Below are 45462 nucleotides of genomic sequence, written 5' to 3'. Positions count from 1 at the left end.
CAGGCTGCTCGCTCGCGGGCCAGAGGGTATCGGAACGTAACAACCTTCATCACCATGATCTACCTGATCGGAGCGCCCATCACCCAACTCTTGGAGGCGTGAATTCCACAGCTAACGTCGAAGACCCAAAAAGAATGGGGGATAACCCTACCGGGTTCGCCCCGCCATCGGCGAATGCCATGGCGTTGGCCGGTTCTCCGGTGCGGGTCATTCCCGGTATCCCGTGTCTGGGGGCAGCCCGCCCGACGAGGCCCGGGTACGGGCCAGCACGTCGCACCGTTCGTTCTCCGGGTGGCCGGAATGGCCGCGCACCCAGTGAAAGCGCACCGTGTGCACGTCCAGCAGGGGGTGCAGCCGTTCCCACAGGTCGCGGTTCTTCACCGGCTTCTTGTCGCTGGTCTTCCAGCCGTTGCGGCGCCAGCCCGCCAGCCATTTCTTTTCCACCGCGTTGCGCACGTACTGCGAGTCGGTGTGCAGGTCCACGCTGCACGGTTCCTTCAGTATGGAAAGGGCCTCGATGACCGCCAGGATTTCCATGCGGTTGTTGGTGGTCAGGGCGAAGCCCCCCGAAAGCTCGCGCTCCGAGCCGTTGCAGCGCAGCACGGCGGCCCAGCCGCCGGGGCCGGGGTTGCCGAGGCACGAGCCGTCGGTGAAGGCCTGGACGTTCTTCATGGTCATGCGATGGTCCGGTGATGTCGGTTGGGGGTGGCTGGATGGCGAAAAACGTGGCCGCGACCGGTTCGGATCAGGCCTCGCCCAGTTTGTCCCACAGGTATTTCAGGGCGCGCACCAGCCCTTCGGCCCACTGGCCGGAGGCCATGGCGGGGCGCAGCCAGTCGTTTTCCAGGGTCTGGGGCAGGGTTTCGCCGTAGGCCCTGCGCACCAGCGGGGGCAGTTCCACGATGGCCTGCCCCTTTGCCGGGCACAGCCCCACGAAGATGGTGCGGGCGTCCACGTTGGGCAGTTCCGGGGTGTCGCGCCGGACGTGGATGACCAGCTTCAGCCCGTGCACCTCGCGGAAGGCGCCCACCAGTTCGCGCAGGGCCTTTTCCTGCGCGTCGGCCAGCAGGTCCGCCTCGTCCCATACGGCGGAAGAGGCGCGCAGGTCGGCCAGGCGACGCTCGTTGTTGGCCCAGAAGGCCCACGCCGTCAATGCGAACACGGTCAGCAGCAGCATGGTGCGCAGCAGGAACTGGCCCGGCGTGTCGGCGTGGACCAGCGGCAGGCGCGGCTCGCCGCGCTCGCGCTTGGGAAAGAGGCGGAACATGGATCAGGCTCCTGCGTGCCGGTCTGGCGATGTGCCGGTGTGGAAGGTCCGGCGGTCTGGCGGCGCGGCAGCCGGGCGGGACCGGCGGGCCGGGCGCCGGTTACGCGGTGATGGCGTCACCGGCCAACGCCTCGGCGATCCAGGCGGTGAGCGGGGTTTCCACCAGCGCGCGGATTTCGGCCAGGCGTCCGGTCGTTTCCGCCTCGAAGCGCAGCACCAGCACCGGCTGGGTGTTCGAGGCCCGCACCAGGGCCCAGCCGTCGGGCCAGGTGATGCGCGCGCCGTCGATCTCGTTGACGTCGTACAGCGCGCGGAAGTGTTCCTGCGCACGGCGCACCACGTCGAACTTCACCTCGTCCGGGCAGGCCATGTGCAGTTCCGGCGTGGCGTGCGAGGGCGGCCAGCCGGGCAGTTCCGTCAGCGGCACCTCGGACGCGGACAGGATGCGCAGCAGCAGGGCCGCCGCGTAGATGGCGTCGTCGAAGCCGTACCAGCCCTCGTTGAAGAACATGTGCCCGCTCATCTCGCCCGCCAGCGGGGCGTTCACCTCCAGCATGCGGGCCTTCATCACCGAATGGCCGGTGATCCACATGGCGGGCTTGCCGCCGTGGGCCTCGATGTCGCGGAACAGGCGGTGCGAGCACTTCACGTCGGCCATCACCTCGCCCCCCGGCTTGCGGGCCAGCAGGTCGCGCGCGAAGAGCGAGAGCAGTTCGTCGCCGAACAGCAGGCGGCCGTGCGCGTCCACCACGCCCAGCCGGTCGGCGTCGCCGTCCAGGCCGATGCCCAGGTCCGCGCCCTCGGCGGCCACGCGGGCCTTGAGGTCGCGCATGTTGGCCTCCACCACCGGGTCGGGGTGGTGGTTGGGAAAGGCCCCGTCCGGGTCGCAGTACTGCGCGACCACGTCGGTGCCCAGGCGGCGCAGCAGTTCGGCGCAGATGTCGCCGCCCGCGCCGTTGCCGCCGTCCACCACCACCTTCAGGGGGCCGGAGGCGCGCGGGGCAAGCCGCACCCGCTGCGTCACCGCCTCCATGTAGGCGGGCACGATGTCCAGGGAACAGCCCACGCCCTTGCCGGAGGCGAAGCGCCCGGCGGCGAAGATTTCGTAGATGCGGCGGATTTCGGTGGTGTGGATGGTGGTCTGCCCGGCCCACACCTTGAAGCCGTTGTATTCCGGCGGGTTGTGGCTGGCGGTGATCATGATCCCGCCCTGGCGCTCCAGATGGCGCACCGCAAAGTACAGCAGGGGGGTGGGCACCATGCCCACGCTGACCACGTCGATGCCGCAGGCGATGAGCCCGGCGGCCAGCGCGTCGTGGTAGGCGGGGGAGCTGTGGCGGCAGTCGTGGCCCACCACGGCGGACGGGATGCCACGCTCCAGCAGGTAGGTGCCGCAGGCGCGGCCAAGACGCTCCACCCATTCGGCGTCGAAGTCGGCATCGACGATGCCGCGTATGTCATAGGCCCGGAACGGGCGGTCGGAAATCGGTTTCATGGGTGCTCCGGCAGGCGGGGAGGGGCCGCAAATCGGCGTCATGCCTTGACCGCATTCCACATCTGCCCTATTTTTGAGGCATTATGAACTGGGATTGGGAAAAACTGCAAGAAAAACGGCAGCGGCACTCCGGGTGGCGCGGTGGTTCCGGCGGCTCCGGCGACGGTGACGACGGGGGCTCCGGCGGTTCGGGCGGTTCCGGTGGTTCCGGCGGCCCTGGCGGCCCCGGCGGTTGGGACGACCCCTCCGGACCGGACTTCGAGAAACTCGGGGAAACCTTCCGCAAATTCCGCGAATACCCCTTCCCCGCCGGGAAGCTGGTGGTGCTGGTGTTCGTCCTGTTGTGGGCGGCATCGGGCATCTACATCGTCGAGCCCGACGAACTGGGGGTGGTGCTGCGCTTCGGCCGCTACGACCGTACGGTGGAGGCGGGGCCGCACTACCATCTGCCGTTCCCCGTGGAATCGGTGTACACCCCCAAGGTGACCCAGGTGCAACGGGCCGAGGTGGGCTTCCGCTCGCTGGCGCAGGGCTCGTCGTTCCAGCAGGGGGGCGGGCGCATCGTGCCCGAGGAAGCCGCCATGCTCACGGGCGACGAGAACATCGTCAACGTGCAGTTCAGCATCCAGTACCAGATCAAGGACCCCGTCCAGTACCTGTTCAACGTCACCAACCCGGCCGCCGTGGTGCGCAGCGCGGGCGAGGCCGCCATGCGCGAGGTCATCGGCAACAGCCGCATCGACTCCGCGCTCACCGACGGCAAGCAGGTCATCCAGAACGACACCCTGGCGCTGTTGCAGGACATCCTGGACATCTACCAGGTGGGCGTGCGCGTGCTGGCCGTGCAGATGCAGGACGTGCATCCGCCCAAAGAGGTCATCGACGCCTTCAAGGACGTGGCCAGCGCCCGCGAGGACAAGAGCCGCATCATCAACGAGGCCGAGGCCTACCAGAACGAGATACTTCCCCGCACCCGCGGCCTTGCCGCCGAGGTGATCAACCAGGCCGAGGCGTACCGGCAGGCCCGCGTGCGCGAGGCCGAGGGCCAGGCCAACCGCTTCCTGGCCGTGCTGAAGGAATACAACAAGGCCAAGGACGTGACCCGCAAGCGCCTGTACCTGGAGGCCATGGAAGAGGTGCTTTCCGCGCCCGGCATGGAGAAGATCGTCATTCCCGGCGAGGCGGGGGCGCGCATGCTGCCCTACCTGCCGCTGGACGGGGCGCGGCCCCGGGGCGACGCGGGCGCGGCCCGCAAGGGGAGCGAATAGCATGGAACGCCGTACCATTACCGTGCTCATCGCCCTTGCGGCGCTGCTGATCATGGGCAGCCAGTGCATGTACACCGTGCACCAGACCCAGAAGGCCATCGTGCTGCAACTGGGCGAGCCCGTGGGCGGCGTGGTGGCGCCCGGCCTGCACTTCAAGCTGCCGTTCATCCAGAACGTGGTGTACTTCGACGCGCGCATCCTGGACTACGACGCCCGCTCGGCCGAGGCTTTGACCAGCGACAAGAAGGCCATCGTGCTGGACAACTACGCCCGCTGGCGCATCACCGACCCGCTGACCTTCTACCGCACCGTGCGGACGATCCCCGGCGCCCAGGCCCGCCTGGACGACACCGTGTACTCGCAGTTGCGCGTCTTCGTGGGGCGCAACACCCTGACCGAGGTGGTCTCGTCCAAGCGCGCCGAGATCATGGGCGCGGTGACGGCCCGCACCTCGGAACTGCTGCGCGAGTACGGCATGGAGATCATCGACGTGCGCATCAAGCGCACCGACCTGCCCACGGAGAACCAGCGCGCCATCTTCGGCCGCATGCGCGCCGAACGAGAGCGCCAGGCCAAGCAGTACCGCTCGGAAGGCCAGGAGGAATCGACCAAGATCCGCTCCGCCGCCGACCGCGAGCGCACCGTGCTCATGGCCGAGGCCACCCGCAAGTCCGAGATATTGCGGGGCGAAGGCGACGCCGACGCCGCGCGCATCTTCTCCGAGGCGCTTTCGCAGTCGCCGGAATTCTACGATTTCCAGCGCAGCCTGGACGCCTACCGCAAGGTGTTCCGCGACAACACGCGCGTCATCCTTACCCCCAACGATCCGTTCCTGAAACAGTTCCAGGGGCGCTAGTGTAACATTGTTACACTGTCCGCGAATGGCAGTGTAACAATGTTACAAGCTGTCGCTCTGATACCGGAAAGCGCGTTGCGCTATACAGGCTGCTACCACCGGGAATCATGGACCCTATCCAGCGGTGGCACCGTTTTTGTATTGCCAGAATGCGTAACGACCCGGCATGCGGGCGGTAACGAGCGACGCAGCGTTGCCGATGCGGTGCATCCGTTTTCAGGCGAGCATCTGCATCACGGCATTGACGTGTCGCTCGTTCCATGCGAGGCAGCACTTCAAGAGTTGTCGCAACCTCTTGGAATGCGAGGCGTGCACGCAACGGGGACCGGTTTCCGCCGCGCCGGGCGCGGCCGTGGGGCCGTAATTCTTGAATGGGAGAACACCGTGTCCACCTTTGAAGAAGTTTTTGAGCGCATCAAGCTGGCCACCAACACGCGTACCCAAGTGGAACTTGCCGAGGTGCTCGACATCCGGCAGTCCAGCATTTCCGACGCCAAGCGCCGCAATTCCGTGCCCTCCGACTGGTACATGAAGCTGTTCGAGAAGTTCGGCCTGAACCCCGACTGGCTCAAGAAGGCCTCCGGTCCCATGTACCTGCGCACCGAGCAGGGCTACCAGCCCCTGGACGCCCCCGCCGCCGGCATGGTGCTGGAGGATCCGGCCCGCTACGGCGACCCGGATGCCAAGAGCAGCGTGGTCACCGTGCACTCCATGCACTGCGAGGTCACGGAGCAGGGCGGTGGCCCGCTGAAGGCCATCGGCAAGCTGTCCGTGCCGCAGTCGTACTCCGGCCCCACCGTGCAGGTGGTGCGCATGGATGCATCGAGCATGGAACCGCTGGTGCGCAAGGGCGCCTATGTGGGCATCGATACGGTGCAGAAGAATGTGGTTTCCGGAGAACTGTACGGCGTGTACGTTCCTTACGAGGGCGTGGCGCTGAAACGCATCTTTCTCGATGCGGAGAAGGGGCGCTTCGTGCTGCGTTCCGAAAATCCCGCCCACCCGGAACAGTACCTGCCCGTGGACAAGCACGCGGAGCGCATCGTGGGCCGCGTGGCCTGGGTGCTGCAACGTTTCTGATCTCCATATTCCCTGCGGCAGCGCAAGATCTGCGGGGGGAACACGAACAGGCCATCAGGAAGGGGCCGTGCCGTGAACGCGGCACGGCCCCCTTTGCTTCGTGGAATGGGGGAAAACCGGTAGGGGATGGGTGTGTCGTGCACCAGATATCTTGCATTGAATGGTGAAACGCGGCATATGCCGAAGTGAATCCGCTCCGTCGCGCTGCCCGCCGCCTCGCATGCGTCACAGGCCCTGCCGCCGAATCCCTCAGCACTGCCGGACAGCGCTCCATGACGCAATCGCAGCCCATTCCGGAACCTTTCCGTCCCTCGGTGGTCATCGTCGACGACGAGCAGATCGTGGCGCTGGACATCCGGCGCACCCTGGAACGCCTGGGCTACGCCGTGCCCGCCATGGCCGCCGACGGGGAGGAAGCCGTGCGCGTGGCGGGCGAGTTGCGGCCCGACCTCGTGCTGATGGACATCCGCCTGCGCGGAACCATGGACGGCATAGAGGCGGCGGGACGCATCTCCACCCAGTACGGGGTGCCGGTGGTGTTCCTGACGGCCTTTTCCGACGCCGCCACCCTGGAGCGGGCCAAGTCCTGCGGGCCGTTCGGCTTTCTGGTGAAGCCCTTCGAGGAGCGCGAACTGCATTCCACCATTGAGGTGGCCCTGCTGAAGCACCGCGCCGTGCGCGAACTGGACGAGGCCCGGCGCACCGCCGAGAACGCCAGCATCGCCAAGAGCGCCTTTCTCGCGGGCATGAGCCACGAGATTCGCAATTCGCTCAACGGCATCCTGGGCATGACCGACCTTGCGCTGGAATCGGCCGAGGACGAGGAGCAGCGCGACCACCTGGTGACGGTGCTCGAATCGGCCGAAACGCTGCTGGCCCTGCTCAACGACGTGCTGGACTTCTCCCGGCTGGAGGCGCGGCAGATCCGCCTGGTGGAGCGCCCCTTCGAGCCCGCCGCCGTGGTGCGCAAGGTGATGCGCTCGGTGCAGTCCGAGGCGGCCCGGCGCGGGCTGGCCCTGTCCTGGCGGGTGGCGCCGGAGATTCCTCCGGTGCTGGCGGGCGACCCGGTGCGGTTGACCCAGGTGCTGGCCAACCTGGTGGGCAACGCGGTGAAGTTCACCCATGCGGGGGTGGTCTCGGTGGAGGTGACCCCGGTGCCCTCGCCGCCGAGCCTGTTCGAATCGCTGTTTCCCCCCGGCGAGCCGGGCGGGGCCACCCTGCTGTTCACCGTGCGCGACACCGGCATCGGCATCGCCGAGGACCGGCTGGAATCCATCTTCGACATGTATGCCCAGGCTTCGGAAGATACCGGGGCCACCTACGGCGGCACCGGCCTGGGGCTTGCCATCTGCCGCCAACTGGTGGGCATGATGGGCGGCAGCATCTGGGCGCGCAGCACGCCGGGAGCGGGCAGTTCGTTCCACTTCACCTGCCGTTTTCGCCCGGCCCCCGCCGCCGAGGCAGGGGTGGCGCCGTCTTCGCGCGAGCGTGGGCGGGCCGCGACGGTCCTTGCCGCCACGCCTCCCGCCAGCGGCCCGGCCAGTCCGGCACCCTGTCCGGCGGCCAGGGCGGCCGCCGCCCTGGCGGGCGCGGCAGCGGGCCCGGCGCGGCCGCACGACCAGCCTTCCACCCATTCCGCATCCCGGCCCGCACCCCAGCCCGACGAACCGGCCGGCCGTTCGCTGCACGTGCTGGTGGCCGACGACAGCGAGGTGGCCCGCACCATCGCCGCGCGCCTGCTGCAACGGCGCGGACATACCTGCGCCACGGCCCAGGACGGCGTGGAGGCCCTGACCCGCCTGGCGGCGGAACGCTTCGACCTGGTGCTGCTGAACGTCGAGATGCCGCGCATGAACGGCTTCGAAACCCTGCGGCGCATCCGCAATTCCATGCACCCCGGCGTCAGCCCGGCTCTGCCCGTGGTGGCCATGACCGCCCACGCCCTGGCGGGCGACCGTGAGCGCATGCTGGCAGCCGGCATGGACGGATACGTGGCCAAGCCCATCCAGCCTGCCGCCTTCCACGAGGAAATCGCGCGGGTGGCGCGTCTGGCCGGGCTTGCCCGGCAGGGCTGAGCCCGCCGCCCCCCGGTCGCAGGCGGTTGCCGTCGCTCGCAACGGCCTTGCGCGACGCCGCGTGCGGAATCGCACCACATGCCGCATGGAAAAGACTTTGACGCAGTGTGCGAAAAGGAACACTATGCCGCATCACCATGCGCACATCGGACGATCACGCGGCACAGCCCGTCCCACCCGAGGGGGATGACGCGCCCCTTTCCCCGCACGCGTCCCGTTCCGCATCCGCGCCCGCCGGAGACGGCTTTCCGCCGCTGGCTCCGGGCGGCCTGACGGCTGCGGGCCGGGTGATGCGCCTGCCGCGCCGCCTGCCGTCGCCGGTGGCCGCCCTGCTGGCCCAGATCGCCGATACCCCCGGTGCGCCGCACGCCTCCGCCGATGGGGCAGGCCCGGCAGGCCCGGCCCCGGCGCACGACGCCGCGCCCGCGGGCGGCTTCGCCTACGCGGCCTCGGTCATCCTGCCCCAGACCGGCTGGCCGGAGGCGGAATTCCTGCCGCGCCTGGTGGGCGAACTTTCCACCCCCGGCAACCTTTCCGTGCTCGAGCGCGAGATGCATCGCCGGGCGGCCGCCGCGCCCACCCCCTATTCCCTGTCCCTGCGCGGCGAAACCGGCACCTCGGTGGAACTGCTGGTCACCCCCCGCCCCCTGCGCGGCGCCGCGCAGGCGGTGTCCGGAAGGGACGGGGCGGAGCCGGTGCTGTGCGCCACCCTGACGGCCACCCCCCTGTCCAGCCTGTCCAGCGAGGGACCCGCTCCGGCCTGGACCGAACGCACCCGGCTGCTCAACCTGCTGGACCGGCTGCCCGCCTACGTGGTGCTGCTGGGGCCGGACTATTCCATCCGCTACGAGAACCGGGGCTTTCGCCAATTGTTCGGCCCCGGCGTGGGCCGCCCCTGCTACGAGGTGATCCGGGGCCAGAACAGTCCCTGCGCGCTGTGTCCCCCCTTCGACGTGTTCGATTCGCGCACCCTGTGCGTGTACGACTGGGCCTGCCCGGAACGCCGTTCCGCCTTCCGCATCTATTCCTACCCCTTCGAGGACGTGGACGGCTCGCCCCTGGTGCTCAAGCTGGGCATCGACATCACTTCCGGGGTGCGCGCGCAGGAAGCCCTGTCCATCAGCGAGGGGCGCTACCGTTCCATCACCGACAACCTCACCCTGGGCATCGCCGTGCTGGACCGGGCGCTGGGCATCACCGCGTCCAACCCGCGCCTGCGCGAATGGTTCGGCGATGCGGCGGCGTCCGGCGGCCTGCTGTGCCACATGCTGGCCGAGCACTGCGGCGAGGACAACGCCCGCTGCCCCGGCTGCGCCTGCCTGGCCACCTTCCGCGACGGCCAGACCCACGAATGGCGGCTGGAGGCCACGGCCCGCTCCGGCGGGCGGCGGTCGTACCGCCTGACCTCGTGCCCCATCCTGGCCGGGGACGGCGGGGTGGATTCGGTCATCGTCATGCTGGAGGACGAGACCGACCGCCTGCGCGTGGAGGAACGGCTGCAACGCGCCCGCAAGCTGGAGGCCATGGGCACCCTGGCGACGGGCATCGCCCACGAGATCAACCAGCCCCTTTCGGCCCTGCAACTGTACGCGGGCAGCCTGGAAATGCTGGCGGAAAAGGACCGCGCCCCGGACCGCGAAACCCTGCTGGCCCGCCTTTCGCTCATCCTTGGCGAAGCGGCGCGCATCCGCGACATCATCGACCACATGCGGGCGCTGGTGGCCCACGGCGACGCGGCCCTGACGCCCACCCAGGTCGAGGTGGCGGTGGACCGGGCGCTGGGCCTGGTGGGGGCGCAACTGCGGGCCCACCGGGTGACCGTGGAGCGCGTGCTGCCGCCGGACCTGCCCGCCGTGCGCGCCAACCCGGTGCAACTGGAACAGGTGGTCATCAACCTGGTGGTCAACGCCATGCACGCGCTGGACGCCGGGGACAGCCCGGACCGGCGCATCCGCATCGAGGCCGCGTTCCGGCCCGTGGAGCGCGCCCGTCCGGCCCGTTCCGACAGAGCCGACAGAACCGGCAGACCCGGCAATGTGGACAGGCCGGAGGGGATCCCGCCCGGCGACGAGGCCCCGGCGGGCCGCGTGCTGCTGACCGTGTCCGACACCGGGCCGGGCCTGCATGGCCTGGAGGACCGGGTCTTCGACCCTTTCTTCACCACCAAGGATCCGCACAAGGGGCTGGGCCTGGGCCTCGCCATCGTGCACAGCTTCGTGGAATCGTGGGGCGGCGAGATTTCCGTGTCCGGCGGCGAGCCGCCCATGACCGGCGCCGCCTTCACCCTGGCCCTGCGCCGGGCCGCGCCGCCGGGGGGCGGCGAGGGGCCGGAGGGGGCCGCCGGGGGCGGATAGCCCGCCTTGCGGCATGAACACCGCGTCGCCGGGGGGCGGCGCGCCGCGCGGCCACGGGGCCGCCCGAACAGGAACGGACAGACAGGAACGGACAGACAGGAAGAACGGCCGACAACGGGCCGACGGAACAACGGAACAAGGGAACAACGGAACAACGGAACAAGGGGGGGATGGACCGCGCGCCGCGCGTGCACGCCGGTGCGCGGCATGGTGCAGACCAAGGTGCGAACCAAGGTGCCAAAAGGACATCCCGCATGCGCATACTCATCGTCGACGACAACCTGCCGAGCCTCCAGAGCCTCAGCCTCGTCCTGCACGACCTGGGCCACGAACCCACGCCCTTCGAAGACCCGCTGGCCGCGCTGGCCGAAGCCCGCACCACCTGGTTTCCGCTGATCATCACCGACATCCGCATGCCCGGCATGGACGGGCTGACGCTGCTCTCGCACCTCAAGGAGGATTCCTCCACCGCCGAGGCGGACGTGGTGCTCATCACCGGCCACGGCGACATGGAAACCGCCGTGGAGGCGTTGCGGCGCGGGGCCTACGACTACCTGAACAAGCCCATCAACGCCCGCGAACTGGCGGCGGTGGTGGAGCGCTGCGCGGAACATCAGGCCCTGCTGATGGAAAACCGCGAACTGCGCGAACACCTCGACGAGGCCGTGGAACAGCGGGCCGACGCCCTGCGCCGCGAACTGGAATCGGCCCGCACCCGGTTGCGCCAGGTGACCGGCATCGGAGAGGTGGTGGCGGCCTCGTCCGCCATGTCCACGCTGCTGGACGAGACGCGGGTGTTCCACGCCGAGCCGTCCGTGCCCGTGCTCATCGAGGGCGAAACGGGTACCGGCAAGGAAGTGGTGGCCCGGCTCATCCACTACGGCGAATCGGGCAACGACGCCCCGTTCATCGCCCTGAACTGCGCGGCCATTCCCCACGAACTGTTCGAGGCGGAACTGTTCGGGCACGAGCCGGGGGCCTACACCGGCAGCCGCGCCGGGGGCGCCCCCGGCAAGCTGGAACTGGCGGCCAGCGGCACCCTGTTCCTGGACGAAGTGGCGGAAATGCCCCTGACGCTCCAGCCCAAGCTGCTGCGGGTGCTGGAAGAGCGCTGCTTCTACCGCCTGGGCGGGGTGAAGCGGCGCGAATTCCGGGCCAGGGTGATCTGCGCGGGCAACCGTGACCTTGCGACCATGGTGGAGGCCGGGCAGTTCCGGCGCGACCTGTACCACCGGCTGCGGGTGGGGCACCTGCGCATTCCCCCGCTGCGCGAGCGGCCGGAGGACATCCCCGTGCTGGCCGGGCTGTTCCTGCAACGCGAGGCGGTGCGCAAGAAGAAGCGCTTCACCGCGCTTTCGCCCGACGCCCTGCGCCTGCTGGGCCGCCATCCGTGGACCGGCAACGTGCGCGAACTGGAAAACGCCGTGGAGCGCGCCGTGCTGCTGCACGACGGACCCGCGCTCACCGCCCGGCACCTGGGCTTTCTGGACGAGGACGGCGCGGGCGAGTCGCCGCTGGCCGTGCGGCGCGACGACGGGCGTTCCGGCACGTGGCGGCTGGACCCGGACAACCTGACCCTGCCCGACGCCCCCTTCGACGTGGAGGCGTTGGTGGACGCCCTGGTGCGCAAGGCCGTGGAGCGCTTCGGCGGCAACAAGAGCCGCGCGGCGGCGCACCTGGGCATCTCGCGGTTCGCCCTGCACCGGCGGCTTGCCAAGTAGCGGGTGCGTGGACCACCGGCGCGGAAGACCCTACCTTTGGCATGGGTGTTCCAATGATATGTGCGGGAACGCCCTACCGTGCGCAATCGCACGTGCGATTGCGCACGGTAGGGCGCGGAAAAAGGGTGCCCGCCCGGTCGCGGAATTCTGTTGCGTTATATTTATGTGTATTTATTGAAAATGCGTCGCAGATAGTGCCCGCTCATATTGTGGCACGCGGATTGCTAAATAAAGATGACGACTGCGGGACACTAGCCGTATCGGCGGTCCCCCCCCCCGACCCCCGCAGTCGAACACAGGCTCTGATGTGCCGGGCCCAGGCGGATATCCCCCCCCATCCGCCCGAGGTTCCGGGGTGTTACCTCAGATCCCCCCTTTCGGAAGCCTTCTGTACGGACATCCCCCCCGTCCCGCAGAAGGCTTTCGACTTTTCCGGCATGCGGCGGGTGGGCGCCTAGCGGTTCGCGCCCCGCCACGTCCCGTTTCCTGTCCCCGCCGGGCCGTCCGCCCTCCCCGCGCCCGATTCCCCCTTGCCTCGCACGGGCGGCGGATGTAGCATCCGGCCCGAATCCTCAGGGCGGGGTGAAAGTCCCCACCGGCGGTATTCCGGCGCGGCCATGCCGTGCCGGAGAGCCCGCGAGCGCCCGCTCCGTCGTGGAGCGGGGTCAGCAGACCCGGTGAGATGCCGGGGCCGACGGTAACAGTCCGGATGAAAGAGGACGCGGCACGCCGCAGGGCCACGTGGGCATCCCACGCACTGGCGCGGCGTTTCGCGTGACGGCATGGCCACCCGTGCGGCGTGCCCGCCGTCACGCCGCGTTTCCACACGCCCTGATTCTGGACCTCCAGCCAAGGAGATGCGCCATGAATCAGTCGTCCCCCACTTCCGTCGCGGCCGGAACCACCGGCCCCCCATTGTCGCCCGTCACGCCCGTGCCGCGGGCCGGGCCTGCCCCGTTGCCGCTCCTGTCGCGTCCGGCCACGGTGGAGCAGGCCCCGGTAAAGCAGGCTCTGGTGAAGCAGGCCCTGAACGCCCTGCGCGCGGGGCGCGGCCGTACCGGCAACTCCAGGGGGGTGGACATGGTGTAGCGGACCGGCGTGCCCCGGCATCCCCGCCCCAGCGGGCCATGGCGACTGCGACGCCGGGTCCGTGAAAAAACCGGAAGAAGGGGCAGGGAAGAGGGCTTCGGCCACCGGAACGGCCCGCCCGGCGACTGCGACGCCCGGCGGGAACCCCGGAGGCGGGTGAAGCCCATCCGCCGGACGGCACGGCGGGATGATGAAAACGGCGCGGCGGGGGCGACCCTGCCGCGCCTTCGTCATCATGGGGGCCGTGCGCATGCGCAGGTCGCACGCGGCGATGCGCGACGTGCGGCCGCCCGGTGGGGTCCGCCCCTTCAACTCCCGCCCTTGCCGTTGCCCATGCCGTTGCCCATGCCGCTGCCGGGCGCGGGGACGTCGTCGGCGTCACCGTCCATGCCGCCGTGAAGCATTTCGGGCAAGGCGGGTCCCCGCCCGCCGTTACCGTCCCCGTGCACGCCATTCGCACCATCCGCGTCGTCCGCACCGTCCGGCTCAGTATCGGGCTCAGCATCGAGCGCCGCGTCGAACCAGTCGGGCAGGGTGGTGTCGTGGTAGGCGCGCAGGGTCATGTTGGCCGGGCTGGCGGCCATGTCCCCGGCCAGCCGGGCCAGGGTGGCGTTGATGAATTCGAAGGCCGTGGCCACCCGTTCCTCGCCTTCGCCCGGGGTGCGCCCGGCCAGGGCCAGCAGCACGTCGGCGATGCGCAGACGGTCCGGCGGCGCGCCCAGCACCCAGGCCGGGGCATCCTCGCACACCCGCACCACCATGCCCTCGCGGGCCAGGCGGTCCAGCACGTCGTCCAGCACGTGGTCCGGGGCGTCCAGCAGGGCGGCCATGCGGTGGCCGGGCACCGCGCCCGTGCCGCGCGTGAAGGCCCGGGTAAGCAGCAGCATGGCCAGCACGGCCAGCCGGTCGCGTTCCAGGCGGCTCACCCGTCCGGCGCGGAGGTGCTTTTCGAAGGTGGGCGCGTTCTGCACCGCGTGGCACACCTCCACGCCGAACAGCACCACCGCCCACGAGACATACAGCCACATCAGGAACAGCGGAACCTGCGCGAAGCTGCCGTAGATCAGCCCGTAGCTGGCGAAGCGGGCTTGCCAGACCATGTACGCGTATTCCGCGCCCTGCCAGGCCATGGCCCCCAGCAGCGCCCCGGCCATGGCCGCGCGGGGCCGTACCTTGGTGTTGGGAATGTACGAGTACAGGAACAGCAGCACCACGAAGACCATGAACAACGGCAGCAGCTTGAGCAGCAGCAGGTAGGCCTCGCCCACCGGGGCCACCGCCAGCAGCCGCCCCACCACCTTGCCGCTGCGCAGGCTGGCGCCCAGGGTGACGGCGGAGCCCATCAGCAGCGGGCAGACCAGCATCACCGAAAAGAAGTCGGTGAACTTGCGCCACGCGCTGCGGCCCTGGCGCACCTTCCAGATGGCGTTGAACGAGCGCTCGATGTTGGCCATGAGCATGCCCGTGGTCACCAGCAGGAAGGCGGCGCTCACCGCGCCCATGCGGCCCGCGCTGGTGCGCTCCACGTATTCCAGGATGCGCGCCACCGTGTCCTGGTTGCCCGCCGCCAGCCGCAGCAGGAACATCTGCGTGACCTCGGCGTTCTGCACGCCCAGCCCCTTGGTGATGGAAAACACCACGGCCAGGAAGGGCACCATGGACAGCACGAAGGTCATGGTCAGGGCGGAGGCGCGCAGCAGGCACTGGTCGTCCACGAAGCCCAGCGCCGCCAGAAAGGCGCGCCGGACCAGCCAGATCAGGCCGCGCCGGGCGGGGGGGCCTGTCTCGGCGCGTTCCTGCCACACGTCGCGGGTCACGTAGCGGCGCACGCGTTTGGCGCGCTCGCGCAGGGTGGTTCCGTGCATCCGGCCTCCACGGGTTGAGAGGGACGAGGCGGAAGGCGAGCCGGGCGGGGCCGCATCAGCCCCTTGCCATGGACCGGGACAGTTCGTACCATGGCCCCATGCAAGCGTACCAGACCGGGACCGATGCAGGCAATCACGTGCCGCAGGAGCGGCGCGCGCTCTCCTTGCCCCCCGCACCCCTTGCGCCGGAAAGGCGGAACATGCCGGAATTTCTGGGGCAGAACGCCTCCGGCCCGGAGACCTCCGCCCCTGGCAGCGGTTTCCGCCGCGCGGCCGCGTGGCGCGCGCTGGCGTCCGCCGCGCTGTGCGCCCTGCTGCTGACGGGGTGCAGCGGCACCCGGCAGGCGGCGGCGCCCGAAGCCTCGGTCACGCCTCCGTCCCCCGGCGAGGTGAAGCTGGACGCCGTCCGGGCGGCCGACAGCCATGCACCCGGCTCACCCGGCTCGTCCGGTTCGCCCGCCGCCTGCTGGAGCCCCCTGCTGGGGCGGCTGGCGGCCGACGGCGTGTCCGGCGGGCGCATCGACGCGCTGTTCGCCCAACTGGGCGATGCGGTTTCGCCCGACCCCATGGGCCGCAAGGTCAAGGAACTGTACACCACCAAGTTCCTGCGCCCCGAGCCGCAACCGGTCCCCCCCGGCCAGAAGCCCAAGCCCCCGCGCCCACCCATGTACCCCGGCGTGGTCACCGAGGAGAACGCGGCCAAATGCCGCGCCTTCCTGACCGGGAACGCGCGCTGGTTCTCGCTGGCGGAATCGCGCTACGGCGTGCCGCGCGAGGTGGCCGTGTCGCTGCTGTTCGTGGAGACGCGCCTGGGCACCGCGCTGGGCAAGGGCAACGCCTTCCGCAACCTGGCCGCCATGGCCGCCTCCGACAGCCCGGACATGGTGCCCGGCTACATCGCCGCGCTGCCCGGCGCGGACGGCAACCTGGACTGGATTTCCCTGCGCATGCGCCAGAAGTCGGACTGGGCCTACGAGGAACTGAAGGCCCTCATCCGCCACGCCGACGCGCTGGACCAGGATCCGCTGGCCATGCCCGGCTCCATCTACGGGGCCGTGGGCATCTGCCAGTTCATGCCCTCCAATATCCCGGCCTACGGGGTGGACGGCGACGGCGATGGCCGGGTGGACCTGTTCTCGGTGGGCGACGCGGTGTTCAGCCTGTCCAACTACCTGGACAGGCACGGCTGGCGGCCCGGCATGCGGCGCGACGCGCGCTACAACGTGCTGAAGCGCTACAACAACAGCGCGGCCTACGCCAACACCATCCTGGCCCTGGCGGACAAGGTGGCGGGCAGGCCCGCGCAGTCCGTCCAGCCCGCCAAACCCGCTCCGGCCAAGCCGGCGGCGCAGGCCAAGCCCGCCAAAGCCGCCGCCACGGCCTCGACCACGCGGTAGCCTTGCCCGGCGACGCCGCATGCGCCGCCATCCCCCCGTTATTGCACGGCGCTTGCCGCGAACCGGCAGAGTAATAATGGTGGGCCGATTTTCCCGGAGTTAGCTTCTGGCATCGCCGCCCAAGGAGGCCCGATGTCCGTCGCCCCACCCCCCGAATCCCCGCGTCACGGCCCACCGTCTCCGCCCGCGCCCGTGGAGCCGGACATGGCGCCCGATACTGCGCCCAACTCTCTGCCGGGTTCCCTGCCCGGCTCCCCGCCGGACACCGTGGGCGGGACCATGCCCCCCGCCATCGCCCCCGAATCCCCCGCATCCTTCGTGTCGCCGCGCGGCATGCTGCCGGCCCTGGTCCTGCCCCTGGCCGCCCTGGCCCTGCAATGGGCGCTGTGGGACTACATCCGGCCCTATGTGTGGTTCCTGTTCTATCCCGCCGTATTCCTCGCCTCGTGGGCGGGGGGGATGGTGGGGGGCATCGTCGCCACCCTGTTTTCGGCGGTGCTGGCGCTGTTCTTCTTCGTTTCGCCCAGCCTGTCCTTCATCGTGGACGATTCGACGAGCCTGCTCACCATGGGGATGTTCCTGGTCATGGGGATGCTGTTCAGCCTGGGCCACCAGCGGCTGCGCGACGCCGCCCACCGCGCCGCCGGGAACCTGGAGCGGCAGCGGGCCACTCTCGCCGAGGCGGACGCGACCAGCGCGCGGCTGCGCAAGGCCAACGCCGAACTGGTGGCCCGGTGCGAGCGGGCGCATGAACTGGATGCCTTGAAGACCCGCTTCTTCGCCAACATCAGCCACGAGTTGCGCACCCCCCTGACCCTGCTGCTGGGGCCGCTGGAACGGCTGCTGGCCGAAACGCCGGAGGACGACGAGCGCCGCCGCGCGCTGGGCACCATGCTGCGCAACGCCCGGTTGCTGCACCTGCACGTGGACGACATGCTGGACCTTTCGCGCGTGGACGCCGGGGCCATGCAACCGCGCCATGCCGAGGCGGACCTGTCCGCACTGACGCGCGCCACCTGCGCCTATTTCGACACCCTGGCGGCCCAGCGGGGCATGCGTTACGGGGTGCAGGCGCCCCTGCGGCTGGAGGCGCAGGTGGACACGGACAAGTATCGCCGCATCCTGCTCAACCTGCTGTCCAATGCCTTCAAGTTCACCCCGGACGGGGGCAGCGTGTCCGTGACCCTGGAACGCCGGGACGGCGACGCGCTGCTTTCGGTGAGCGACGATGGACCCGGCGTGCCCTCGGACCTGCGCGGCGAGGTATTCGAACGCTACCGCCAGAGCGGCGAGGGGGCGCGGGGGCTGCATGGCGGCAGCGGTCTGGGCCTGGCCATCGTCAAGGAGTTCGCCGAACTGCACGGCGGCTCCGCCAGCGTGGAACAGGGGGCGGAGGGCGGGGCGCTGTTCCAGGTGCGGCTGCCCCTGGCCGCCCCGCCCGGCGTGGAGGTGGCTCCCGCGGAGCCCGCCGGGCCGGGACGCTTCGCGGCCAATTGGGCCAGTCCGGCCAGTCCGGCCGATCCGGCCGATCCGGCCGATCCGGCCCGGCAGGCCCGGTATCCAGCACCGGGACCGGGACCGGCCGGGACGGCGGACAAGGGCGACGGGCTGGTCCTGGTGGTGGAAGACAACCGCGACATGAGCGCCCACATCGTGGACATCCTGCGGCCGCACCACCCGGTGGCCGTGGCCTTCGACGGCGAGGAGGGGTTGCGCAGGGCGCTGGACCTGCGGCCCGACCTCATCGTGTGCGACGTGATGATGCCCCGCGTGGACGGGCAGCGCATGGTGGAACAACTACGCCGCTACCCCGGCATGGCCGACGTGCCGGTGCTGATGCTCACCGCCAAGGCCGACGACGACCTGCGGGCGCACCTGCTGCACGGCGCCGTGCAGGGGTACATCCGGAAGCCCTTCACGGCGGCGGAACTGCTGGCCAGCGTGCACGCCGAACTGCGCGACCGGGCCCGGCACAAGGCCGAACTGGACGAGAGCGAGACGCGTTTCCGCGCCACCTTCGAGCAGGCGGCCGTGGGCCTGGCCCTGGTGGCCCCGGACGGCAGTTGGCTGCGCGCCAACGGCAAGCTGTGCTCCATCGTGGGCTATTCGCCCGAAGAACTGGCGGAACTGCGCTTCCAGGACATCACCCACCCGGAGCATCTCGACACCGACCTTGTCCAGATGCGCCGGGTGCTGGCCGGAGAGATCGACAACTACACCCTGGAAAAGCAGTACCTGCGCAAGGGCGGCGAGCCGGTGTGGGTGAACCTGACCGTGGCCTTGGTGCGCAAGGCCGACGGAGCGCCCGACTATTTCATCGCGGTGGTGGAGGACATCCAGCGGCGCAAGACCTTCGAACAGCGGCTGGCCGAGAGCGAGACGCGCTTCCGGCAGGTGGTGGAGCACGCGCCGGAGGCCATCTTCCTGCAGAAGGAACAACGGTTCGCCTACGCCAACCCCGCCGCGCGCGCCCTGTTCGGGGTGGACGATCCCAAGGAGATCATGGGGCGCGGCGTGCTGGGCTTCATCCATCCCGACGACCGGGACATGATGGCCGAGAGCATCCGCGTGCTGAACGAGGACCGGCGCAGCGTGGCGCAGGGGCACGTGCGCATCCTGCGCAGGGACGGGGCCATCGTGGATGCCGAAACGTCGGCCGTGCCCTTCCGGATGGGCGCGCGCGACGGCGCGCTGGTCTTCGTGCGCGATATCGGCGAACGGCTGCGGGCGGAACGCGAGATACGCGACATGGCCCGCTTCCCCGGCGAGAACCCCAATCCGGTCATGCGGGTGAACCCGGAACTGGTGCTGCTGCACGCCAACAAATCCAGTTCCCCCTTCCTCGAGAGCTTCGGCGCGCGGGTGGGCGATCCCTTCCCCGCCCGGTTCGCCGGACCGGTGGCCGAGGCCTTGCGCACGTGGACCGTGCAGACCTTCGAGGCCGAATGCGGCGGGCGCAGCTACGCCATGACCGTGAATCCCATCGCCGACGGCGGCTACGCCAACATCTACGGCATGGACATCACCGAACGGAAGAACGCCGAGCGCGACCTGATCCAGGCGCGCGAGACGGCGGAAACCGCCACCAGGGCCAAGAGCGCCTTCCTGGCCAACATGAGCCACGAACTGCGCACCCCCATGAACGGGGTGCTGGGCATGCTGCAACTGCTGGACGCCACCCCCCTGGACCCGGAACAGCGCGGCTACGTGCAGGTGGCCCACGCGGCGGGCAGCAACCTGACGCGCCTGCTGGGCGACCTGCTGGACCTGGCCAGGGTGGAATCGGGGCGGCTGACCATCCGCGAGGAGCCGTTCGATTTCGCGGCGCTGGCGCGCGAGGTGCAGGCCGTGCTGCGGCCCGAGGCGGAGCGCAGGGACATCGTGCTGGAGGCCACGGCGGACGGCGTGCCGCCCGGCCTGCTGGGCGATCCGGTACGCATCCGCCAGATGCTGCTGAACATCGTGGGAAACGCGGTGAAGTTCACCGACCGGGGCCACGTGCGGCTGCGGGCCCGGTACGAGACGCCGCGCGGTCCCGGCGGCAAGGGCACGCTGACCGTCGAGGTGGAGGATACCGGCATCGGCATTCCCGAAGGCATGCTAGCCACCATCTTCGAGCCGTTCACCCAGGTGGAGGATGTGGTGTCGCGCAGGCACGGCGGGGCCGGGCTGGGGTTGTCCATCGTGCGGCGCATCGTGGCCCTGATGGACGGCGAGGTCTCCATGTCCAGCACCGAAGGGCGGGGCACCGTGGTGACCCTGCGCCTGCCCGCCGCCGCGACGGACGGGGCCCCCGCGCCGCCGGAGGCCGGAAACGGGCTGGATGCCGCGCCCGCGCGCCACGGCCGCCTGCTGCTGGCCGAGGATGACCACGTGAACCGGCTGACCGTGCTCTGGCTGCTGGACAAGATGGGCTACGAGGCGGTGGCCGTGGGGGACGGCGCGGCGGCCCTGGAAGCCCTGCGGGCGGAACGCTTCGACGCGGTGCTGATGGACGCGCAGATGCCGGTCATGGACGGCCTGCAAGCCACGGCGGCCATCCGCCGGGCCACGGACCTGCCCGGCGGGCCGGACGTCCCGGTCATCGCCCTGACCGCCTATGCCATGGAGGGCGACCGCGAGCGGTTGCTGGCGGCGGGCATGGACGAGTACATCGAGAAGCCGGTGGACGCGCAGGCGCTGCGCCGGGTGCTGGCCCGGCTCGTGGGCGCGCCGGTCGGAGAAGTCGGGCCGGTTCGAGAGGACGGGCCAGTCGAAGAGGACGGGGCGGCCTGATCCCAAAAGGACCCCAAAAGGACCGCAAAAAGGCGGCAAAAGCCCGGGGAAGCGGCGCCGGACGGCCTACATGGCCCGGCGCAGGCGCCGTTCCACGCGGCGCGCCGCCAGCGAGCAGGAAAAGGTCAGCACCAGGTACAGGGCCGCCACCGTGAGCCAGATCTCGAAGGTCAGGTAGGTGGCGGCCATCAGTTCCATGCCCTGGAAGGTCAGTTCGCGGATGGAGATCACCGACAGGATGGCCGAATCCTTGATGGTGGAGATGAACTGCCCGGCCAGCGGCGGGACGATGAGCCGGAAGGCCTGCGGCAGGATGACATGGCGCAGTTGCTGCCGCCGGGTCAGCCCCGTGGAGGCCGACGCCTCCCACTGGCCGCGTCCCACGCCCTCCAGCCCGGCGCGCACGATTTCGGTGATGTAGGCCCCTTCGTACAGCCCAAGGACCACCACCCCGGAAAGGAACACCGGCAACTGCTCCGGCGGGGCCAGCAGCACGGCCGAGGCCTTGGCCAGCCACGCCGGAAGGGCCGGGGGCAGCAGGACGGCCGCGCCATCGGCCACGGGGGCGAACAGCCCGGCCAGCAGCGGGGCGAACTGCGAACTCACGAAGAAGTGGAAGATGAACACCAGCACCAGCGGCGGCAGGTTGCGCACCCCCTCCACGTAGGTGCGCGCCACCATGCGCCGGAACAGGCGTGGGCTGGCCCGCAAGAGGCCCATGCCGGTGCCGATGCACAGGGCCAGCAGGGTGGACCACAGTCCCAGGCGCACCGTGACCAGCAGCCCCTGGGCCAGCATGCCCGGCACCCAGCCCCGGTCCGCGTCATGCCGGATCAGGTACTGCCCCACCACCTCCCAGTTCCAGGCGTAGTCCATGCGCCCGGCCCCGTTCCAGAACAGCCACGCACCGGCGGCCAGCAGCAGGGCCAGCAGGGCCGCGTCCAGCCGCCGCGCCGCCGGAGGCGACAGGAAGTCCTCCACCGCGCCGGGTGTGTCCGGTGCGTCCGGCGAGCCTGGCGCGTCCGGCGCGTCCGGCATATCGGGGCGCCGCACGCCGTCGTACCCGCGCCTGGGGCGCGGGGGAAAGGCCGGGACGTTGTGCTCCGGCGGCAGGGCGGGAAACGGGCGGGGGACCATGGATATCCTGATGGGTTGTCGGTGCCTGCCGGGCGCGCCGCCCCCCGGTGGGAGCCGGCGCGCCCGGAAAAGGGACATGGGCCAAGGCGGAAGGAACGCTACTTCAGTTGCGCTTCCCACTCGTTGGTTTCGAACCAGTAGTGCTTGCGCTCCTTCAGCCAGCCCTCGGCATCCACCAGGCGGATCCAGTTGTCGAACACGTTCAGGGTGTCCACGTCGCCCTTGCGCACGGCAAACCCCACCGGCTCGCTGGTGAAGGTGCCGGGCACGGGCAGGAACAGCTTGTCCGGGTTCTTCAGCGCTTCGAAGGCGGGCAGCGGCGCGCTGGAAACCATGGCATGGGCGCGCCCGGACAGCACTTCCTGGATGGCCGGGGCCTCGTCGTCGAACAGGCGCAGGGTGGCCCTGGGCAGGCGCTTCTTGGCTGCCGCCGCCGCGGTGCTGCCGGTGCGCGCGGCGATGGTCACCTCGGGCTTGTCGAAGTCGTCCAGGCTGGCGAAGCCCCTGGCCGTGGCGCGGCTGGCCATCAGGGCCATGCCCGCGTAATCGTAGGGGATGGTGAAATTCACCTTCAGGTTGCGGTCGGGCTTCACGCTCATGCCGCCGATGATCACGTCGAACTTGCCGGTGAGCAGGGCGGGGATGATGCCCGACCACTTGGTGGGCACGAATTCCACCTTCACGCCCAGGTCTTCGGCCAGGCGGGTGGCCACGTCCACCTCGAAGCCGATGAACTTGCCGGTCTTGTCCTGCATGGCCCACGGCACGAAGGTGGAAAAGCCCACGCGCAGCACGCCGCGGTGCAGAACATCGGCGATGACGCTTTCCTCGGACAGTTTCTGGCGCACGGATGCGTCGGCCGCCAGGGCGGGGGCGTGCGGCGCCAGCAGCGCCGCAAGCGTCAGCAGGGCGGCCAGCAGCAGGGCCGGGCCATGGAGACGGGTGGGGGAAATGGTCGTATGCATGGGTGTGCCTCCGTTGCGTGTTGCCGCCGGTGGTGGCGCGGCGCGCTGGCCGGGCGGCGGAGTGGCCGCGTCCGGGCAGTGACTGTCCGGACGCGTCAGAATTCGTAGCGCAGGCGTCGTTCCAGCAACTGCGCCAGGGCCGAAAGGGCCAGCGTGAGGGCAAGGTACATGCCCGCCACGAGAAACCAGACCTCGAACACCAGGAACGTGTCGGCGGCCACCGCCTGGGCCTGCATGGCCAGATCGTGCAGGGCGATGGTGCTGACCAGGGACGAATCCTTGACCAGGGACACCAGTTGCCCGGTCAGGGGCGGCAGGGCGGTGCGGGCCGCCTGGGGCAGCACCACCTCCATATAGGTTCCGGGCACGTCCATGCCAAGGCTGCGCGAGGCTTCCCACTGCCCCGTGGGCACGGACAGGATGCCCGCGCGCAGGATTTCGGCGATGTACGCCCCCTCGAACAGCGAAAGGGCCAGCACCCCGGCCGCGAAGCGGCCCACGCCCAGCACCGGGGCCAGCACGAAGTAGACCACGAACAGCTGGATGAGCAGCGGGGTGTTGCGCACCGTTTCCACGTAGCCCACGGCCAGCGCACGGCCCACGCGCGAGCCGGACTGGCGCAGCAGCGCGGCCAGCAGGCCCGCCAGCAGCGCCAGGGCCAGGCTTGCCGCCACCACCTGCAACGTCACGCCCAGGCCGTCCAGCAGCGGCCCGGCGCGCAGCCCGCCGTCGTCCGTCACCGTGAACAGGTGCCGCCACAGCCGGCGCCATTGCCAGTCGTAGCCCGACGCGGCGGTGCCGCGCAGGGTGATCCACACCAGCGCCCCCATGACGCAGCAGTATTGGGCCACGTCGCGGGCCACGTGCAGCAGGGCGTGCCCAGCGGGGGGGACAGGCGGCGCGTCCGGTGGTGTGTCCGGCGGTGTGTCTGGCCGGGCGTCCCGCCGGACGTCTCTCTGGACGTCTCTGCGTACATCGGGGGGGACGTCCGGGAGGACATTCGGGAGGGCCTCCGCCGGAGAGCCGGGCGCGGTGCGGGCGGTGCGGTGCGCCGCAGCGGGGAGCGGGGCCGGGCGGTCACGGCCGTGTCGGGAATTTTCCATTCTGTGGCGCAGCATACGCCGCAACACGCCCCCTGCCAAGGTGTACGGCGCGGAGGGGATGGCTGCGGGCGCGAAAAAAGGCGGGACAGGTTGCCCTGTCCCGCCCGTTCATGCGGTGTCTGCGCGGCCTTTGGGGCCCCTGGGAACAGACGCTACTTGTTCAGCTTCACTTCCTGCGGGAACACCGGCAGGTAGCGGTACGACAGGCTGAGGATCAGGGCCGCGTAGGCCATGATCATGGCGCTGGCGCCCCATTCCGCCCAGTTGGGGGCGTAGGTTTCCCAGCTGTCGAAGGGCATCACCGGTGCGGCCAGGGCCTGCACGGTCATGACGTAGCGGTTGATGGTCACGCCGATGCAGTCAAGGATGGCCGCGGTGTAGAACAGCGTGCGGTTGTTGCGCAGCGAGGGCGTGATCAGGATGATGGCGGGCAGCACGCCGCAGGCGAACAGTTCCGCCCACAGCAGCCACTTGCCGTAGATCCAGCCGTAAAACAGCTGGTCGAAGGTCAGGCCGGAGCGGGGCAGGATGTCGTTGGCCCAGGCCCAGGTGTCGGCCAGCTTGAAGACCATGTACACGGTCAGCATGGTGCCGGCGATCTTGCCCATCAGGCTCTTGATCTCCCAGGTGACCAGCCGCTTGCCGGACATCTTTTCCATGATGGTGCACACGAGCACGGTGAACACCGGCCCGGAGCCCACGGCGGAGAGGACGTACAGGAAGAACGTCCAGGGCCAGATGAAGAAGCCGTCGCGCGCGATGTACGGGCGGGCGAAGAGCACGCCGTACATGCCGCCCAGCGACCCCTGGTGGAACGTGGACAGGAAGGCGCCGATGCCCGCGAACAGCGGCATCATCAGGTGGAAGTTGTGGGCGATGGCGTGCACCAGCTTGTTGCGGTTCAGCTGCTTCTGCTCAAGGATCAGCGGCACGTACTCGATGACCAGCACGAGGCAGTAGCAGGTGATGCAGAAGATCACTTCCGTCAGCATGGAGTGCACGTTGGCGTGCCAGTAGCCGAACCAGGCGCGCAGCGGCTGGCCGATGTCGAGCACCAGGACGAGCATGGCGCCCGAGTAGCACAGGAAGCCCACGATGACCGTGAGGTTGATGATGTTCTTCAGCGGGTCGATGTTCAGGATGTAGCGCAGAAGGCCCGTGAAGAACGCGCCCGCGCCCAGGGCGATGACCGCGAGGTCGAAGGTGATCCACAGCCCGAACCCGAAGTAGTCGTCGAGGCCGGTGACGCCGAGGCCCTCGGACAGCACGCGGAAGGCGGCGTACAGGCCCCATCCGAACACGGCCATGACGGCCGCGATCCAGACGAGGAACTTGGACAGCGAGCAGCGCGTGCAGCCTTCGGGGAACAGCGCCGCGTCGATGGGAAGGTCGTAGTTCTTATCCATGGCCGCCCCCTACCCTTTGACCTTTTCGTTTTCGAGATAGTTGTCGCCAAGACGGCGCACCCACTCGCGGCGGCTGACGTAGTAGACCTGGGGGTCGGTGCCCAGGCGTTCCAGCAGCCGGAAGGCGTACTTGCTCTTCACGAGTTCGTGCACCTTGTGCGCGGGGTTGTTCACGTCGCCGAACACGATGGCCCCGTTGGGGCAGGCCTCGGTGCACGAGGTGATGTAGTCGCCGTCGTTGAGGGCGTTGGGATCACGGCCCTCCACGCGGGCCTTGTCCTTGGCCTGCATGAAGCGATGGTGGCAGAACGAGCACTTTTCCACCACGCCGCGCGGACGCACCGACACGTCGGGGGTCAGGGTCTTGTCCATGCCTTCGGGCCAGATCGGATCGAACCAGTTGAAGTACCGGGCATGGTAGGGACACGAGGCCATGCAGTACCGGCAGCCGATGCACCGGGGGTAGATCTGGCTGACGATGCCGCCTTCCTCGTTCTTTTCGGTGGCGATGACCGGGCACACCGACACGCACGAGGGCTTGCCGCACTGCATGCAGGGGCGGGGCAGGTAGGCCACTTCATGCTCGGGGAAGGGCTTGCCGTTGGTCAGTTCGTATACGACCAGCCAGTTCAGCGACTTCAGCTTGTTGCTGGCGTCCGGCTGGGGGGCGATGTTGTTCTCGGCCTGGCAGGCGACCATGCACGCGCCGCAACCCGTACATTTGTCCAGGTCGATGGCCATTCCCCACTTGATCTTGAATTCCTTGAATGAGGACATGACGTACGTTCCTTATGCTTTGGCGATGTTTACGCCGGCGCTGGTCCAGACCGAAAGGCCCGTGCCGGGTTCCGCACCAGCTGCGAGCAGGCGCATGACGTTTTCGCCCTTGCCCTTGCTGAACTCGTCGAAGGCGGTGTGCCCGTGCCCGGCAGGCACGGCGACCGTGTCGTTCATGACGCCTTCGAACACGTTCACCCGCACCGTGAACTTGCCGGCGGGGTTGGAGAGCTCGATGCGGTCGTGCTTGCGCAGGCCCAGCTTGGCGGCCGTGGCCCCGTTCATCATCACGTAGAGTTCCTTGCCCTGGATTTCCCAGCGCCGGACGGTCTTGGTGTTGAAGGGCGGGGTGGCGGTCATGCTGGTGCCCACGTTCAGCTTGGCGACCGGGGCGAGGGCGACGGGGAAGGCCGGGGCCTTCACGTCGATGGCCTTGGAGAGTACGTCGGGGCGCAGGGCGATGCCGTTGACCGGCAACACCGCGCCGCTCACGTGCGCGTTGGTGGCCGAAGGCTCGGTGAAGCTCGCGCCGCGGGCTTCGGCCTTGGCTTTCAGGGCATCCGCGAAGGCGGCCACGCCAAGGTCGGCGCCCAGCTTCTTCGCGATGCCGATGACCACGTCGCCGGCGGGGCGGGCGTCCACCAGGGGCGCCAGCGCGGGCACGGCAAGGGCGTAGACCACCTGGCCGCAGCCGTAGGGGGTGTCCACGTCGTCGAAGCGTTCGAGGCCCATGGGCACCGGCAGCACGAGGTCGCAGGCCATGGCCGTTTCATCGAGGAAGCTGGTGAAGGCCACCTTGAAGGGCACCTTGGCCAGCGTGGCCTTGACGGCGTCGGCCTGGGGCAGCGCGTAGACGGGGTTGGCCTCGTAGAAGACCACCGCCTGCGGGGCCGCGGCCTTGCCGGAGGCCACCTTGCCGAGCCACGCCACCAGGTCGTTCTGCAGCAGGGCCTTGCGGTCCATGGCGGCAGGCACCACCTTGCGGGCGTAGGGCAGGGCGCGGACGCCGCCTTCGCGGTTCATGGAGCCCAGCAGCGAGTTCAGGGCCAGGCCGGCCAGCACGGGGGCCGCGCCGCCGCCCTGTCCGAACTCGGACCCGGCGATGACCAGCGGCCGCTTGGCCTTGGCCAGTTCCTGGGCCACGGCGGCAAGACGCTTGGCGTCCACGCCGGTCTGCGCCGCCACCTGTTCGGGGGTGAACCTGGCGGCCAGGGCCCTGAACTCGGCGAAGTCGGCGGCGGGGCTGGCAGCGCCCGCCTTGATCAGCAGGTTGGCAAGACCCAGCGCCAGCACCGCTTCGGTGCCGGGGCGGATGGCCAGCCACACGTCGGCGGTGGAGGCGGTGTTGTTCTGCACCGGACCCGCATAGGCGAAACGCACGGCCGGGGCTTCGCCATGGGGGCGGCCCACCCGGAAGGCGTGGCGGTTGCGGATGACCGGGCCCCAGGTTTCGAGCACGTTGGCGCCGATGGCGAGCACGTAGTCGCTCTTCTCGATGTCGTAGCCCACCTGGCCTTCGCCGCCCATCAGCTCCCACGCCTTGGCGGCGGGCTGGGCCTCGCCGGGCATCAGGAAGCAGGACTTCGAACCCATCTCGGCGGCCAGCGCCGTGAACAGTTCGTTGATGGTGCCGGTTTCGTCGCCGGAGACGACGGCGAGCTTGTCGCCGCCCTTGGCCTTCTTCAGACCTTCCACCAGCATGGTTTCGGCCTCTTCCCAGGTGATGCCCACGTACGCGCCGTCGGCGGTGCGCTTCAGCGGGCGCTTCATGCGGGAGGGGCTGTACAGCAGTTGCACTTCCGCCGCGGCGATGGACGAAAGCCCGCCGCCGAGGGGGTGATCGTTGTTGGGCAGCACGCGCACCGGGCGGCCGTCCACCAGCCGCACCCGCACGCCCACACCGGACGGGCACAGCTTGCTGACGGTGGGCACGTACGAATTGGCGCCGTCGATGTTACGCGGAATCCACGACCAGTTCTGCGACCAGATGGATACGTCGTCCAGGGTTTTCCAGACGACGGGGGTGGCGAGAATGCCCGCGGTGGCGCCGCCGATGAACTTCAGGAAACCTCTTCTGTCCAGAGCCATAGCACCACCCCTTTACTTGTGGCAGACGAAGCAGGCATTGCTGGAACTCGTCACGCCGTAGTGGTTCTCATTGGCGTGACAGCGTTCGCATTGCCACATCTTCATGGTTTGCTTGCTGTAACCGGTCAGCTTGTTCTCGTAGAGGGTCGGAGCGCTGTCGGAGTTGGCCACGTCGGGGTGGCACTGCGCGCACAGTTCCGATTCCTTGAAGTCGTGACACTGGTTGCAGCCGTCAAGGGAATGGGCGGCATGGCTGAAGAAGACGTTGTCGGGCTGGATCTGGTAGACCAGCCACTTAACTTCCTTGCCGGTTTTCACGTACTCGTTGACGAAGCGGGCTTCCTCGGGGTCGGAACCCATGACGTCGGAATGGCAGTCGGCACAGCTGGCCGTGGAGGGCAGACCCGCGAAGGTCCCGTCCTCACGCAGCACATGACACTGCTTGCATTCCATGCCCGCGTCTTCCATGTGCACCTTGTGGCTGAAGCGTATCGGTTGTTCCTTCTTGCTGTACAACATGTCCGGGAACACCCACCAGCCGAAGATGAGCGACACGACCAGACCCACGAGAAACGGGGTGATGCCGCCGCCGCAGCACTTCCCGCCATCCGTCGCGCAGCCTGAACTGTTTAACTGCCTGTCCTCCATACCCTTCGCCTCATTAGCTGATTTGAGAGATGAATAACGAATGCCCACACTTGCCACGACAACCTTACTAGGCGACAGTTTGAAAGCCTGTCAAGGTGAAATATTTCACGAATCCGCTTCCATTTCGCGCAACTAGGTGAAATCGCAAAGCGGCTGAGCGGCCGTTCAGCCCTCCTTGCGGCGTCCGTACACGTCGTCGAAGCGGACGATGTCGTCTTCGCCCAGATACGGACCGCTTTGGATTTCAATGAGTTCGAGAGGAATGCGTCCCGGGTTGGTCAACCGGTGAAGGGTGGCTTTCGGAATATCCACCCATTCATTCTCGGTCAGGGTGCGTTCCTCGTTGCCAACCTGCACAAGCGCGGCGCCTTTGGCCACCACCCAGTGCTCGCTGCGGTGATGGTGCATCTGCAACGACAGGCGCGCGCCGGGGTTCACCTCGATGCGCTTGACCTTGCGGCCGGGGCCCTCGTCGAGCACCGTGTAGTTGCCCCAGGGGCGGCGCACGGTAAGGTGCACGTCCACCAGCGGGCTCTTTTCGGCCTTCAGCCGTTCCACCACGTCCTTCACCCGCTGCACCTGGTCCTTGGCGCAGATCAGGGTGGCGTCGCGGGTCTGCACGGCGATGACGCCGGAAAGCCCGATGGCCACCAGCTTGCCCCCGCGCGAGAGCAGCAGGCAGTCGTCGCAGTCCAGGGCCATGGTGTCGCCCTGCACCACGCAGCCGCGCTCGTCCTTGGCGCCCAGGCGGTACAGCGCCTCCCAGCTGCCCAGGTCGTCCCAGCCGAAGTCGGCCTCCACCACGGCGATGCGGTCCACGTGCTCCATGATCCCATAGTCTATGGATATGGACGGCAGGGTGGCGTAGCCGTGGACAAGCGGAATGCCGGGCGCCAGCGAGGTGTCCTTGCGGGTGGCCCACCAGGCGGCGAGCCCGGGCTGGAAGCGCTCCACGGCGGAAAGCAGTACCGCGCCGTTGAACACGAACATGCCGCTGTTCCAGAAATGCATGCCCTCGCGCAGGAAGGCGCGCGCGGTTTCGAGGTCGGGCTTTTCCACGAAGCCGTCGACAGAAAACGCGGGGGCATAGGCGGGGGAAAAAGCGGGGGCAAACGCGGGGGCCGGAGGGGTGCCCTGCGTGGACTCCGGCAGGGGTTCACGGCTGCCGGAGTTTTCGGGGCCCGCCAAAGGCTCACCCCGGCGGATGTAGCCGTAGCCCGTCTCGGGCGTGGTGGGCGGCACCCCGAAGGTGACCGACCAGCCTTCGGCGGCAAGCCCGGCCCCGCGCGTGACGGCGGCGCGCCAGCGGGCCTCGTCGTGCAGCAGATGGTCGGAAGGGAACACCGCCAGCAGGGGGGCATGGCCGTCGTGGCCCGCGTCCGCGTCGCCCATGGCCGCGTCCAGCCCCAGCAGGATGGCGGGCAGGGTGTTGCGGCCCACGGGCTCGGCCAGCACCTGGGTGTCCAGCCGTTCGTCCAGGGCGCGGGCCTGGGCGCGCACCTCGAACACGTGCTCCTCGTTGGTCACGATGTGCACCCGCTCGGGCGGGAACAGCGAGAGCACGCGGCGCACGGTCTGTTGCAGCAGCGAAAGGTCGCCGCTCAGGGCCAGCAGCTGCTTGGGAAACAGCGCGCGCGAAAGGGGCCACAGCCGGGTGCCGGAACCGCCCGCCAGGATGATGGCGTGGCAGCGGCCGAGCGCGGCGGGGGAATCCACCGGCGCATGGGCGACCGTGGCGGTGAGGTTGGCGGGGGATATGGTCATGCGTCGGCCTTTGCCTGGGCGGCGGGATCGAAGGTGAAGGGCGAATCGAAGTCGCGCAGTCGGGGCAGGCGGCGGTCCTTGTCGGACAGAACGGGCGGGATGTCCGGCCAGGGGATGGCCAGGTCGGGGTCGTCCCAGGCGATGCCCCCTTCGATTTCCGGGGCGTAGTAGGCATCGACCTTGTACTGGAACTCGGTGCCGGGCTCCAGGGTCATGTACCCGTGGGCGAAGCCGCGCGGCACGAACAGCCGCGCGAAGTTGCGTTCGCTCAGTTCGCAGCCGTACCACTTGCCGTAGGTGGGCGAGCCCGCCCGCAGGTCCACGGCCACGTCGTACACCGAGCCGCGCGTGGCCCAGACCAGCTTGGCCTGGGCGGCGGGGGGCAACTGGAAGTGCAGCCCGCGCAGCACGCCGGGCTGTTCCGACCGGGCGTGGTTGTCCTGCACGAATCCGGCGGCAACGCCCAGGCGATCGAACAGTTCGCGGCGGTAGGTTTCGAGAAAGAACCCGCGCTCGTCCCTGAACACGCGGGGTTCGAGCCGAAGCAGGCCGGGAATGCCGGTTTCGATGATCTGCACATGGCCTCCGGTGCCGGTGAATGTGGAATCCCCCAAGCGCTTACCCGATCGGGGGGCTTTTTTGAAGCCCCCACATGCGCCCTCGGCGTTTGCCCCGCGCGGCCTGCGCGGCATCCGCCCCCTGCCGCGCGGCGATTCCGCGGCGGACGCGGATTGCCAAAACCGTTGCTCATGCCCGCGGAATTGGGATACAGAAACGCAATTGTGGCGAACTTCGCAGTATGTGTCCTACCTATGGATATGCCATGAGCGAGCGAGAGACGGCGTGGAAGGCGCCCGCACAGGGGATGGGGATGGTGTTCGAGAATGCCGGGACGGCGCGAGAGGCCGCGCTGGAAGCGGAGATCGGGCGGTTGCGGGCGGAACGCGACGCCGCGCTTGCGGCCGAGCGTACGCTGCGCGACATCCTGACATCGATTCCCGACCTGCTGACCGTGCACGACCGGGCGGAACAGGTGGTGTTCAGCAACTGGCAGGGCGACAACGTGCGCTGGGAGACGCAGGGCGGCGACCAGCACGGCAGGAACTGCTTCGGTTGCTACTTCCGGGGCGAGAAGAATTGCGATGCCTGCCAGATAGCGGAGGTGTTCGACACCGGCCGCCAGAAGGTCATCGAGCTGTACAACCCCGATTCGCGCACCTTCCGGTCCATCACCGTGTTTCCGGTGCGCAACGCCGCCGGGCAGGTGGCCATGGTGGCGGAATACGTGCGCGACGTGACCGAAACACGCCGCATGGAACGCGAGCTGCGCGTGGCCAAGGAGGCCGCCGAGGCGGCGGACAAGGCCAAGAGCGAGTTCTTGGCCTCCATGAGCCACGAGATACGCACCCCCATGAACGGCGTGCTCGGCATGCTGGACCTTGCGCTGGACACCCCGCTGGACGAGGAGCAGCGCGAATACCTGGAGGCGGCGCAGAATTCCGCCGAATCGCTGCTGGCGCTCATCAACGACATCCTCGACTTCTCCAAGATTGAGGCGGGCATGGTGGAACTGGACAGCCAAGTGTTCCGCCTGCGCAAGCGCCTGTCCACCCTGCACACCATGTTCGTGCACCGGGCGGAGGAAAAGGGTCTGGGTTTCGCCTTCCTGGTGCCGGAAGACGTGCCCGACGGCCTGGTGGGCGACCCCATGCGCCTGCGCCAGGTGCTGGTGAACCTGCTGGATAACGCCCTGAAGTTCACCGAGCAGGGCCGCGTCTCCCTTGCCGTGCGCATGGTGGAGTCCACGCCCGAATCGGCGATGCTGGAATTTTCCGTCACCGATTCCGGCCCCGGCATTCTGGAAAAGCACCGCGAACACATTTTCGAGCGGTTCGTACAGGCCGACGGTTCGCTGTCGCGCCGCCACAAGGGCACGGGCCTGGGGCTGGCCATCTGCAAGCGGCTGTCGCTGCTCATGGGCGGGGACATCCGCGTGGAGAGCGCGCCGGGGCAGGGCAGCACCTTCCATTTCACGGCCCGCTTCGACACGGCCCGCCTGGAAGGCGAAGAGGCCGCCCGCACGCCGGTGCAGACGCCCGAGCCGCAGTGCCGGGCGCGCATCCTGGTGGCCGAGGATCATCCCATGAACCTGATGTTCATCGAGAAATTCCTGCAGAAGCAGGGCTACGAGGTGCAGTCCGTGACGGACGGCAGCGAAGTGGTGCCCGCACTGCGCAGGCAGGAATTCGACCTTGTGCTGATGGACATCGCCATGCCGGTCATGGACGGCATGGAGGCCACGCGCATGGTGCGCAAGGCGCAGGGCATGGCCACGAGCAGCAGCGTGCCCATCATCGCCATGACCGCCCACGCCATGAAGGGCGACCGCGAACAGTTCCTGGCGGCGGGCATGGACGACTACATCGGCAAGCCCATCAATTCCGACAACCTGCGCAGCCTGCTGCTGAAGCACATCCAGAAGTGCCGCCGGGGCGGGGCGGCGGGCGCGGGGAACGGGGCTTTGAACGGTGCCGGGTAGCGTGGCCGGGCGCGCCGTGCGTCTGCTGTCCCTGTGCGGGCAGCGTCCCGTGCGTGGTGTGAACCGGAGTGGGAAACGCCCGGTCCATGCACCACGCCGCAGGACGCAACGGGTGGCCGCGTGAAGACCTTTCTGCTCTACTTCGCCACGGCCATCGCGGAGATCGCGGGGTGCTACCTTGCGTACCTGTGGCTGAAGGGCGGCAAATCGGCGTGGCTGCTGGTCCCGGCCGCCGCCAGCCTTGCGGTGTTCGCGTGGCTGCTGACCATGCACGAGACGGCGGCGGGGCGCGTGTACGCGGCGTACGGCGGCGTGTACATCGGCGTCGCCATCGGCTGGCTGTGGCTGGTGGACGGCGTGCGTCCCACGCACTGGGACGTTGCCGGGGTGCTGGTGGCCCTGGCGGGCATGGGCATCATCATGTTTCAGCCGCGCTGACGGCCGCCCCGACGGGCTGGAGCGGGGCGACGAATGGCGCGATGCCGGGCGAGGCGGACGGCGGGGTGCCAGGCGGGTGAGGCAGACGGGCGCATGTCGCTATGCAGCCGGTCCCGCTTCATCTTGACCGCCACCCACGGTCAGGGCATAACCGCCCGGCAAGGCAGGGCAGCGGCGTATCGTTTCCGGTACGGCCTGCCCGCTACCACACACGGAAGGGTGGCAGAGTCCGGTTTATTGCGGCGGTCTTGAAAACCGTTGTGGGGGCAACCTCACCGGGGGTTCGAATCCCTCCCCTTCCGCCATGTCTTTCAGTTGTATCTGTCCATGGTTAATGGAAATTCGCTATCCTGCCTTTATTACGGCGGATATGTGTGCTGTGTGGATGATGCGGAACTTCTGCGGGCTGCTCGCGCCGCGCGCTTTGAGACCATTTTTCACGCGGTTTGAGACTGGCACGCACAGTCTTTGGGGGATGAGCGCTGCGGCCTATCTCCTGTTGCCGATGGATTTGATTGCGGACGTAGTCCCGGCAAGAACTAGGGAGAAAGTTTGATGGAGCGCTCGGATACGCTCGACGGAATGCGCGGTCTTGCCGTCCTGATCGTGTTCCTGAGCCACACGTCGAGTCGCGACATGGCGCTGGCGCCGTGGCTTCAGTTCCACGGCATCGGCCATGTCGGCGTCTACCTGTTCTTCGTGCTCAGTGGCTTTCTGCTGACCCGGAACCTGCTCAACGGCCAGAGGCCGGGCACCTATCTCGTCAGGCGTTTTTTCAGGATCGCGCCGCTATACTTCATCGTGCTCGCCGGTGTTCTCGCATGGCAGGCGGCGGGCAACTACTCGCCTCGCTACCTCCACATCTCCGGTGGAGCGGAAGGCGCCCTTCTGCACTCCCTGTTTCTTAAGGGAGATAGCGTCTTCTGGACGATCACGGCCGAGTTCGGCTTCTACTTGCTGCTTCCGATCATCGTTGCCGGAATGGTTCGCTTCGGGCGCGTATGGGTCGCGGTGGCGGCAGTCGCCTATTTCGCATGGTTCTATGCGATTCAGGCCTTCGGCGCGTCGCTGCCACCGCTGAAGTTCGTGGACATCGCGCATCGCGGCCAGTTCCTCGACGTATTCGCCTGCGGCATCCTCGCGGCGACGGTCACACAGCGCCTGCCCGAGAAGGTGACGGCCGCGGCCTTTTGGGGCCTGCTTGCCCTCACTCTTGCTGCCGTCAGCTACAATTTCCTCGGATTGGGGCGGCCCTGGTACGACCTGCGTTATCTGTCGCTGCTATACGGAGCGGTGTTCGCCGCCGGCATCGTCGGCGTCGTGCAGGGCAACATGCTGATCGTCGCGCCCATGAAATGGTCATGGCTCCGGTTCATGGGGATAACCGGATTCGGATGGTATTTGCTGCACTTCCCGGTCTTTCAGGCCGTCAACGCCACGATGGAAGGACAGCCGGCGCAGATTCGCCTAGTCGTGTCGACAGCGCTCGTCGCCCTCGCCGCGTGGGCCGCGTTCCGCCTGATCGAAAAGCCGGCGAACGAGTTCGGAAGAGCCCTGACCATGCCGTCTGTTCGCGCGGCACATTGATCCCGCCGGCCGCCGACCGAGCCTCTAGGGCTGCGGCCAGACAATCGCCGCCCACACCGCGCCAGCCGCCTCCTCATCCCCGGCCGTGTCGATCGTCTGCTTCGCGGCGAGGCGCGCAGGCTCAATCGGCGCGCCGATGACCGCCTCGACCTTGAGGTCCGCGAGGCGCTCCTCCGGCGTCCGCGCCAGCAGCGCGAGATGCGGCGGCCCCTACTGTAGAGTGTCAACAGGTTGTTCCCCGTTGCCCTAGTCGTTCTGCTGGAGTTTTGTCCCCAAGGGCAGAATGAGGGTGGTGGTTGATGAAGTGTCGCAACCTCATCGCTACCCCACCAGGGCACGGCATGACCACTGCCTTTCGGAAGGCCAACTGTCAGGTAATAACTAGCCCAGCACGCATCATCCAGCCCCCACAACCCCCCGCACCAGCCAGTCGATCGACCGCCCCGTCCTTAACCCCGCATCGATGAGCCAGTCCGGCGGAATGCGTCCGTTCTTGCGGGCGTTGGAGATGGACGCGGCCGACACGTTCAGGAAGGCCGCCAGTTCGCGGTCGGTGCGCGCCCCCGCCGCCTCCTTCAGGCGTTCCAGCACCATGGGCGCCTGGCGCAGCCCCACCTCGCCGGAAACGTCGCGCGCCACCACGTACACGCGCGGTTCGCCGTAGATGGTGTCGTTGTACACCAGCCGCGAATGCACCGTGGAATAGCTGCCCGACAGGTTGCGGATGCGGCATTCGAAGTGCTGTTCGCGGTGTTCGCGCATGGCCCGCAGCAGGGCCTGGCGTACGGCGGGCAGGTCGCTTTCGTGCAGCAGGTCCAGTACCGGCCCCATGTCCAGGGTGTAGGCGTCGTACGGCTCCTGCCGTCCGAAGATGGCCGGGGTCAGCGTCTGGCGCGACCGCCGCAGTATCCGCCCCTGGTCGTCGGTCACCACCACCACGTCGCCCTGGTGGGCGTGCAACTGCTCGATGAAGGCGTTCTCCTGCACCACCTTGGCGGAAATGTCCTGCGCGATGCCCAGCAGGCCGATGACCTCCTGCCGGTTGTCGTCGAAGATGGGCCGCCGGATCACCCGGTACCACACGGAAGGATCCAGCAGATGCGGCACCGCCGGGTGCTCCAGTTCCCGCTTTTCCTCGAACACCTTCAGCGCCGCCTCCACGGGGTAGCGGGCCAGTTCCGGCGGCAGGAAGTCGTATTCGGTGCGGCCCATCACCTCGTCGCGGGTGCGGCGGTAGGCGGCAAGGTAGGCGTCGTTGACGGCCACGATGCGCAGGTCGCGCCCGCACACCCAGGCCAGGCCCGGCAGGGCGTCCACCACGCGGGAAAAGTCGCTGGCCAGCTTGGATGAAAAGGCGAAGGGCCGCTCCTGGAAATAGCCGCTGTAGGCCACCATGCGGCCCGCCGCGTCGCGGATGGATTCCGCCGTGTACCACAGGGTCAGGGGCGATCCGTCCTTGCGGCGCAGGGTTACCTCGCCGTTCTCCACCTCGGTCCGCTTGATGAGCTGGCTGACGATGCGCTTGCGCGCCGTGGAGGTGAAGTAGAACTCCCGCGCGGCCCGGCCGATCAGTTCGTCTCGCGTGTACCCGCAGATGGCGCACAGCGCCGGGCTGACCGCCTGGATGACCCCGTTGGGCAGGATGGTGAAACCCATCTCCTGCCCGCCCTCGGTGGTGCGCGGCCTGCCCCAGGCCAAGTAGGCGGCGCGGGGCGCGGGAATGGCGCCGGATGCGCTGCCGCCAGCCTTGCCTTCACCCACGTTGGGCACAGGCACGGCCACGCAGGTCCAGCTTATCTGCCGGATGCCCGCGCCGTCGGGCAGGGTAATGCGGGTGCGGCTTTCGCGCACCGGCGCGCCGCCCTCGGGCACGGGGGGCACCTCTTCGTGCCGCCAGCCGTGGGCGGGCATGGCCTCGCCTTCCCCGCCGCTTCGATGCAGCCGCCGGGCGGGCTCGTTGGCGTACAGCACGCCGCCCCCGCCATCCAGCAGCAGGGCGGGGGCGTCCATGGCATCCAGGCGGAGGGCATAGAACGCGACGAGATCATTGCAGGTCATGGATTCACCACGCTTGAACGGCCGGGCAGTCCGTTCATGAGATATGAATGAAAAAATTTACCATGTTCATTGACGCTGTACTTCTGCCTGCTACACTCCCGTGGTCCTGTCAATGTTCGGCGGGCATATTCTGCAAGTACGGGAAGTTGTCATGCGAAAGCCGTTGTTCCTGCTCTGTCTTGTCCTTGTTCCGCTTCTGCTGCCGATGCAGGCCCGCGCCTCGGGCTATGCCGTCTACGAATGGAGCGCGCGCGGCACCGCCCTGGGCGGCGCCATGGTGGCCCGCGACGCCGACCCCTCGGCCGTGGCCTACAACCCGGCCAACATCACCGACCTGCCGGGGGCGCAGGTGCAGGTGGGAGCCACGGCCATCAAGCCCAACGCCACCATGAACTTCAAAAGCCCCGCCGTGGAAGACCGCGACTTTTCCGACGCCATCTGGGGCCTGCCCACCGCCTACTACACGCAGCAGTTGAACGACCACTACTGGTTCGGCTTCGGCATCTTTTCGCGCGTGGGGCTGGGCACCGAATACGCGGGCGGCGACAACTGGGCCGGACGCTACAACTGTTCGTACGCGGGCATCCAGTCGCTGTCCTTCAACCCCAACCTGGCCATGAAGTTTTCCGACCAGTTCTCGCTGGCCGTGGGTGTGGAAGCCACCTACCTGCGCTTCATGTACGATTCCACCATTCCCGGCGTGGACGTGAAGCAGGAGATCGACGCCGACGGCTGGGCTTACGGGCTCAACGCGGGCGCGCGCTACAAGCCGTATGACTGGCTGGCCTTCGGCCTGGCTTGGCGCAACCAGATAGACATGGCCGTGGACGGGCACGTGAAGTATTCGCAGAAGGGGCTGTTCACCGCCCCCGGCCGGGGTGACGCCTCCGGCACGGAACCCATCCCCGAGTCGATCACCTTCGGCGTGATGGTCAAGCCCGTCGACCGCCTGAGCCTGGAAGCCGACGTGGTGTGGACCCACTGGAGCGCCTACCAGGCCCTGGCCATCAACTACGACCCGGCGCCGTACCCCGGCATGTCGCAGGTAAGCAGGGACAAGGACTGGAAGAACACCTGGCGGTTCCAGTTCGGCGCGGAATACGCCCTGACCGACAGCGTGGACCTGCGCGCGGGCTACGTCTACGACCAGAGCCCCATCAACGACACCTACGAGGACTTCGCCGTGCCCTGCTCCGACCGCCAGATAGTCACCGTGGGCGCGGGCTGGAAGATTGACCAGAACTGGGTGCTGGACGTGTTCTACGGCTACTTGTGGATGACCGACCGCCACTACGACGCCCGCCCGGCCGAGGGCATTCCCGAAGTGGACCGCGAGGATGCCCATGCCCACATGGCGGGGCTCAGCGTCACCTACAAGTTCTAGGGACTATCCCCAAATTGTCCTTTCGTCCGTTGGCGTTGTCAAACTTCGCCTGCCATATCGGTCGAATACGATAAGAGTATACTCCCTCATGGCAGGCTCGTTTTCCTTGCCAACGGACGAAAACCCTAATTTGGAGACAGCCCCTAATTTTCATATCAGTTCCGGAGGTTGCTCCGGCTTCTCACGAATCCGCGAACAGCTTCTGGTTCTCCCCAGCCGCCCGCCGTTCCCTCCGGCGGGCGGTTTCAGTTCCTGGGCCAGCCCACGGTTTGGCTGATGACGATGCGCCGGTCGGCGGGCAGGCGCAGGGCGGCATGCAGGGCCGCTTCGTCGTAGCTGGCCCGCACCACGTTGCCGAGCCCGGCGGACGCGCAGAACAGCCCCGCGCCCTGGTACATGGAGCCCGCGTGCATGGCCGCGTACACCGGGTCTTCCGACGCGGCGGCCGTGTACACCAGGGTGACCGGGGCCGTGGCCACGTACGACTGGCGCGCCAGCAGGGGGCGCAGGTCTTCGGCGGCGGCGCGCTCCAGGGCGTGCGGCGCGCCGTCGTAGCGCCACGCCCCGTCGGCGCGCACCACGTACACGTCCATGCCCTGCCGGTTTCTGGCCGTGGGCACGGTGCGCTTTCCATCGGGCCGGTTGACGCCCCAGGCGGCCCACAAGAGTTCGCCCAGCACCTGGTCGGGGATGGCGTCCTCGCGGAAGGCGCGGGTGGAGGCGCGCCCGGCCAGGGCCTGCATCAGCGGCCTGCTTCCCGCCCCGCCCGCCGCGCCGGAAAGGTCCGGCGGCGGCAGGGTCACCGCGCCCTGCGCGGCGCGGGCTTCTCCGGTGTGCAGCGGGCGCAGGGCGCGTCGCGCCAGTCCCGCCATCCCTTCCGTGTCGCCTCCACTGGTCCGTCCCGCCGGGGCGGGCAGCCCGGCCGCGGCCAGCGTGCCGCCCAGCAGGGCCAGTACGGCCAGTACGGCGCGCCGCGTCATGCGGGCGTCGGTGCCTGTCGTGTCCAGCATGGTCAACCTCCGTGTGTGTCTCGCGGCGGGTTCCGGGTGCGTGCCCCTCCGCCATTGGTACAGGGTGGCGCGCCGTGCCGCCCGCGTCAAGTCGGACACGGATGCCGCCATGGACGATGGGGGCGGTCGCTGTTCCGCCCGGCGGTGCAGGGACTGCGCGGCATCGTCACCGCATCGGAACGGCAGCCGCAGGGACAGGCGCCGCCGCCACGACGCGCCAGCGCGCGGCCCGTCCCGGCGGCGTGCCGCGCGCTTTTTTTGTCTGGCGTAGATGCAGGTGCCATTATAAAGGAAAGCCGCACCGCAATATTGACGTGTGCCGGCAATTTTCCTACTACGGGTCCATATTTCCTGTGCCATTTTTCACAAAGCGGCGGGCAGCGCAAAAGGGGCGCCCCCGCATTTTCGGGGAGAACCATGTTCCGTTTCCGTTTGTCCAGCAAGGTGTGTCTCGTGGCCGTCATCGCGGGGGGTGATGACGGCCGCGGTGTCCATGCCCGTTCAGGCTGCGTCCCCCTATGCGGGCAGCGCCGCGTGCCAGCCCTGCCACGCCGGGGAATACGAGAAGTTCCAGAAGTATTCCAAGAAGGCCAGATCGTGGAAGAGCGTGGCCACCATGGCCCCCAAGCTGACGCAGGATGAACTGCGCGGCTGCTACGAATGCCACGTGACCGGGTACGGCAAGGGCGGCTTCGTCGAGTACGCCACCACCCCGCAGTTCGCCGACGTGGGGTGCGAAACCTGCCACGGGCCCGGCGCGGCGCATGCCGAAGCGGGCGATCCGTCGCTGATCGGCAAGCCCACCATGGCCACCTGCGAAGGCTGCCATAACGAAAGCCGGGTGCGTTCGTTCGGCTTCAAGCCGTTGTTGCACAGCGGCGCGCACTAGGGGGCGTCATGGCGGGCACTCTCGCGCGGTCTCTCAGCCTGCGCACCTCGCTGCTGGTGACGGTCATCGCCGTCACCGTGTTCGCGGTCATCATCGGCACCGGGGCGTGGCGGCAGCGCCACGCGGCCCTGGAAGAACTGGAGTCGGTGGTCACCCGCGAATCGGCCATGATCAAGACGGCCATCGACCGGCCCATGCTGCTCGGCAACGACGCGGGCACCCGCGCCGAATTCGCCGAACTGGCGCGCCACTACTCCGACACCACGGTGCACCTGGCCAGCTTCACCGGCAACATCACCTATTCCACCCGGCCCGACGTGGAACGGCGCGACCTGGCCGACGTGCTGACCGACCCCGGCCTGCGCGACCTGACCGGCCGCGCCCGGCGCGAGGCGCTGGAAGCCTCGCTGCTCTTCGAGCGGGACGGGCGTTCCATTTTCGCGCACGTGGTCGGCATCCGCAACGAGCCGTCGTGCCATCACTGCCACGGCGCGTCGCAGCCGCTGCTGGGCCAACTGGTGGTGATGCAGGACGTCACCCCGGTGCTGGCCGGGGTGCACGGGCGCATTCTGGAAAGCGCGGGCATTTCTGCGGCGGGGCTGGTGGCGTTGCTGGCCGGGGTCATCCTGTTCATCCGGCGGGCCATCGTGGACCGGGTGCACCGCCTTACCGAGGCCAGCACGGCCATTGCCGGGGGAGACCTGAACGCGGACCTGGCCGTGGGCGGCCACGACGAACTGTCCCGCCTGGCCGCCAACCTGCACGGCATGGTGGGCGGGCTGAAGAAGGAACTGGGCTTTTCCAAGGGCATCCTGAGCGGCATGACCCTGCCTTTCCTGGTGGCGGACACGGAGGGCCGGGTCAGCTACTGCAACGCGGCCCTGCTGCGCATGCTGGGCCTGGACGGCGACCCCGAGGCCCAGGCCGGCAGGACCGTGGGCGACATCATGCACGGCGAGCCGCAGCGCGACACGGTGACCAACCGCGTGCTGCGCGACCGCACCGCGCGCACCGGCCAGCGCGTGACCCTGAACAGCCGCAAGGGCGGCCAGGTGCATCTGGTGGTGGATTCCGCGCCCTTGCTGGATCTGGACGGCAACCTCATCGGCGCGTTCAGCGTGTATGCCGACATCACCGAAATGCAGCGCCAGCAGGCCGACATAGAGGAACAGCACGCCCGCATCGCCCGTGCCGCCGACGCCGCGCGTCAGGTTTCCGCGCGGGTGGCCTCCGCCTCGGGCGAGTTGTCCGCCCAGGTGGAGGAGGCCAGCACCGGGGCCGACGAGCAGCGCGGGCTGGCCGTGGAAAGCGCCACGGCCATGGAACAGATGAACGCCTCGGTCATGGAGGTGGCCGGCAACGCCGGTTCCGCCGCCGACCTGGCCGGGGCCGCCCACGAGCAGGCCCGGCAGGGCTCGGCCGTGGTGGAGGAGGCCGTGGCGTGCATCAACCGGGTGGCCGGGCAGGCCCGCGTGCTGGAGCGCGACATGGGCGAACTGGGCAGCCAGGCCGAGGGCGTGGGGCGCATCATCGGGGTCATCGAGGACATCGCGGACCAGACCAACCTGCTGGCGCTGAACGCGGCCATCGAGGCCGCAAGGGCCGGTGACGCGGGGCGCGGCTTCGCCGTGGTGGCCGACGAGGTGCGCAAGCTGGCCGAAAAGACCATGCAGGCCACGCGCGAGGTGGTGGGCTTCGTGGAGGCCATCCGCGGCAGTGTGGCCCGCAGCCGCGCCGCTACCGACGAGGCGGTGCGCCTGGTGGAGCAGTCCACGGGGCTTGCGGGACGCAGCGGCGAGGCGCTGCTGGCCATCGTGGGCACCGTGGACCGCACGGCGGACCAGGTGCGGACCATCGCCACGGCGGCGGAGCAGCAGTCCGCCGCCAGCGAGCAGATCACCCGCGCGGTGGACCGCATTAGTTCCATCTCCGGCCACACGGCGGACACCATGCGCCAATCGGCCGAGGCCGTGGGCGACCTGGCCCGGCTGGCGCAGGAGTTGGACGCGATCATCGACGAGATGCGCTGACGCCCGGCAGGGCGCGGCTACTCGGTGAAGCCGGGCGGCAGGCCGCCGGATGGCGGCGCGCCGTCGGCACCGGGCAGCGGAGGCTGTGCGCCGTCGCCGTCCGGGTAGGGCGGGGCTTCCTCGCCGTGCGCGTCGCCCGGCTTTCTGGGCGTGAACACCAGGCGCAGCCCGCGCGCCTCGGCCGCCGCGCGCATGCTGCCGGTGGCGATGCGCAGGGCGTCACGCGTGCGGATGACGATGGCCTTCTCGCCGGTGGCCTGCGCCGTTTCCGGGCAGTGCTTCTCGCAGAAGCCGCACCCGGCGCAGCGGACCGGGTCCACGTGGGGCACGCCCATGGTGTAGCCGGGCTCCGGCTTCAGGGCGATGGCGTCGTAGGGGCACACCTCGTCGCAGACCAGGCAGCGTTTCTTTTTCGCCCAGGCCAGGCAGTGGTCGCGCAGCACTTCGGCCGTGCCGATCTTGGCGAAGGTGCGCTCGTCGGCCAGCCGCCGGATGGCCGTAGTGGGGCAGGCCCGGGCGCAGGCATGGCAGGCCGGGTCGCAGAAGCCGCGCGCCGGGGTGACCACCGGGCTGAACATGCCCAGCGCGCCGCTGGCCAGCCATGCGGGTTGCAGGGTGTTGGTGGGACAGGCGGCGGCGCACAGTCCGCAGCGCACGCAGCGGGCCAGGAATTCCGGCTCCGGCAGGGCGCCCGGCGGGCGCAGCACCCCTTCCGGCCTGCCCAGTGCCGGTCCGGCGTGGCCCAGCGCGGCGGCGCAGGCGCCCACGGCAAGACCCGCCAGCAGCGCACGGCGCTGCGACCGGGCATGCGGCGGCAAGGGGGGCTGGGAGAGCGGGCCGGGCAGGTTGCGGCGGGCGGCGGCGCCAGCGGGATACGGGCTTCCGGTACCGGCGGCCTGGGGGAGGGGGATGGCCGCGTCCGGTGCGTCGGCTCCGGCAACGTCCCGGAAGGCGAAGCGCACCGCGTCCACGGGGCAGACGTCGGCGCAGCGCAGGCATTTCAGGCATTCGGCGTGGTCCGTGGCGCACGGGGTCGCCGCCGGGATGGCCCCGGCCGGACACTGCCGCGCGCAGGCTCCGCAGGCGGTGCAGGTGTGGTCCACCCTCCGCCGCCACGGGGCCACGCGGCCCGCAAGGCCCAGGGCGGCCCCGGCAGGACAGAGCATGCGGCACCACAGGCGCGGGGCCAGCAGCCCGCCCGCCAGCACCAGCGCGAAGAAGCCGACGATGTAGCCGGTGGCCGCGTAGCCGGGTACGGCGATTTCCGCGAAGGCCAGTCCGGTGGCCCCCATCCGGCGGGCCAGGGGGGCGGCCAGGGAAAGGCCCGTCTCGGCCAGCCGGGCCACCGGCGGCCAGGCGGCCAGCGTCCAGAACCGCGCGGCCAGCGGCAGCGGCGCGGCCCAGAACACCAGGTCCAGGCCCGCCAGCGCGGCCGTCAGCACCCCGGCCAGCACCCCGTACTTGAACAGGCGCGGCACGGCGGGGCGGCGTGCGGCGTCATTCCGGCGGGATTCCGACCGCCCGGCCTTGCGCCGCCGGGTTTTCGCCAAGCGACGCCACACGGCGTCACCGGCGTCCACCATGGCCCCGAACGGGCACGCCCAGCCGCAGAACGCCCGGCCCAGCAGCAGGGCGGACGCCAGCACCACCAGCCCCGGCGCCACCGCGCCGATGAGCGCGCGGCCCGCCACGCTGGCGGCCAGGGCCACGGCCGGGTCCAGCCGTACCAGCAGATCACGGGGCAGATCACGGGGCAGATCGCGGGGCAGGATTTCACCGCCGGGCACGGCCTGTCCCGCGCCCCACGCCAGCAGCACGAAGGCCGCGAAGAACAGCCAGCGGCTGGCCAGGCGCGCGCGTTGCCGGTTCATGCCATGCGGCCCCGGCCCCTACAGGGTCACCCGCGCCACGGCGCGCGTGGACAGGTCCATGGAGCCCAGGCCCCGTTCGTGGGCCAGCCGGATGTGGCTGACCTGCCGCGCGGCAAAGCGCCGCCCGTACCACTCGAACGATTCCACGGCGCAGGCGTCGGCGGCCACCGGGTCGGCCGAGGCGATCACCGTGTTTTCCTGCATGACCTTGCCCGGCCCGCCGGGTCCGCCGGTGGTCAACACGTGGGTGCCGTCGATGACCGTGAGCGCGGCGCGCAGTTTCGTGTTCAGGTCCACGATGGCGGTGTCGAGGTCGTAGCGCGAATGCATCACCCCGCGCTGGCGGATCAGCCCCATCATGCCCTTGAGCCCCAGCGACACGCCGGTGGAACTGTGCGACTTGGCCGTGGGCGCGGCGATGAGCACGTCGGCGTCCAGCGCGTCGCGCAGGAAGGTGTTGGCGGTCATCTGTTGCGCGCCGTCGATGTCCAGTTCGCGGTAGAACCGCTCCGCCGTCGGGGCCTGCACGATGTCGCCGAACTCGGCGCAGGCGGTCCGGATGCCGGAACGCTCGATGCACTGCTCGGCCGGGGCCAGCGGGTTGTCCAGCACCAACACCGAGGCGGCCCCCGCGTCGCGGCACATGCGCACCAGCGCGGCCACCACCTCGGGGTGGGTGTTGGTGCCCAGGCTGGCGGCCGAGGCGAAGGACATGTTGGGCTTGATGACCACCTTCTGCCCGGTCTTCACGAAGCGGGCCATGCCGCCCAGCATGCCCACGCAGGCATGGGCGGCGGCGGCGGGCGATCCCTTGACCACGGCGACATCGGGCCCGGCGGAGGCGGCCAGGGCTTCGTCCGGACCCGGCAGCAACGGGGAGAGGGGCGAAAGCGCGGACGGCACGGCGGCCAGCCACAATGCGCCGGACAGCTGCCATTTCAGGAAGTCCCTGCGACGCATGATGCCTCCTTGCGCCGGGCGGCGCGGCTGCGGGCGGGGTGGGGGAGGCTCCGGGCGGGATGCCGG

At 69.1% G+C, this 45462-nt stretch carries 32 protein-coding genes, 1 tRNA gene and 1 riboswitch; of the genes, 16 read left to right on the top strand and 17 right to left on the bottom strand.

The genetic code is table 11. From position 1 onward, the window contains the following. Window positions 1-207 precede the first annotated feature (207 nt). The 3 genes from rnhA to V6B97_RS07135 form a co-directional block, all read right to left on the bottom strand. Window positions 208-678: a ribonuclease HI gene (rnhA, locus tag V6B97_RS07145; protein WP_333505809.1), complete on the bottom strand. Its 471-nt coding sequence runs from the start codon at window positions 676-678 to the stop codon at window positions 208-210. A 67-nt stretch (window positions 679-745) separates the two neighbouring features. Next, window positions 746-1267, bottom strand: a complete 522-nt coding sequence (locus V6B97_RS07140; protein ID WP_333505808.1) for a TPM domain-containing protein — start codon at window positions 1265-1267, stop codon at window positions 746-748. 100 nt (window positions 1268-1367) lie between these two features. Beyond that, a complete protein-coding gene (locus tag V6B97_RS07135) occupies window positions 1368-2762 on the bottom strand; it encodes a phosphomannomutase/phosphoglucomutase (protein ID WP_333505807.1) in 1395 nt (464 codons plus the stop codon). Window positions 2763-2845: 83 nt separating this feature from the next. Here V6B97_RS07135 and hflK point away from each other — a divergent pair, with 83 nt between their 5' ends. The 7 genes from hflK to V6B97_RS07100 all read left to right on the top strand — a co-directional run bounded on the left by hflK (window position 2846) and on the right by V6B97_RS07100 (window position 13205). Beyond that, window positions 2846-4030, top strand: coding sequence for an FtsH protease activity modulator HflK (gene hflK / locus V6B97_RS07130; RefSeq protein ID WP_333505806.1), 1185 nt, complete (start codon window positions 2846-2848; stop codon window positions 4028-4030). A gap of 1 nt (window position 4031) precedes the next feature. Beyond that, window positions 4032-4886: a protease modulator HflC gene (gene hflC / locus V6B97_RS07125; RefSeq protein ID WP_333505805.1), complete on the top strand. Its 855-nt coding sequence runs from the start codon at window positions 4032-4034 to the stop codon at window positions 4884-4886. 384 nt (window positions 4887-5270) lie between these two features. Continuing rightward, window positions 5271-5966: a LexA family transcriptional regulator gene (locus tag V6B97_RS07120; protein ID WP_333505804.1), complete on the top strand. Its 696-nt coding sequence runs from the start codon at window positions 5271-5273 to the stop codon at window positions 5964-5966. A gap of 272 nt (window positions 5967-6238) precedes the next feature. Further along, on the top strand, window positions 6239-8041 hold the full coding sequence (locus V6B97_RS07115; RefSeq protein ID WP_333505803.1) for a response regulator: 1803 nt from the start codon (window positions 6239-6241) through the stop codon (window positions 8039-8041). Between the two features lie 137 nt (window positions 8042-8178). Then, window positions 8179-10395, top strand: a complete 2217-nt coding sequence (locus V6B97_RS07110; RefSeq protein WP_333505802.1) for a sensor histidine kinase — start codon at window positions 8179-8181, stop codon at window positions 10393-10395. A 254-nt stretch (window positions 10396-10649) separates the two neighbouring features. Further along, complete coding sequence (locus tag V6B97_RS07105) at window positions 10650-12116, top strand: sigma-54-dependent transcriptional regulator (protein WP_333505801.1); 1467 nt, start codon at window positions 10650-10652, stop codon at window positions 12114-12116. A gap of 564 nt (window positions 12117-12680) precedes the next feature. Next, window positions 12681-12841, top strand: a riboswitch (FMN riboswitch). A 139-nt stretch (window positions 12842-12980) separates the two neighbouring features. Continuing rightward, window positions 12981-13205, top strand: coding sequence for a hypothetical protein (locus V6B97_RS07100; protein WP_333505800.1), 225 nt, complete (start codon window positions 12981-12983; stop codon window positions 13203-13205). A 308-nt stretch (window positions 13206-13513) separates the two neighbouring features. Here the strand turns inward: V6B97_RS07100 and V6B97_RS07095 are convergent, their stop codons facing one another. Next, window positions 13514-15070 carry a YihY/virulence factor BrkB family protein gene (locus tag V6B97_RS07095; protein WP_333505799.1) on the bottom strand — a complete coding sequence of 519 codons (1557 nt, stop codon included), beginning with the start codon at window positions 15068-15070 and terminating at the stop codon, window positions 13514-13516. 200 nt (window positions 15071-15270) lie between these two features. Between V6B97_RS07095 and V6B97_RS07090 the strand changes: the two genes are divergently transcribed. After that, window positions 15271-16467 carry a lytic murein transglycosylase gene (locus tag V6B97_RS07090; protein WP_333505798.1) on the top strand — a complete coding sequence of 399 codons (1197 nt, stop codon included), beginning with the start codon at window positions 15271-15273 and terminating at the stop codon, window positions 16465-16467. A gap of 204 nt (window positions 16468-16671) precedes the next feature. Continuing rightward, window positions 16672-20742 (top strand): ATP-binding protein, encoded by a 4071-nt coding sequence (locus V6B97_RS07085; RefSeq protein WP_333505797.1) that lies wholly within the window; start codon window positions 16672-16674, stop codon window positions 20740-20742. 66 nt (window positions 20743-20808) lie between these two features. On the opposite strand, the gene V6B97_RS07080 is transcribed toward V6B97_RS07085, so the two are convergent. From V6B97_RS07080 to rfbC, 9 genes are all read right to left on the bottom strand, one after another. Beyond that, window positions 20809-21879, bottom strand: coding sequence for an amino acid ABC transporter permease (locus V6B97_RS07080; protein ID WP_333505796.1), 1071 nt, complete (start codon window positions 21877-21879; stop codon window positions 20809-20811). Window positions 21880-21977: 98 nt separating this feature from the next. Next, window positions 21978-22844 carry a transporter substrate-binding domain-containing protein gene (locus tag V6B97_RS07075; protein ID WP_333505795.1) on the bottom strand — a complete coding sequence of 289 codons (867 nt, stop codon included), beginning with the start codon at window positions 22842-22844 and terminating at the stop codon, window positions 21978-21980. A gap of 95 nt (window positions 22845-22939) precedes the next feature. Further along, on the bottom strand, window positions 22940-23962 hold the full coding sequence (locus V6B97_RS07070; RefSeq protein WP_442935471.1) for an amino acid ABC transporter permease: 1023 nt from the start codon (window positions 23960-23962) through the stop codon (window positions 22940-22942). A gap of 137 nt (window positions 23963-24099) precedes the next feature. Continuing rightward, window positions 24100-25353, bottom strand: a complete 1254-nt coding sequence (qrcD, locus tag V6B97_RS07065) for a menaquinone reductase integral membrane subunit QrcD (protein WP_333505793.1) — start codon at window positions 25351-25353, stop codon at window positions 24100-24102. A gap of 9 nt (window positions 25354-25362) precedes the next feature. Continuing rightward, window positions 25363-26130, bottom strand: a complete 768-nt coding sequence (gene qrcC, locus V6B97_RS07060; protein ID WP_333505792.1) for a menaquinone reductase iron-sulfur cluster-binding subunit QrcC — start codon at window positions 26128-26130, stop codon at window positions 25363-25365. 12 nt (window positions 26131-26142) lie between these two features. Further along, the gene (qrcB, locus tag V6B97_RS07055; RefSeq protein ID WP_333505791.1) at window positions 26143-28218 is read right to left on the bottom strand and encodes a menaquinone reductase molybdopterin-binding-like subunit QrcB; all 2076 of its coding nucleotides are present in this window, start codon (window positions 28216-28218) and stop codon (window positions 26143-26145) included. A gap of 12 nt (window positions 28219-28230) precedes the next feature. Then, window positions 28231-28866: a menaquinone reductase multiheme cytochrome c subunit QrcA gene (gene qrcA / locus V6B97_RS07050; RefSeq protein WP_333505790.1), complete on the bottom strand. Its 636-nt coding sequence runs from the start codon at window positions 28864-28866 to the stop codon at window positions 28231-28233. A 165-nt stretch (window positions 28867-29031) separates the two neighbouring features. Continuing rightward, complete coding sequence (locus V6B97_RS07045) at window positions 29032-30630, bottom strand: mannose-1-phosphate guanylyltransferase/mannose-6-phosphate isomerase (RefSeq protein WP_333505789.1); 1599 nt, start codon at window positions 30628-30630, stop codon at window positions 29032-29034. After that, entirely contained in the window at window positions 30627-31208 is a 582-nt protein-coding gene (gene rfbC / locus V6B97_RS07040; RefSeq protein ID WP_333505788.1) for a dTDP-4-dehydrorhamnose 3,5-epimerase, read from the bottom strand. Before rfbC ends, V6B97_RS07045 begins: the two co-directional genes overlap by 4 nt. 245 nt (window positions 31209-31453) lie before the next feature. Between rfbC and V6B97_RS07035 the strand changes: the two genes are divergently transcribed. The 4 genes from V6B97_RS07035 (at window position 31454) to V6B97_RS07020 (ending at window position 35194) form a co-directional block, all read left to right on the top strand. After that, a complete protein-coding gene (locus V6B97_RS07035; protein WP_333505787.1) occupies window positions 31454-33169 on the top strand; it encodes an ATP-binding protein in 1716 nt (571 codons plus the stop codon). A gap of 120 nt (window positions 33170-33289) precedes the next feature. Next, window positions 33290-33607: a YnfA family protein gene (locus V6B97_RS07030; protein WP_333505786.1), complete on the top strand. Its 318-nt coding sequence runs from the start codon at window positions 33290-33292 to the stop codon at window positions 33605-33607. 213 nt (window positions 33608-33820) lie between these two features. Next, window positions 33821-33912, top strand: a tRNA-Ser gene (locus V6B97_RS07025). A gap of 250 nt (window positions 33913-34162) precedes the next feature. Then, window positions 34163-35194 (top strand): acyltransferase family protein, encoded by a 1032-nt coding sequence (locus tag V6B97_RS07020; protein WP_333505785.1) that lies wholly within the window; start codon window positions 34163-34165, stop codon window positions 35192-35194. A 396-nt stretch (window positions 35195-35590) separates the two neighbouring features. Here V6B97_RS07020 and V6B97_RS07015 read toward each other — a convergent pair whose 3' ends face one another. Beyond that, window positions 35591-37252 carry a PAS domain-containing protein gene (locus V6B97_RS07015; protein WP_333505784.1) on the bottom strand — a complete coding sequence of 554 codons (1662 nt, stop codon included), beginning with the start codon at window positions 37250-37252 and terminating at the stop codon, window positions 35591-35593. Window positions 37253-37403: 151 nt separating this feature from the next. Between V6B97_RS07015 and V6B97_RS07010 the strand changes: the two genes are divergently transcribed. After that, window positions 37404-38636, top strand: coding sequence for an OmpP1/FadL family transporter (locus V6B97_RS07010; RefSeq protein WP_333505783.1), 1233 nt, complete (start codon window positions 37404-37406; stop codon window positions 38634-38636). 245 nt (window positions 38637-38881) lie between these two features. Here the strand turns inward: V6B97_RS07010 and V6B97_RS07005 are convergent, their stop codons facing one another. Beyond that, window positions 38882-39646: a nitroreductase family protein gene (locus V6B97_RS07005; RefSeq protein ID WP_333505782.1), complete on the bottom strand. Its 765-nt coding sequence runs from the start codon at window positions 39644-39646 to the stop codon at window positions 38882-38884. A 493-nt stretch (window positions 39647-40139) separates the two neighbouring features. On the opposite strand from V6B97_RS07005, the gene V6B97_RS07000 reads away from it, so the two are divergent. Beyond that, window positions 40140-40535, top strand: a complete 396-nt coding sequence (locus V6B97_RS07000) for a cytochrome c family protein (protein WP_333505781.1) — start codon at window positions 40140-40142, stop codon at window positions 40533-40535. Between the two features lie 8 nt (window positions 40536-40543). Next, window positions 40544-42565, top strand: coding sequence for a methyl-accepting chemotaxis protein (locus V6B97_RS06995; RefSeq protein ID WP_333505780.1), 2022 nt, complete (start codon window positions 40544-40546; stop codon window positions 42563-42565). 17 nt (window positions 42566-42582) lie between these two features. Here the strand turns inward: V6B97_RS06995 and V6B97_RS06990 are convergent, their stop codons facing one another. Continuing rightward, window positions 42583-44436, bottom strand: coding sequence for a 4Fe-4S binding protein (locus V6B97_RS06990; protein ID WP_333505779.1), 1854 nt, complete (start codon window positions 44434-44436; stop codon window positions 42583-42585). A gap of 18 nt (window positions 44437-44454) precedes the next feature. Beyond that, window positions 44455-45396 carry a DUF362 domain-containing protein gene (locus V6B97_RS06985; protein ID WP_333505777.1) on the bottom strand — a complete coding sequence of 314 codons (942 nt, stop codon included), beginning with the start codon at window positions 45394-45396 and terminating at the stop codon, window positions 44455-44457. Window positions 45397-45462: the final 66 nt, after the last annotated feature.

The sequence above is a fragment of the Nitratidesulfovibrio sp. 1201_IL3209 genome, assembly GCF_036763125.1.
In the GTDB taxonomy this organism is placed as follows: Bacteria; Desulfobacterota; Desulfovibrionia; order Desulfovibrionales; family Desulfovibrionaceae; genus Cupidesulfovibrio.
Note: the sequence above shows the minus strand (reverse complement) of the source record. Positions and strands in the feature narration are given on the sequence as shown.

What these genes read in the sequence shown, in the direction of transcription:
- V6B97_RS07135 (WP_333505807.1), bottom strand. Translation starts at nt 2,762, where the DNA reads ATGAAACCGATTTCCGACCGCCCGTTCCGGGCCTATGACATACGCGGC.
- qrcC (WP_333505792.1), bottom strand. Translation starts at nt 26,130, where the DNA reads ATGTCCTCATTCAAGGAATTCAAGATCAAGTGGGGAATGGCCATCGAC.
- qrcD (WP_333505793.1), bottom strand. Translation starts at nt 25,353, where the DNA reads ATGGATAAGAACTACGACCTTCCCATCGACGCGGCGCTGTTCCCCGAA.
- V6B97_RS07015 (WP_333505784.1), bottom strand. Translation starts at nt 37,252, where the DNA reads ATGACCTGCAATGATCTCGTCGCGTTCTATGCCCTCCGCCTGGATGCC.
- V6B97_RS07005 (WP_333505782.1), bottom strand. Translation starts at nt 39,646, where the DNA reads ATGCTGGACACGACAGGCACCGACGCCCGCATGACGCGGCGCGCCGTA.
- V6B97_RS06985 (WP_333505777.1), bottom strand. Translation starts at nt 45,396, where the DNA reads ATGCGTCGCAGGGACTTCCTGAAATGGCAGCTGTCCGGCGCATTGTGG.
- V6B97_RS07110 (WP_333505802.1), top strand. Translation starts at nt 8,179, where the DNA reads ATGCGCACATCGGACGATCACGCGGCACAGCCCGTCCCACCCGAGGGG.
- V6B97_RS06990 (WP_333505779.1), bottom strand. Translation starts at nt 44,436, where the DNA reads ATGAACCGGCAACGCGCGCGCCTGGCCAGCCGCTGGCTGTTCTTCGCG.
- hflC (WP_333505805.1), top strand. Translation starts at nt 4,032, where the DNA reads ATGGAACGCCGTACCATTACCGTGCTCATCGCCCTTGCGGCGCTGCTG.
- V6B97_RS07010 (WP_333505783.1), top strand. Translation starts at nt 37,404, where the DNA reads ATGCGAAAGCCGTTGTTCCTGCTCTGTCTTGTCCTTGTTCCGCTTCTG.
- V6B97_RS07140 (WP_333505808.1), bottom strand. Translation starts at nt 1,267, where the DNA reads ATGTTCCGCCTCTTTCCCAAGCGCGAGCGCGGCGAGCCGCGCCTGCCG.
- rnhA (WP_333505809.1), bottom strand. Translation starts at nt 678, where the DNA reads ATGACCATGAAGAACGTCCAGGCCTTCACCGACGGCTCGTGCCTCGGC.
- V6B97_RS07045 (WP_333505789.1), bottom strand. Translation starts at nt 30,630, where the DNA reads ATGACCATATCCCCCGCCAACCTCACCGCCACGGTCGCCCATGCGCCG.
- V6B97_RS07035 (WP_333505787.1), top strand. Translation starts at nt 31,454, where the DNA reads ATGAGCGAGCGAGAGACGGCGTGGAAGGCGCCCGCACAGGGGATGGGG.
- V6B97_RS07100 (WP_333505800.1), top strand. Translation starts at nt 12,981, where the DNA reads ATGAATCAGTCGTCCCCCACTTCCGTCGCGGCCGGAACCACCGGCCCC.
- V6B97_RS07075 (WP_333505795.1), bottom strand. Translation starts at nt 22,844, where the DNA reads ATGCATACGACCATTTCCCCCACCCGTCTCCATGGCCCGGCCCTGCTG.
- V6B97_RS07080 (WP_333505796.1), bottom strand. Translation starts at nt 21,879, where the DNA reads ATGGTCCCCCGCCCGTTTCCCGCCCTGCCGCCGGAGCACAACGTCCCG.
- V6B97_RS07095 (WP_333505799.1), bottom strand. Translation starts at nt 15,070, where the DNA reads ATGCACGGAACCACCCTGCGCGAGCGCGCCAAACGCGTGCGCCGCTAC.
- qrcB (WP_333505791.1), bottom strand. Translation starts at nt 28,218, where the DNA reads ATGGCTCTGGACAGAAGAGGTTTCCTGAAGTTCATCGGCGGCGCCACC.
- V6B97_RS07085 (WP_333505797.1), top strand. Translation starts at nt 16,672, where the DNA reads ATGGCGCCCGATACTGCGCCCAACTCTCTGCCGGGTTCCCTGCCCGGC.
- V6B97_RS07000 (WP_333505781.1), top strand. Translation starts at nt 40,140, where the DNA reads ATGCCCGTTCAGGCTGCGTCCCCCTATGCGGGCAGCGCCGCGTGCCAG.
- V6B97_RS07020 (WP_333505785.1), top strand. Translation starts at nt 34,163, where the DNA reads ATGGAGCGCTCGGATACGCTCGACGGAATGCGCGGTCTTGCCGTCCTG.
- V6B97_RS07115 (WP_333505803.1), top strand. Translation starts at nt 6,239, where the DNA reads ATGACGCAATCGCAGCCCATTCCGGAACCTTTCCGTCCCTCGGTGGTC.
- hflK (WP_333505806.1), top strand. Translation starts at nt 2,846, where the DNA reads ATGAACTGGGATTGGGAAAAACTGCAAGAAAAACGGCAGCGGCACTCC.
- V6B97_RS07070 (WP_442935471.1), bottom strand. Translation starts at nt 23,962, where the DNA reads ATGCTGCGCCACAGAATGGAAAATTCCCGACACGGCCGTGACCGCCCG.
- V6B97_RS06995 (WP_333505780.1), top strand. Translation starts at nt 40,544, where the DNA reads ATGGCGGGCACTCTCGCGCGGTCTCTCAGCCTGCGCACCTCGCTGCTG.
- V6B97_RS07105 (WP_333505801.1), top strand. Translation starts at nt 10,650, where the DNA reads ATGCGCATACTCATCGTCGACGACAACCTGCCGAGCCTCCAGAGCCTC.
- qrcA (WP_333505790.1), bottom strand. Translation starts at nt 28,866, where the DNA reads ATGGAGGACAGGCAGTTAAACAGTTCAGGCTGCGCGACGGATGGCGGG.
- V6B97_RS07090 (WP_333505798.1), top strand. Translation starts at nt 15,271, where the DNA reads ATGCCGGAATTTCTGGGGCAGAACGCCTCCGGCCCGGAGACCTCCGCC.